The sequence below is a fragment of the Ureibacillus xyleni genome (assembly GCF_900217795.1).
Taxonomy (GTDB): domain Bacteria; phylum Bacillota; class Bacilli; order Bacillales_A; family Planococcaceae; genus Ureibacillus; species Ureibacillus xyleni.
Window position 1 is genome coordinate 1 of sequence record NZ_OBMQ01000008.1, and the last position, 57671, is coordinate 57671.

A 57671-nucleotide genomic window follows, 5' to 3' on the forward strand; every position below is an offset into this window, starting at 1 on the left:
GTATCTAAAAAAAGTATGTCAAGGTTCTTATTGAAATCGAGAAGAACCAAATAGCATCAACTATTGAACCTAATTATTTATGTGCGAAGTTTGAGTTAATAAAAATAGAATCAGTCATTGTATTACTTGGAAAAGTCGTAGAAGTATTTTGGTAATTAAATGTACCTTCTTCATTACCACTAGCATTCCACCAAACATACCATCCATCAACAATGGAGTCTCCATTTAAATCTATATACTGAGTCATATGTTGTTTTAAATTAACACCATTAAATTTAGCATATCTAATATGACCATATCCGTATTCCTCTGTTACTATATAGAGTTCATCCCCTCCATGATCATAAACTGAAGATAACTGATTTGGACTAAAAAACTCATAATCATTCGGATATTGCGAAGAAATTGCTGCAAAAACTTCTAAATAACTTAAAGGTGGAGCTGAAGCTGTAATGCAAATAAGGGGAGCATTTTAGTTTATAAAAACATCTTCTCTAATTCTAAAGGCTCGATATATTCTCCGTCTTTGTATGCGCGCATGTTGCCGCCAGAGATTTCATCGATGAGGACGATTTGTTTTTCCTCACCCACTCTTCCAAACTCGAATTTGATGTCATAGAGTTCAATGCCTTTTTTCGCAAGTTCTTCTTTCACGACATTTCCGATTTGTTGTGTTAATGATTTTAATTCTTGGTATTCATCTTTTGATATGATGCCCAGCATATGTAACGCGTCTTCGCTAATTGGTGGGTCTTGGCGATCGTCATCTTTTAATGTTACTTCCACGAATGCATCAAGTGGTTGCCCTTCCTCTGCATATAACCCATATCGACGTAAAAAGCTACCTACTGCGCGATAACGGCAAATGACTTCAAGGCCTTGACCAAACACTTCTGCAGGCTTTACTGTCATTGTGGCTTCTTCGATATTGGCATCCACATAATGCGTAGGAATGCCTTTTTCTTTTAAAATTTCAAAGAAAAATTTTGTTAAGCGTAATCCAGCGCGGCCAGCACCTTCTAATGTTAAGCCAACTGTGTTCGCACCTGGGTCAAATACTCCATCCACACCTGTTACATCATCTTTAAATTGTAATAAATAATTGCCATCTTCTAGTGCATAAACATTTTTCGTTTTTCCTGTGTACTTTAGCTCCATATTCATTCTCCTAACATATTTTTTCCAACATTTATTATAGTATAAAGATAGAAAGTAATGTCGAAAAATTCAAACTAACTAGAAAACTATTCAAAATATAGGAATCTAGTGAATTTAGTCGTATGATTATTGAAAGGAGGTTTTCCAACTTGAATTTTTTTAGTTCATTAATGGTTTTTGTTTGTTTTGCTTTTATATTAGCGCCAGCTTTATTCGTGCTTTTATTATCCGGTCAGATGCATTTTATTCCGCTAATCTTGGTAGTTGCCGCGATTGTTTATTTATTTATTGTTTTCGTTATTTATAAATTTTTCAAAACGAAAAAGCGAAAAAGGGTTTTTGGATTGTTGAGTGGTGTGGCTATTGTCATTGCCTCCATTTCGCCTATTAAACATATGTATTTAAATTCAATTCCTACTGTGGATGCGGAAGTGGAAATATTTCAATATCGACCGTTTTCGGAAGAATCGAAAGTTGTTGTTTTAGAGGAAGAAGCGACGTTAAAACTTTCTGAAAACTTGCCAAAAATGGATGGGGCAACTGCGTTATATCCGCTATATTCGGCAATTGTGCAAGCAACCTATCCCAAAAAGGATTACTACCCATACGATAGTGAAGTGATGGTGACTAAAACGCCAGAAGCTTATAGTAATTTAATCAAGGGCGAGGTGGACATGATTTTTGCAGCAGCTCCATCTGTTTCTCAACAAAACTATGCGAAACAATTAGGGAAAGAATTAAAATTAACCCCAATTGGAAGAGAAGCGTTTGTCTTTTTTGTGAACCAGAAAAATAAAGTGGATGGATTGACAGTGGATCAAATTAAGGGGATTTATTCTGGTGAGATTACAAATTGGAAGGAAGTTGGAGGGGACAGTGATAAAATTCGTGCGTTCCAACGACCAGAAGAAAGTGGCTCTCAAACGGCTTTACAAAATTTGATGGGGGAAACAAAGATCAAAGAAGCTCCTAAAGAAGATATTGCAACGGGTATGGGGGGCATTATTAGTGAAGTAGCCCAGTATAAAAATTTTAGAAATGCCATTGGTTATACGTTTAGATATTACTCGAATGAAATGGTGAAAAATGATCAAATTAAATTGTTGGAAATTGATGGTGTAGCACCGACTAAAAAAAATATCCGGAACGATTCGTATCCACTTTCTTCGGAGTTTTATATTGTAACAGCAGGCTCAACAAACCCGAATGTAGAAAAATTAATTGATTGGGTGTTGTCTGCTCAAGGTCAGGAGTTAGTGGAGAAGGTTGGATATGTACCACTTGAGGATTAAGCCCTAAAATTTTTAGGGTTTTTTTAATTCGCACATAAATGTTCCGAAACCGCACATAAATTCGAAAAAACCGCACATAAACCTCCGAAAACCGCACATAAATCCCCAAAAACCGCACATAAACTCAAATAAAAAAACCAGCCTGACATCGACTGGTACCCTTACCTTATAGTTTTATGACGTTTAAAGCTTGGGGACCCCGATTTCCTTCGATGATGTCAAATGACACATCTTGTCCCTCTTCCAATGTACGAAAGCCTTCTTCCTTAATGCCAGTGAAGTGAACGAAAACGTCCTCACCATTTGAGCATTCAATAAAGCCGTAACCCTTTTCATTATTGAACCACTTTACTTTACCTTGGTGCATAGAGTCGTTCTCCCCCTTAGAAAATAGTAATGGCATCATTAAGAAAATTATGATTATTACGAATAAAATATACATGATTATTGGGTAGGTGTCAACATTTCGACATTTTTCGAAATAATATGAAAGGTCTTCACGTTAAATGGTAAGCTAAGGACAGATAGATCATAATGAAAGTAGGTTAGTACATCATGACCGTGTCAAAACCATTATCAGACTTACAAATTGCAACATCTGCGAAAATGAAGCCAATTACAGAAATTGCAGAGGCAGCCCAAATTCCGCTTGATGCAATCGAACCTTATGGAAAATATAAAGCAAAAATTAATACAAAACTTATACAAGGGACTCCACATGGAAAAGTGGTATTAGTTACGGCAACAAGCCCAACGCCAGCAGGAGAAGGGAAGTCCACAGTAACAGTAGGCTTAGCTGATGGGTTAAAACAGCTGAATCAAAACGTGATGGTTGCTTTACGTGAGCCGTCTTTAGGTCCAGTAATGGGAATTAAAGGTGGTGCAACGGGTGGTGGATATGCGCAAGTTGTACCTATGGAAGATATTAATTTGCATTTCACTGGCGACCTACATGCGATTACGACAGCAAACAATGCTTTAGCTGCCTTCATTGATAACCATATCCATCAAGGAAATGTACTTCAAATTGACCCAAGACGAATTATTTGGAAGCGTGCACTAGATTTAAATGACCGCGCGTTACGGAAAGTAGTTGTTGGACTTGGGGGACCTGTTCAAGGTGTTCCCCGTGAAGATGGCTTTGATATTACAGTGGCATCTGAAATTATGGCGGTTTTCTGCTTAGCGACGAGCCTCGAAAATTTAAAAGAGCGTCTTGGAAATATTGTGATCGGTTATACGTATACGAAAGAGCCGGTGTTTGTGCGTGATTTGGGTGTGGAAGGTGCTTTAACGTTATTGTTAAAAGATGCATTCCAACCAAATCTTGTACAAACGTTAGAAGGAACGCCTGCAATTATTCATGGTGGGCCTTTTGCGAACATTGCGCATGGTTGTAACTCCATCGTTGCGACTCAAACAGCTCGAAAATTAGCGGACATCGTGATTACAGAAGCAGGCTTTGGGGCGGATCTTGGGGCAGAAAAGTTTATGAATATTAAAGCGCGCCAAGGCGAATTTGCACCAAGCGCAGTTGTCGTGGTTACAACGATTCGTGCGTTAAAAATGCATGGCGGGGTAGCGAAAACAGAATTATCGCTAGAAAATGTAGAAGCAGTTCATGTAGGCTTGCCAAATTTAGAAAAACATGTGGACACAGTTCGCGCATTTGGAGTTGAACCAATTGTATCCTTGAATCGCTTTATTACTGATACTGAACAAGAATTAAACGTTGTATTAGATTGGGCGAAAGAAAACCACATACGTATTGCAAGAACAAATGTCTGGGAAGAGGGAGGAAAGGGAGGTTTAGAATTAGCACGAGAAGTTCTGGATGCATTAGACCAACCGAATCATTTCTCACCTATTTATGAGATATCTGATTCGATTGATGCAAAAATTACGGCCATTGTACAAAAAGTGTATGGTGGGGTTGGCGTTCAATTTACAGAAGAAGCGAAAAAACAAATGGTCCAAATCGAAAAGTTTGGTTGGGATGTACTACCCGTGTGTATGGCCAAAACTCAGTACTCGCTATCGGATCAGCCGAATTTGTTAGGACGTCCAGCAGGGTTTACGATTACTGTTCGAGAAATTATTCCGAAATTAGGTGCGGGATTCCTTGTATGTCTAACAGGAGATATTATGACGATGCCGGGGCTTCCTAAAACGCCTGCTGCACTTCGCATGGATGTAAATGAAAACGGGGAAGCAGTAGGACTATTTTAATAAAACAAAAATCTGACCAACATTGAATTTGGCCAGATTTTTTTTATAGCTTGAATTGATTCACTAAACGATTCAGTTGCGTAGCATTTGACGCAAGCTCTTCTGCATTCATGGAAATTTGCTCCATTGAAGTTGCCACTTCTTCAACCGTTGCAGCGGTTTCTTCAGCACTAGCAGCCGATTGTTCTGAAACAGCAGCGATCGTTTCAATCGAAGACTCAATATTGTCCGCATAAGAAGCAAGGTTTTTTAAGTTACTTGCCACATTTCCGATATTTTCAACCATTTCCGTCACGGCATATGAAATGTTTTCGAATGTTTCTCTCGATGTTTTCGTTTGTTCTGTTCCTTTTGCTACTTCCTGATAGCCTTCAATTAAGGAAGACGTTACGTTATTTGTTTCATTTTGGATGGAGTATACAATTGTTGAAATGTTCGATACGGAATGCGTTACTTCCTCCGCTAATTTTCGTACTTCATCGGCAACAACTGCAAATCCTTTTCCTTGTTCTCCAGCTCGAGCCGCTTCAATTGCCGCATTTAATGCTAATAAATTTGTTTGATCGGCAATTTCTGTAATGACTTTTACTAGCTGTGTAATTTCTTTTGTTTGTTCGTTTAAATTTTCTACTTTGCTCACCGCAGATTTTACGATGGCATCAATCGTTACCATTTGTTTTGATGTATTGTCCATTAAGTTTCGACCATGCTCCGTCATTTGCTTTACTTCTACAGAATGTTTTTGCACTTGCTGACTATTATTGTTGGCATCTTCCACATTTTGCGTAAAAGTCGTAATAACGTTTTTCAGTTCCATTGTGCTTGATGCTTGTTCTTCAGTACCTTCTGCAATTTGTTCAACGGTAACTACGGTTTGAGTTGTACCACCTGTCACTTCAATGGCAGATTGCTTTAGTTCGTCACTTCGATATGTCACATTGTTTGAAACGGTTTGAATGTCATTGATGACGTTTCGTAATTGTTCTGTCATTTTGTTAGCAGCAATGGTGAGTCGACCAATTTCATCTTTTGTCTCTATTTCTAAAGGTTCCAAACTCAAATCTCCAGCTGCAATAGAATCCATACGTTCCATTAATTTCGAAATCGGCTTAGCGATTACTGCTGACACGAGAAATGTTAAGTAGATACAAGTTAACGTAATCAACGTTGCGAGAATATTAATAATTAAATTTGATGATTTCGCTTCGTCCACAATGCCTTGTCCAAGGGAATTCATATTATTTTGCGTTTCAACTGTAAAATCCTTGATAGCTTTACTAATCGTTTCAACGTCAGAATCAACTGCTGTTAAATTTTTAATGGCTAATTCAGGGCTACCGTTATCGTATACTTCGAAAACTTCTTTTTTTACGGTAGTGCTCCAAGCTAATGCATCAGTTAAAGTAGCTTCAATTGTATTGTAGTTTTCGGCGCCTTTTATGATTTCAATATTATCCATGGATTGGACTTCATATTGGTTAAACAATTCTTTATATGTATGATCTCCTGTTAACACAAACCCTCTTGCAGCTGCTAATCCACCATTAATGGATTCAACAAGGGCATTTTCCGCATTTAAAATGGGTAATTGTTCTAACATAATTTTTTCAGTATTTTCTGTTTGGGATTCATTTGTAATATAGTTATATGTACCGGACACCCAATTGACGATAATCACAATTAAAAAACTGACGATAATTTTAGCTCGAATCGATTTCATACTTTTCATAATATTATAGAATAACATGATAACACCGCCTTCCATTTAGTTTCATTATATCACGATAAGATTTGGAAATAACAAAAAAATTTGAGTTAAGAAAGGGGCCATTATGATTACAGTAATTGGTAGTATCAATATGGATATTGTGGTAAGGACAGATGTATTCCCAAAGCAAGGTGAAACGGTTTTAGGGAATGTATTTACAACGATCCCTGGTGGAAAAGGCGCGAATCAAGCAGTTGCAGCAGCAAGACTTGGGAGCCAAGTACAAATGATAGGTGCTGTGGGGGAAGATCCTTTTGGGGAAGAATTGGTGAACAATTTAAAAAGTGAGAAGGTGAATGTAGATTCTATTGTACGGTCTGAAAATTTTACTGGTATAGCAAATATATTACTGTACGATAATGATAACCGTATCATCGTTGTTCCAGGGGCAAACTTTGATGTAACGAAGGCAGTGATTGATTCTAAGTTAGAACTTATTAAAAATAGTTCACTTCTCATGATACAGCTAGAAATCCCAGTTGCAACGATTGAATATGTATTAGATATTTGTCACCAGTTGAACATTCCCGTGCTGCTTAACCCGGCACCTGCTGCAAACTTTAAGAACGAATGGATGGATAAAATTACTTACTTAACGCCAAATGAAACAGAATGCGAGCTGTTGTTTGGGGAGAATTATAAATCCATTTTAAGTCATTATCCTAATAAAGTGATTGTGACGTTAGGTGGGGATGGGGCAGCTTTTCATGATGGAAGCCAGTTAAAACGTGTTCCGGGGTTTAAAACGACACCAGTGGATACAACCGGGGCAGGGGATACGTTTAATGGTGCGTTTGCTCATGCGGTCATGTCGGGCTATTCCATTGAAAGGGCAGTGGCATTCGCAAATGTTGCAGCGTCCCTTTCTGTTGAAAAATTCGGAGCACAAGGTGGCATGCCTTCTATTGATGCAGTTTTGGCACGGATAGAAAAAAAGTAGGGAGAACATTGGCCCGTTCCCCCTACCTATTTAATAGCTTCGTTTAAATTCGATTCGAGCTTTCTTTTTCGGTTCGCTCGTAAATAGCTTGTCCAATGCAAGAAGTCGACTACCTGCTACTAACAAGTATGACGCCATTGCAATTAATGCCACATTGAACTCATAGCCGTTTAAAAAACCAGCTTCTAATTTCACTTTCACAATGGCGCCCACCATAACCGCGATAAGTAACGCAGACACAAAGCGCACAGAGAAGCCAATAATTAAAAAGAACCCGCCAATGAGTTCAATCCCACCCACTCCATATGCAGCATATTGGGCATAAGGAATTCCGTACTCTGCAAATCTCGTAACGGTTTCATTAATGCCTTCTTGAAATTTCGTTAATCCATGAACAAAAAAGATAACCCCCAACACGACTCGAATTAGTAAAGCCCCAAATTCATATTTAGCCAGACAACTTACTCCTCTCACAACTTTCTTTTCTATTATCTTATTTCAGCTAGTCCAAATATAATACTAACTAGAGGAAGAAGATTTCGTGAAATTTAGAGGGAGAAAGTGTAAAGTAATGTGTTAGGAGTTGATGATATTGAAAAATTTGATAAAAGAAGTTAAAGCAATTTATGATACGTTTGATGCAAGCCATGATTTTCAACATATTGAGCGGGTGCTTCAAAATGCGGAAAGTATTTTAGTGGCTGAGCCCGATGCGGATAAGGAAATCGTTCGAATCGCCGTATTGTTGCATGATGTGAGTGATAAAAAATATACGGATAGTAAAGAAGCAGAAGAACGCCTGTTGCAATCATTGGATTTATCGGAGGAAAAAATACAGCATATACGAGAGATTATTGCGAGTGTGTCTTTTAATGGGGGCAATGAACTTCCGGCAAAATCGTTGGAGGCAAAAATTGTGCGGGATGCCGATCGACTTGATGCAATTGGCGCAGTTGGAATTGCCCGCACCTTTGCATATGGTGGAGCAAAAGGACGGAAATTATATGATGATGAAGAAGAGGCGCGAATGGCGATGACCGAGGAAGAATATCGCTCGAAAAATACATCGTCTGTAACTCATTTTTACGAGAAATTATTACTTTTGAAAGATTTAATGACAACGGAAAAAGGGAAGCAAATGGCAGAAGAACGCCATCGATTTATGGTAACTTTCTTAGAGCAGTTGAAGAATGAAAGAGAAGGGAAAGCGTGATGTGGGCTTTCTCTTTTTTGTTGGGTGAGAGCAAAAAGGAGTTCTGAACTGAATGGACAATACATGGTGACGAGTGAGCAAAACGGGCATTCGAATGGGCAAAACGAGGTTCCGAATGAGCAAAACGCAGTGCTAAGTGAGCATCTGAATATCAAGTGCACAAAACGTGGGCCATGTGCACAAAAGGAAATGGACGAAACGTGAAGCTATGTGGACGAAAGGAATTTCTATGTGGACGAAACACATTTCTATGTGGACGAAACGCCACGCTGAACGGTCAAAAGCAACCGCTATGTGGACGAAACGCCATGTTGAAAGAGCAAAAAGCATCGGATTCATTTCAGTTTAATGCTTTCTCTCCTATAATTCGATATAATTAAATAAAAGTAGAATTTTCTAAGTGAAAGAGATGGAATAGTATGAGTCATTTAATCGTATCAAATTTAACCAAAACAGTTGGCGACAAAACGCTATTTAAAGATATTGAATTTACCATTTATGAAGGGGAGCGTGCGGGATTAATCGGGATTAACGGTACCGGAAAATCTACGCTGTTATCGATTTTAGCTGGTAGTCAGGATGCAGATACCATTACCCTTGACCGCCCGAATAAGTATCACATTGCGTATTTACCACAAGAGCCGCAATTCCAAGAAGGTGAGACCGTATTACAAGCCGTGTTCTCCGGTGATTCGCCCATTTTACAATTAAACCGAAAATATGAAGATACCGTTACAAAACTTGCTCAAAATCCACAATCGGAAAACTTGCAAAACGAATTGTTCCGCTTGCAACAGCAAATGGACAACGACAAAGCGTGGGATGTCAATGCATTGGCAAAACAAGCATTAACGAAACTTGGCATTGATATGTACGACCAAATTGTCACGAATTTATCAGGTGGCCAGCAAAAACGCGTAGCTTTAGCAAAAGTGCTCATTGAACCGGCTGACCTGTATCTACTCGACGAACCGACTAACCATTTAGATGTGCAATCAACAGAGTGGCTTCAGGAAATGGTGTTGCGTTTAAAAGGCGCCGTTATTTTCATTACCCATGATCGTTACTTTTTAGATGAATTGTCAACGCATATTTATGAACTGGCGGACCAAACATTGTATCGTCACACAGGAAACTATGCAGACTATTTAGAATCTCGCGCAATCCGTGAAGAAATGCATGCGGCTACACAGGCAAAACTGCAAAACCGCTATCGTTCCGAGTTGAAGTGGATTCGTCGTGGAGCAAAAGCCCGGACAACAAAGCAAAAAGCGAGAATTGATCGTTTTGAAGAGCTAGATTCAAAAATTGAACGCGGCTCAAATGATGCAAATTTAGAAATGAACCTTGCAACAACTCGACTTGGGAAAAAAGTGATTGAAGGTGAACATTTAGCCAAAGCTTTTGGTGAACGTACGATTGTTAGTGATTTCAACTTTTTACTTCAACAAGGCGACCGCATCGGCATTATTGGTGCAAACGGCTACGGGAAATCAACGTTACTGAATATGCTTGCTGGGGAACTTGAGCCTGATGCTGGGGAAGTGATCGTTGGGTCAACCGTAAAACGAGCGCATTTTAAACAAGTGTTGCCACCAATGAATGAAAATGAACGTATGATTGAATATATTCGTGAAGCATCAAATGACATAACAGATGCAGAAGGGGTACGTTATTCTGCAGCGCAAATGCTAGAGCGTTTCTTATTCCCGTTACATACCCATGGAACACCGATTGGAAAGCTTTCTGGCGGGGAGCGTAAACGACTTCATTTATTGCGCCTTTTAATGGAGCAGCCGAATGTCTTATTGTTGGACGAGCCGACAAACGATTTAGATATCGAAACTTTAGGGGTGTTGGAAGACTTTATTGAACATTTCCCAGGTGTAGTCATTACCATTTCCCATGATCGTTTCTTCCTAGATCGTATTGCGAAAAAGCTATGGATTTTAGACGGCAAAGGCAATGTGGTAGAAAGTTTAGATATTTATAGTGACTATTTAGTGAAACAATCTGCCCTTCAAAAAGAAGAAGCAAAAGAAGTGAAAGTGGAAAAACCAAAACCACAGAAACCAAAAAATGATAAGAAAAAGCTTTCCTTTAAAGAGCAAAAAGAATGGGAAACGATTTCGGATACTATTGCACAAGTGGAAGAAGAAATTACCACTACTGAAGAAGAAATCGCAACAGCAGGTAGTGATTATACAAAACTTCAAAAGTTAACTGAAAAGCTAGATCAGTTAAATTCAGAATATGAACGATTAATTGAAAGATGGTCTTACTTAGACGAAATTGTGAATGGATAAGGAGAGAATAGTATGAAAATCGTAACAATCGAACCAACACCAAGTCCGAATTCCATGAAGGTGGTAGTCGACGAAGAACTAGCCTTTGGTAAAAGTTTTAACTATACAAAAGAGAATCTATCCGAAGCACCAGAGCAAATTCAAGCGATCTTAGCAATTGACGGTGTGAAAGGGGTTTATCGTGTTGCTGACTTTTTAGCCATTGAACGAAATGCGAAATTCAATTGGGAAACGATTTTATCGAGTGTTCGAGTGGCACTAGGGGAAGACGCAACTGAAACTTCGCATGAGGAGCAAGTTGTCGACCATTATGGTGAAGTGTTTGTCCATGTTCAAATGTTTCGAGGAATCCCACTCCAAATAAAAGTGTTTGATTCTTCTTCAGAACATCGCATTTCAACGGGCGATCGTTTTGCCGAAGCGTTTAAATCGGTTCAAATTAGTAAATTCGACGACAACTATTTACTTGAACGTAAATGGGTTGACTTTGGTGTGCGTTATGGCGATAAAGAAGAAATTGCGCAAAATGTTTTGAGTGAGATACAAGCAACATATCCGGAAAATCGAGTGGCTGAAATTATTGAAGCGGCAAATACGAAAAATACAGTAACAGTTGACCGCGAAAAAGTGACTTTAGAGCAATTTGAAGCAGCTGTAGATTGGCAAAAACGATATCAATTGCTCGACCAAATGCCAGACCCAGAAGTTGAGGATCTGCCATTATTAGAAAAAGCGCTAGAAGATGAGCAAATGTCCATTCGCCGTTTAGCTACGGTTTACTTAGGTATGATTGAGGATGTGGCGGTAGTTCCGCACTTAAGCCGCGCATTGAAAGATAAAAGTGCCGCAGTAAGAAGAACAGCTGGCGATTGCATGAGTGATTTAGGCTTAGTGGAATTTGAACCAGCCATGATTGAAGCATTAAAGGACAAAAATAAACTTGTACGTTGGCGCGCGGCGATGTATTTATATGAAACTGGAACAGAAAACAGTTTACCAGCTTTACATGATGCCGAAAACGACCCGGAATTCGAAGTAAAACTCCAAGTCAAAATGGCCATTGCCCGCATTGAACAAGGAGAAGAAGCAAAAGGCTCCGTCTGGAAACAAATGACCGAACGACAATAGGTACCCGGTACACACACGATTCTGACAATTTACAGCGGAATCATTGTTCACTTTGATGATTGTCTTTGATAATATAAAAGCAAGATAATTAAAACCCAAGCAAATCAAACTTTGCTTGGGTTTACTTGTTTCCTCGGTTTCATAATGGTCATTACAATCCCACCAAACACGAGTAAAATTCCTAAAGATTGGAACATGGTAGGTCTAAAATCTAAAATGATCGTATCTAGCAAAATTGCTACAACCGGATCGACAAACGTTAATACGGAAATTACAATTGTCGGTAAGTTTCGGATACTATCAAAGAATAAATAATAAACAAAACCCGTATGAATAATGCCAGTGCCAATAATGAAAAGCCAATTCGTTGTAGTTAACCCTTCAAATACAGCAAAATCACAAAACGGCAACAACATCACGATACCGACCATTGTTTGCAAAAATGTTGTGGCATAAGGTGATAAACTATGTAACGTCTTACTCGTAAACATGGTCAACGCGTAACAAACCGCTGAAAGTAATGCCCACACAAAACCGGAATCGATAAATTGATCTATTGATTGAAAGTTTTCGATCCCCACAATAAAAATACTACCCATAAAACAGATTGCAATCGCCAGTACGCCTCGAATTGTGAGACGTTCCTTTAAAAATAGAGTCCCTAAAATAAGAACAAAAATAGGTGCTAAATTATAAATCGAGATACTTATCGAAATCGCCATCTCTTCAAAAGCTTTAAATAAAAACACCCAGTTTAATACGAGGAAAACTCCGCAAAGTAACGTTTGGTAAACTTCCTTTTTATTCCACGCTTCAGATTTGTGGCCACCTGTAAAGTACCACATCGCTCCTAAAAAGAGTGTGGCACAAATGCATCGAACAAATACTAGTTCAAGGGCGGGGATACCTGTATTGATGGTGAAAAATCCAATCGAGCCGAAAATGGCCATGGAGACCGTTAGTTTAATCATCGCTGAAACGTTCATTCTTGTACCTACCTTTTTCCTTACTTCTCTTAATATACCAAAATAATAGAAAATTTTTTGAATTTATGTGCGGTTTTCCCGAATTTATGTGCGGTTTTCGGAGGTTTATGTGCGGTTTCCGTGAGTTTATGTGCGCTTTTCCCAAACTTATGTGCGCTTTCAACAAAAAAAGGCGACTCAACTACTTGAGCCACCTAAAACCTTATTTGGAAACCACCATATTCAAAAACTGATCCCGATCTTCTTCAGATTGTTGAACACCGTCTAACAATAATGCCCCAACTTTATAGCCTTTTTGCTCATCTTCCACGACAAATTGTAAGTTCACATCGTTTACATTGCCATCAACCGGGCATGCACCTTTAAACTCTACAACATTATGATTTTTCTGCGTTTTGAAGAACACCCATTTTCCTTCTTCGCAATAGTTTGAAAATGCGGCATCTAACGTTTGCTCGCCTGTGTCGTTTACAGAAGTTTCTTTTATATACGTTATGTATTCATTGTCTGTAATTTCCTTTTGTGGGCCGTAAAAATACCAAAAAAGAGCAATGATTATGATCGGAACAATCCATAAAAAAGTTCTTTTTGAAACATTCTGCATGATTCTTTCCCCCTAAACCTTTGTAAAAATATTATATCAATCATAATACTATTTTTCTATAAAATGTTGAATATTACTGCAACAATACAAGTATCTCATTTATCATCAGAAAAATAGCAATATTAAAAAAGTGTTTGCTATTTTTACAAACGTTGCAATTCTCTATATACTTGATGATGAAAAGGGGGGTTATTCATTTGAAAAAAGCATTATTAATCGCCGAAAAACCATCTCTCATGCGTGATATCCAGAAAGTATACAAAACGATGAAATTGCCCTATGAAATTGATTTTGCCTCGTTTGTCGGGCATGTGGTGGAGTTGAAAGAACCACATGAATACAAATCGGAATGGAAAAAGTGGGATTTATCTTTACTTCCAATGATGCCGCAACGTTATGAATTCCGGGTGAAAAAGACGTCTTATAAAGTTTACAAAGAACTTGAGCAAATCGTTAAAACCAACCGTTATGACTTTATTATCAATGCGTGTGATGCTGGGATGGAAGGGGAAAATATTTTTTATTCTTTCTATAAACGGGTGGGGTGCAAACTTCCTGTAAAACGATTTTGGACTTCGCAAACAACCGACCCAGCAATTCGCCAAGCCCTAACCCATTTAATAGACGAGCATGATCCATTAATTCGAAATTTACGAAATGCGGCCATGTATCGGGCAGTATTTGATTGGTTGATTGGGTTGAATTTAACAAGGGCGGCGACGATAAAAGGTGGGCGAATTATTAAAATTGGACGAGTGATGACACCAACTTTAGCGATTGTCGTAAAAAGGGAATTAGAAATCCAAAATTTTATACCTCAAAACTATTTTCAAATAGAAATTGATTTAGGTGCATTCAAAGCGCTCTGGTTTGATCCGAAAACAAATGAAAATAAAATCACGACTAAAAAACATGCCGAAGAAATACAATCAACGCTAGCAAATACGGCAACCGTAATAGATTTAAAAACTGAAAGAAAAACGATGTATGCGCCGTCGCTCCATTCCTTGCTTGAACTACAAAAAGAAGCGAATAAATTTTACGGGTTCACTTCATCCGAAACGTTAAAAATAGCGCAAAGTTTATATGAAAAAAAGCTCATTACTTATCCTAGAACAGAGTCAAAACATTTACCGACCAATCTCGCAAACTCAATAGAAGGCCACATACAGGCTCTTTCAAGTTTGCCAGATTATAAAGAACTAGCTACGAATTTATTAAGTCAAAAACAACAAATCAATTCGATTAAACGTTCCAAAAAATATGTAGATGATAAAAAGTTAACAGATCACCACGCGATTACAGTGACAGATGTACCAATTGGCAGAAAAAAACTGTCAGCAAATGAACTGAAAATCTATCATTTAATTGCAAAACGGCTTTTAGCAATTTTTATGCCACCTTACGTTATTGATAAAACAGCCGCAATCTTCCAATCGAACGAGCAATTCTTTAAAGCCAATGGAAATATTGTCATTGATAAAGGCTATACCGTTCTTTATGATTATTTTAAAAAGAAACAAGAGCAGCCACTGCCATCATTAGGAGTAAACCAAACTTTGCCAATCGTTCAATCAAGCATATTATCGAAAATGACCGAACCACCTGCACGATATACCGATAGTACGCTGTTAGATGCAATGTTTCATGCCGGGCGTTTTGTAGAAAATCCGGAACTGCAAAAAATATTAAAAGATGCTGAAGGAATTGGCACCTCGGCAACACGGGCAGAAATTATCGAAAAGCTTATTTCCGTTGGGATGATTTCCCGGGAAGGAAAGAGTTTTGTTGCGACACAGTTTGGGATTGATGTCATCATGAGTGTGAAGCAACATGATATTGTTTCACCAGTGCTGACGGCCGTTTGGAGTAAAAAGTTAAAAGATATTGTGGATGGTAATTTAACTTCTGGTCAGTTTTATCAAGAAATGTTGCAATATGTGCAAGAAACAACAGCGCGTTTTATTCAATTAGACATGAACGTTGCGGAAAAACAAGTCGTGACAGTAGGGAAATGTATCGAATGTGGACAGCCTGTTGTGGAAGGGTTTAAAGGGTATGCCTGTACGAACAAAGGGTGCAAATTCTTTATTAGTAAAACAATTATGAAGGGGAAAATTACTGCAAATGATGCTAGAAAACTAATTTTGGGTAAAGAAACGAGGGAAATCCGATTCACTTGGAAAAGCGGGAAAAAGGGGAAAGCTAAGTTAAAATTAGTTGGAGGAAAAATAGAGTTTGTGTTTTCAAATAACTCTAGTTAAGGGTTTTTTGCCTTTCTATGTGACAAGTCGTGGCATATTACTAGACTATCAACATAGAAAGGAGGAGACTTTGCAGATGGAGTTTATTCGAAATGATTGTGACCTTAACGTGAATTTAGCTGGTTTAACTGACAATCTGAATTTTAAGTTGCTCAAATTCCGTAAAATTCCTGTGAAAATGACGGCGACTAATGGATTTCAGTTGAAGGGATTTACACACCATGTGGGAATCGATTTTGTAGACATTAAAAAAGAAAACGGGACGATTGTGAGAATCCTGAAAGATAAAATTGCTCATATCAAATGGATGAAAGATTGCTGACCTAGGAAAAGTTTGAAGCGTTGAATACGATAGAGAATAGTAAATAAGAAAGGGTTTTGTCATGAAAATTCTAAAAATTACTATGTCTATTTTATTCGCAACGCTTTTTTTTATTTGTAGCCACACCATTGTACATGGACACTCCTACGTTATTGAGGAATCGCCAACACCAAATAGTATGTTAGAATCATCACCACCAGAAATTACGCTTACCTTTAATAGTAAAGTGAACAAAGATTTTTCTTTAACCCTCTCCAATGAACAACAAGAAGTGAAGTTTAATTCAAAAAAGATTAGCAGCGACCAAAAACAAATTTCCATCCAACTTCCTCCATTAGACGCAGGGGTATATACTGTCAAATATTATGTCATTTCCTCAAACGATGGCCATCCAATTCAAGGCTCTTATCAGTTTCGAATAAACACGCCACCAGCTCCGGAAAATGAGGTTAATCCGGCACCAACCCAAAATGATTTTGCACCAGAAGTAAAACCAACTCCTCCAGAAAAAAATGCCTCTGAAATCGTGATTTATATTATGAAAGCCATCTACTATCTCGGACTCGTCACGTTAATCGGATGGATCATTTGGAATCGTTTCATTAAACATGACCATGTGAAGAGTAAATATTTGCAAATAGGCACCATTCTTCAAATGCTTCATTTCGTTGGATTTCTTTCGGTCATTTTAGTTCAGCAAAATATTTTCACATTAAATGGGCTATCGGTTGGATTCAATTCTCCTTTTGCTACAACCTTCAATTTTCTAACATATATCGCGTTGTTTATGTCACTTTTCGGATTTATCTTTCTATTCAGGAGAGTTTGGTTTGATATTGCATGGATAGTTGTCATCGTTTTAACGAAAAGCTTAACCGGCCATGCTTTTGAGTTTGAGCCAACCTATCTGTTAGTTATTTCAGATTCTATTCACTTAATCGCTGCTTCACTGTGGGCTTCAGGACTTGTCATCTTCGTCGTGTTTTGGAGAAAACAAAAATTATTCGCAAAACATTTCTTGCCACTCTTCTCTAAAGTAGCATTTTATAGTATCTGTATTTTAGCTGGTACAGGTATTTTTATTACCGTTATGTATATCCCAATTTCGAATTTGTTCCTAACAACTTGGGGACTATTATTATTCACTAAAACTATTTTAGTAGTATTTGTCATCCTTACAGCTACGATTATTCGTTCCAAAATGAAGAAAAATAAAGCGGATTTAGCAAGATGGGTAACAATCGATTTTCTGTTCATGGTGTTCATACTCATTATCGTCTCCATCTTCACGTACGTAAATCCGCTGCCATAACTTCACGACCGAACCGAAAAGCATAGTAAACTAAAGGACGCATAAACCAAAATCGTACAAAACGTAATAAGGGGTAAATCTGCAATCACGCCAATCATTGGTCCCATAATCCCGGCCATTAACCCACTCGAAACCCCGGATAATAGCGTTTGATAATCTACAAGCGCACCAAAAACAGCTCCAATAATTAACGCAATCACCGTAGTAACAATTGTGATAACTGTATAATGTGCCGGAAACGCATAGCCAAGTAATGTACCAACCGCAATCCCCATCACACCACTACTCGTCATCGCAATATTCATGCCAAGATGGTAACTAATCAAATATTTCACCTTATATAAAAATGAATAGGATACCGTACAAACTAAAAAATAGCTGATTAAGATGACGATCATTAATAGATTCATATTTTCAACACCTCGTTACAGTGTATGTTTTACCTTGTATGACGGGTTACATTTTCAAAAAGGAAGGATGCAAAATGACTAATTATTATGAAAATCAATACCCGGAACTGAAAAAAGCAGACGGGTATACGTCACCACCGAGCGCTTTACCTTTACATGAGTTGAAAATGCTGCAGGAATATATTCATAGTGTGAATTTGCAAAATCTCGGTAACAAGTTGCCGAATTCTAAGCAGCAAATGATTTTATTAAAGTTTTTTAAATCGAAAAAAAACCAATTAGTTGAAGTGTATTCAAGACATGGGGAAGAGGTGCTTCATACAGTTGGGAAGGTTGCTGTAATAGGTCGGAATTTTGTCATGTTACGAACGCTTTTTACACGTTACTGGATCCCGTACACAGCTATTCATTCGGCAAAAACTCCATTTGGCCTTCCTGATGTTCCGGGGACGCATCAACATGTCGTAATCGATGAAGAACTAAGAAGGAAACTACTAACCAATTTTGGCGATACCGTTGCGGGAAAAGAAACGTTAAGACAGCAATTTTTTGAAGAATTATTAGAAACAAATCTTAAAAGCTGGAAAGGAACGAAAATATCCATACTAGCTGGCAAAACCTATCATGGTAGAATTCGGGATATTCAATCAGGAAAAATTCTTTTAAAAGATGGAAAAATCCCGATTTCCAAAATACAATACATGAAACAAACGAGATTTGTATCGTTTATTGAACGCCTATTCTCGAGATGGTGGAAGAAAAAAAGTTCTATTTAATGGAGTACTCCAACTTAGGAGGACTCTATTTTTTCTATAGAGTTAGTGTGTTTGGCTTATATGCCTTTAATAAATTCCCATAAAATAGGGTGATTACTTTACGTGGAGGTGTTTAAAACAATGAACGGACCAATTTTAGATGAAAATAAACTTTTTGAAGAAATGCTTGGTAAGACAATTCTACTTGTAACGAATAGTAAACAGTTAAGCATTCTGGGCCAAACATTTCGACCTATTTTCACAGGAAAAGTTGCGGAATGTACAAATGGTTTTATCACTTTATACCCGGTGATTATTAAAATGCATAATGCTCCATTTTATAAGTTTCCGACACCATTAAGTTTTCCCCTTGAACAGATTTCATTATTTACAGAATTTGACCCAGACCGAAAAATCCCACTTATTTAATAGATGTAAAAAATATATAAAGAAAGGATGAAGATGAGTGTCAGATGACTTAGCAAAAATCGCAAACGAACTGGGAGACGGAATGATTAATATTAATAATGTACGTCAATCGGTCGTATCAGGATATTTCCAAAAAAATCGTGGAAATAGAGCGTTGTTACTAATTTTCCAATTCCCATTTTTAATCATAGGAAAAATTGAAGGAGTTGTCAGTGATTACGTAGTCATTGAAGCAGAAGTTACCAATGTAACGGAGCTTGACGGAGAAAAATTCCGCGTTCACATTGACGATATCGAAGTATTCTATATCGAACAGCCTGGAAAACCAAAAATTCCAGACATACGGAATGGTAAGCATGATTAGAAAGTTTCATATCGTAGCAATTCCAATACGCATTGTCGTCAATCGATTTGGCGACCACGATCCAGACGGCATGATGTATGTGCTGAAAGAAAATGAAAGTCTCATTAAAAAGAAAGTAGACTTAAATCCATTCTCAACAGTTGATGAAGTCGAACCACTTGTAATCCGTGCCAATGTTGGCGATGAAATTGAAGTATTATTTGAAAATCAATTGCCTTTTCATACGGGGATGCATATTCAAAATGCAGAATATGATGTGATGACCTCGGATGGAGCATTTGTCGGCCTAAATAAAGACACAACCGTGGCAAAAGGAGAGACGATTCTTTATAAATGGAAAGTATTTGAAGAAGGCGTCCACTTTTTCGTTGACTTAGGTAATCCTTTATCCAGTGAACAAGGAAGCAACGTACATGGTTTATTTGGGGCGTTGTTTGTAGAACCTCGAGGATCTTGGTGGACAGATCCCGTGACAGGAAAACCGATTAAAAGTGGTACATTTGCGGATGTTCATAATCCACTATTGCCATCATTTAGGGAATACGGTTGGTTCTTCCACGATGAAATGGAAGTGGATGATTTAACAGGGCAAAAACCAATTAGTCCTCATACCCTTCAACCCGAGGCAACCCACTTAGTCAACTACCGTGCAGAACCAATGCGCAATCGAATGCGATTAATCCAAGAAGGTGTTGTTTGTCCGGATTGTGAAGGAGAAGAAGTTCATCATGATTCCTGGGTATTTGGCGACCCGGATACCCCGATATTACGTGCATATGTAGGCGACCCAATCAAAATTCGTCTCGTACATGGCGGCGCACAAGAAACCCATTCCTTCCATTATCATGTTCATCAATGGTTATTTGAAGCAACGGATGTGGATTCCGAAATTGTCGATGTACAGGCAATTTCCCCACAAGTACAATTTACCGTTTCCCCGATGTATGGTGCAGGTAGTCTGCATGGTGCTATAGGTGATGCTATCATTCACTGTCACCTTTATCCACACTTTGGTGAAGGAATGTGGGGAATTCAGCGCACATTTGATACATTGCAAGATGGTAGTATGTGTTATCCAAATGGTGTACAAATTAAAGCACTACAACCGCTACCAGATCGACCACTTCCTCCAAAACCAACGCTTGATCGTCCAGGATTTCCAAACTTTATTCCAGGGATTCCGGGATTCAAAGCGCCTCGTCCACCACTTGGGATTGAAAATGGCAGACAACCAACAAAAATCGAGCGCAACCATTTTGCCCCGAATGCTGTCCCTGGTGCTGTGTTTGTAAATCCAGCTCCAAAAGATGCACCCGTTCGTGAATATGATGTTGTCTTAATGCAAATGCCAATCGTTTATAACAACCAAGGCTGGCACGATCCAGAAGGGCGGCTCTATGTCCTTGCAGAAGATGAAGAAGACGTAAGATGCGGACGGAAAAAACCAGAACCCCTTGTCATTCGCGCAAATGCCGGGGAAGTCATCCGTTTTCGATTTACAAATAAATTACCTGAAACTGTTGGTGGCAATGCCTTCCAATTAGTGAACAGAACGTACGAAGCCGGCATGCATGTGCATTTCGTTAAATTTGATGTGTTAGTAGCAGATGGGGCAAACGTTGGATGGAATTATGATTCGAGTGTCTTACCAGGTGAAACAATCGAATATCAATGGTTTGCCGATGTGGAATTAAAATGTACGTTCTGGCACGACCATTTATTCGCTAACGAACATCAGCAACATGGTGTTTTTGCAAGTATTAACATCCAAGCAAGAGGTTCAGAATTTTTAGACCCTTACACAGGAAAGGAAACAAAATCGGGTACGCAAGCAATGATTACAAATAAGCTAATCCCAGATTTCCGTGAAATTAACTTATTCGTTCATGACTTTGCTTTACTATTCGATAAAGATGGATGTCCATTAAATCCTCCTCCATTCCCAGGTTCGCCGGATGACCCGGGTGTAATGGGCGTGAACTATCGCAACGAACCAATCCAATTCCGCCTGAAAGAACCAGATTGCGACCCAGCTTACGTCTTTAGCTCGTGGGTACATGGAGATCCGGTGACACCAATCCTTGAAACGTACAATGGCGACCCAGTTCGCGTACGATTAATTCAGGGTGCTCATGAGGAATCACACAGCTTTAATCTTCACCGCCAAAGATGGCATCGGGAACGACCGGATTTAGATTCAGAGCTAGACCAACAACAACATACCGCTATCGCTGAAACCTTCACGTTAGAATTTAATATGGAAGGTGAAGGGGACTACGACATACTTTATCATTTTGGTTCTTTAGATGATATTTGGTTAGGGAACTGGGGCATTTTCCGTTCCTACGAAAAACGAGTAAAACATTTAAAACCTTTACCGGACCGTACACCACCGAAAAAACGAGAAATGCCTCTTCCTAAGAAAACCGGCAAAGTACCTCCAATGGCAAAAATTCATGATGACTTACCACCACATGCAAAAGTGCGTAAATACGATGTGGTCGCATTAAATACTCGTATCGACTATAACGATGCAGGTGAGCATGACCCATTCGGCATTGTCTTCGCACTTAAAAAAGACGTAGACGATATTTTAACCGGCAAATTAAATCCTGAACCGCTCATTATCCGCGCGAACGTGGGCGAGTACGTCGAAATAACTTTAACGAACTTGTTGTCAGGTAAAGATCATCATAATGGCCGACATGGTTATCCAGAAGTACCCGTTGATGCGTTCTTCCCACCGTCAAAACGAATTTCCATGCATGCCCAGTTAGTGGAATATGATGTTCGCCATTCCGATGGTGCGACAGTTGGCTTTAACTATGACCAAACGATTGGACCTGGTGAGAGTATCACATATCGCTGGTACATTGATCAAGATATTGGAGCTGTAAACCTTTGGGATATGGCAGATATTCGAAATCACCGACATCACGGCGCATTTGGCATGTTAATTGCAGAACCTCGTGGAGCAAAATATTTACACTCTGCAACGAGAAAAGAAGTTGAAACAGGTAGCCAGGTGATTATTTCATCGCCTCTACTGCCAGAGTTTCGCGAGTTCGCTTTGTTAATGCATGATGGCGTGCGACTTCTTGATAAAAACGGCGACCTCATCATTGACCCAGAACCACTTCTGTTTGGAGACGATATTGAAGTAGAAGAAGAAACACCGGATTTTGAAGATCAAGGTTCCAGAGGCTTCAACTATCGCAATGAACCATTTAGAAACCGTGTGAAAAACTTTAACGATATCCACAAAGTGTTCAGCTCGAAAGTTTTCAAGGACCCAAGTACACCACTATTTTTAGCTTATCAAAATGACCCTGTTACATTCCGATTTACATGCCCTGCAGATCGTCCAAGGGCGCATTCATTTGCACTACATGGGCATAAATTTTTAAGAAGTGAAGATGACTTAAATTCTTCGATAATTTCTGTCAGCGGCCAAAAAATCGTCGGTTCGAATGATGACTATCATCTATTCTATGGAGCGGGTGGCTTATTCGGAAAAGCTGGCGATTATATGTACCGTTCAGGGCTAATTCGCTGGGATGTTGAATTAGGTATGTGGGGAATTTTCCGGGTATTAGATAAGCAATCAGATAAACTCGCCCCGTTAAAAAAATATGTAGAAGGTGTTCCGAAATGAAGCGTTGTAACACATGTAAGAAGCGCAAATGTACGTGTCAAAAAATAATCGACATCCTATCCCCATCCGATAACCAGCCACCTAAAAACCCAACTGATTTATTCGGTTCACCTTTTAATTGTAGAAAACAGAAAAAAACACGTCGCTTTGCTTCCCCTAATAGTCCATTATCCGTAAAAGAATTAGATGAGTTGCAAGCATGTATCGAAGAAGTAAATGATTTGCTAAGATCTCTTGGTTCCGAAAGCGACCCTAACAATACACGCCAATTACAACTTCATTTTTTAGATTTAAAAGGGGTGCTTGTTAGTGCGCAAATTATTACGGATGAAGACGAGGAAATCGAAAGCGATAGTTCTAAACATCACAAAAAAATAATAAATTTAAGCGGTAGAATTGCAACAGCAGGCCGAGATTTTCTACAAATTAATGAAGTTGGTTCGTCAACATTCATCTTATATAGACATTTATTATCTGTAACGCGTGTAGATGATTGCGATGAATCAAGAGAGCCAGAATTTATTGATGTAAACCAAGAAACAAGAAGAGAACTCGCTTTCAATTTCGGTCAGTTTGTCGGAAAAAATCCAGACCTTGTAAATTTATTTTTCGGGATTCGGTTATATCTTTTCCTAAAAAAATATATAGGAAAAGATGTGCAGGTACATCTATCCAATGAGTGTATCACGGGCACGTTAATAGAAACCGATGAAGGAAAGATAACGGTAAAAAATAAACTTGGAGAAATTGAATTAAGTATAAGCGAGATTTTATATTTGGAAGTCATGGATGTAAAGTCATAGTAGGAAAGTGAGATAACAATTATTTCTATCTTGCGTAAAGGCAAACTTGTTATATAATTAGCTTACGAAATAGGAAGAAATCACTTTTCTAAATCATTAAAAATAGGAAATCGTGTACATCTATTAAACGGTGTACACGGTTTTATTTGGCATTTTTTTAACTATTGTGTAAATAGGCAAACATGCTACCGTCTAATGAGAAATTACATATAATAGAATGACCTGTAAAAAACTTTAGTTTCTTTTAGACGAGTTGAAGGTTTGTGGACATACTTTCCACTTATAGCTTTTTTGCATTGACTAATATTATGGATATGAACGTAAGCAAGAAGTATTTAACCGCTTTTTGGTAAAAATATCGTCATTTTCTTTAAATAGACTTGACGTGTGTTTCTAAAATTTGTACACTGTGAACAATCAAATGTTTTTTCGGAAAATACAATTTTGAATAGTAAGGGATTTGGTGAAATGATAGTATGTAAATTTGGTGGTACATCCGTTGCAAACGCCGAACAAATTAAAAAAGTCGCAAACATTGTAAAATCTAATCCTGATAGAAAGATTGTTGCGGTATCAGCTCCAGGTAAACGTTACAGTGAAGACATTAAAGTAACGGATCTTTTAATTGATTTGGCGAATAGCGCTTTAAACAATGGTGATGTTGCAGGGAAACTTGCAAATGTCGTAAACCGTTATAAAGAAATTACGGATGAACTTGGCTTAGATAACACAATTTGCGATGTGATTGCAAATGACTTGCAAGAACGTGTCGCTTCTGATAAATCCAAAAAAGAATTATTTATCGATAATTTAAAAGCGAGTGGAGAAGACAATAATGCAAAGCTAATTGCTGCTTATTTCAACTCTATTGGCATGAAAGCAAAATATGTAAGTCCAAAAGATGGGCTTGTAGTAAACGATTTGCCAGAACGTACAATGGCACTTCCTGAAGCATATGACAACTTAAAAGATTTAGCAAAAGGTGATGAGATCGTAGTATACCCAGGTTTCTTTGGTTATACAAAAGACGGTATCTTAAGAACATTCGACCGTGGTGGATCTGATATCACAGGTTCCATCTTAGCTGCAGCTGTAAAAGCAGACCTTTACGAAAACTTCACGGATGTAGACTGTGTATTCTCTGCAAACCCAAAAGTTGTCAACGATCCAGTGGGCATCACGGAAATTACGTATCGTGAAATGCGTGAATTATCTTATTCAGGTTTCTCTGTTTTCCACGACGAAGCATTAATGCCTGTGTATCGCCTTGGAATCCCAGTTACAATTAAAAATACAAACAATCCATCTGCACCTGGTACAAAAATTGTGCCAACTCGTCCATTAACAGGTCGTCCGGTAACAGGTATTTCAGCAGATAGTGGTTTTTCAATTTTGTATGTGTCTAAATATTTAATGAATCGTGAAATTGGCTTTGGTCGCAAACTTCTTCAAATTATTGAAGAAGAACACATTTCGTACGAACACACGCCATCTGGTTTAGATGATATTTCAGTAATTATTCGTTCAAACCAATTAACAGCAGGCGCGGAAGAACGAATCATTAAACGCGTAAAAGAAGAATTGCATGCAGACGATGTATACTTCCGCCATGGCTTCACATTAATTGTCATTGTTGGAGAAGGTATGCGTAACAATACAGGTCTTGCTGCACGTGCGACTTCAGCAATCTCAAGAACTGGCGCCAACATCGAAATGATCAACCAAGGTTCTTCAGAGGTAAGCTTAGTATTTGGCGTTATGCAACATAGCGAAAACCAAATTTTACGCGCACTGTATGATGAATTTTTTGCACCCATAACAGTTTAAAACAAAATTAATTTAAAGGTTCTATTGGAATTTTTCCTATAGAGCCTTTTATTTTTTTCAAATTGGTGAACAAAAGAAATGGAAAATTATTAACAATTTGTAAAAGATATGGAAAAGTAAACTAGGTGCATTATAATATTGGCAAAGGAGGGAACATAATGGCGCAAAACGAGACAGTTTATATAAAGGAAAATCCAATCTCCCGGTTTTTATTAAGTGACACGCGTTCAGGTTGGCTGTGGTTAGTCGTTCGTCTATATGTGGGCTACGTTTGGCTAAAAGCAGGTTGGGGGAAAATACATAACGATGCTTGGGTCGGTGAAAATGGAGGTGCCGCAGTAGCAGGCTTTGTGCAAGGAGCCATTGCCAAGTCGATTGAAACGAAGGATGTTTCTGGCTGGTACGCTGCATTTTTAGAAAACATCGTGTTGCCAAACGCGAAACTGTTTGCCTTTGTTGTAGCATATGGGGAAGTACTCGTAGGCCTTGGCTTAATATTAGGCTTATTAACAGGCATTGCGGCATTTTTTGGCTCCATGATGAATGTCAGTTTCTTATTCGCAGGCACAATCAGTACGAATCCCATTCTATTTATTTTAGCAACCTGGTTAGTCCTTGCCTGGAAAGTGGCAGGCTGGTATGGTCTAGATCGCTGGGCATTACCAAAGCTAGGCACTCCCTGGAGCAAGCTCGATTATGATGAATAGTCTTTGTTCATAGCTTCTCACGGTTTTTGCGTGTTGAAGCTTTTTTAAATTGGCGTTTTGCTCGTTCGGCGGCGGGTTTTGTTCACAAATGATTATCATGAGCCGGATGAACGACAAAACCCCGCGTGAACTTAGTTGAAGTGACGTTCATGAGCTGGATAAACGACAAAACCCCCGGCGAACCTTAATTATACTAGTATCATTAACGTGATGAAGACGAAAATGAGCATGGAAGTTGGTAAAATTTGAATTCATCGTACTTATGAAGATGCTGTAATTACAATAAAACGGGTATTCATTAACGCGATGAAGACGAAAATGAGCGTAGGAATTAGAAAAACTGGTATTCATCGTGCTAATGAAGAAAGAAAATTGTTGTAATTACAACAAAACTGGTGTTCATGAAAGCGATGAAGACAAAAATGAGCGTGAAAATTAGGAAAACCTGTATTCATCGTACTAATGAAGACAAAAAATTGTTGTAATCTTAATAAAAGTAGAATTTACTAAAGCGATGAACACACTAAAATTAGCGGAGAGTCCACATAAACAAGATAAACGACAAAGCACAGTGGAAATTATTTGAACTTCATAGCTGCGTCTTGTCCATTCGGCAGTGTGTATTCCCTCCTTAAGCTCAACGTTTTGACCATTCAGTACAGTGATTTGCTCCCTCAACGTTGCGATTTGACCATTCAGCACAGTGATTTGCTCCCTCAACGTTTTGACCATTCAGCACAGTGATTTGCTCCCTCAACGTTGCGATTTGACCATTCAGCACAGTGATTTGCTCCACTCATCCCACTTTTTGTTCATTCCGCAACACGTTTTGCTCACTCAATCATTTCAAAATTCATGTATAATAAAAGGTAAGAAATTTACAGCTAGCTTTAAGGAGAAACCATGCACACTTTTCAATATACTCATCCAAAACAAATCGACTTTACAGATGACATTCCTATAAAAAATAATGCGGGCGAAATTGTGGCGATATCAAAGCGCATCTATGACAACCCCTTGAAAAAAACAATGGATCGACTTTTCGATTATCGATATTTCCTTAAATATCATATATACAATCCGAGTGGTGACCTCCTTTTTACAGTAAAAAAAATTAGCCGGAAAGGGAGACTTTGGTATGAAGGTCATGACACCACCAATAATAAACAATATATCATCTCCTATGAAAATTGGCGTTTAGGCGTTCCAGAGTTGTATATTACAGATGGCAACAAAAAAATCCAACTAAATAAAGAAATGGAAGATTGGTCACAATTTATTTTCGACAATGAAGTTATCGCACAGTGGAAAGCCGATTTTGTAAACGATCAATTTCAGATGACCTTCACAATCGATGAAAAAAGCCCCATCCAAAATGTCGCAGTATTTATCGGTATTTGCCAGGCTGCACTTTTTGTAGGAGCTTAACCAAAGGAGTTTAAAAAAATGAACGTAATTTTTGTACTAACAAAAACGGGTGAGGAAGTGCTTGAGATGGTATCCAATGATGTGGCAGGGTTGCTTGCTGCCGTGAAAGGAGAAAATGTGACTTTCCCATTTGGTAGCTTTCAATACGACTTTCATACATTAGACCACTACCTTGTCGATAATGTATATCGCCAGGAACTTGTTATTTATTTAAAAGAGGAAAGTGAAACCAATCCATTGTGAACGCCCTCATAACAGAGAACTTTGCCGAATATACTTATCTATTACAAGCACAAAGAAAATAAAAATCCACAAAATCCCTTCTTTTCCATAAATCCCATAGCAATATATGTTAAAATGTATTTTTAGTCACGAAAAAGGAGGTGATTGTGAATGATTACGGTATTTGGCGGAATTGGCATATTTATCCTAGGAATGTCAATGCTGACAAATGGCTTGAAAGAAATCGCAGGGGAAGCGTTAAAAAAATGGTTAAATAACTTTACGAAAGGTACATTTTCCTCGCTTTTCACAGGACTTTTCATGACGATATTAATGCAATCCTCCACTGCAACAACGCTTTTAACGGTCGGGTTTGTGAGTGCAGGGTTAATTACCTTTAGTCAATCAATCGGGGTGATTATTGGCGCAAATATTGGTAGTACAAGTACAGGATGGATCATCTCGCTTCTTGGCTTCAAAATTAGTTTGCAAGCTATGTCACTGCCAATTATTGGTATAGGAGCATTTATGCAGTTCATTGCCCCGTATAATATTAAAAAGTACGGTGGGGTATTAGTGGGGTTTGGTCTCCTATTTTTAGGAATTGATTTTCTCCAACAAGGGATGAATTCGGCACATGATATCATATCCTTTGAATCGTTAAATACAAATTCTATTCTTTCAAGTTTTCTATTAATTCTCATTGGGATTGTGATGACCATCATCATGCAAGCGTCCAGTGCATCGATGGCGGCGACGTTAGCAGCCTTGTTTTCAGGGGCAATCGACTATGAGCAAGCAGCCTATCTAGTTATTGGACAAAATATTGGAACAACTGCTACGGCTTTATTTGCTTCCATTGGGTCATCCATTGCCGCAAAAAGAACGGCCATTACGCATTTGTTGTTTAACGTCATCACAGCAATCATTGTGACGATTTTCTTCAAATACATATTACAATTAACAGAAACAATCACGGTATTACTTTCAGGAAACTTTGACGAAACGTTGGGCTTGGCGATTTTCCATACGTTATTTAGTGTGCTTGGGGCCATTCTTTTTGTTCCATTTATAGGTCCATTTGCGACATTCCTTCAAAAAATATTGCCAGAAAAAGAAAACGCGTTAACAAGAGACCTTGACTCGAATTTAGTGTCTGTCCCGTCAGCAGCATTAGAAGTTTCATATAAAACGTTAATTCAAATGATGAAACAATTAACAAGGGCTTTGTTAGAATTAATTGAATCGAAAAAAGTACCACCTCATTTTGATAAAAAACTGAATGAAGTGGAAGAAGCAATTGATATTACGCGGAAATTTTTAGATTCTGTCCAATCAAGCTCAACGAAAATCCGTAATAAACATATTGATATCATTCATGCCCTTGACCATTTACATCGGTTGGTAAATGTTTTTAGAGAAAAGCAAAAGCTTGAAGCTATTCATTTACATGGTGCCATTATGAATCAATTACATGAGACGATGTTTATGGTAGAGGCTTATTTTGAAGACAATGAGATAGTTGAAATTGAAAAAATCCTAGAACAAGATTCACAAAAGATGGCAGAAGAGCGCAGAAAACGACGCAACGAATATTTAGAACGATCGGTTGTTAATGAAACGCAAATCGATGTTGCCGTTTCCAAGGTACAGTCCATTCTTTGGATCGATCGCCTCGTCTATCATTATTGGCGTGCATCTGCGCGGTTGGCGAGTTTTCAAGATGATGAGTAGTTAAAGGTTATGGTGTTTTCGGGCACTATAACCTTTTCAAATCTGTTTTCAGCTTGGAATACATATTCAAATCTATAAAACGGCCCTTCGATTTTTCACTTTGCCTCAACGTCCCTTCAAAGGTGAAATGTAACTTTTCTAAAACTTTTATGGAATTGATATTTTGAGGTTCGACTTTTGCTTCAATTCGATTAAGCTCGAGGGTGTTAAAAGCATAGTCTAATAAAGCAGTAATGGCTTCCGGGGCATACCCTTTGCCCCAATGAGTTTTCGCAAGATCGTACCCAATTTCCGCTTTTTCATTGTCAAAATCCAAAGAATTAAACCCACAAGAACCGATAATTTCACCGCTAGATAACTCGATGATTGTATATCGAATCGCCTTTTCTTCTTCTGCTAGTTCATTCAAATAGGTGATGATTTCGATTGCTTGGTTTTCGTTATGAAAATTGTCTATATTCATGTATTTTGTTACGTCCGGGTCCGACCAAATGTTAAAAAGATTTGTTGAATCGCTAATACTCAACTTCCTTAAATGCAATCTTTCAGTATATAAATTGGTTTCCAAATTTTCCCCTCCCTTACCAATATTATAAAAGAAAAAAACTCAAATACTAGAGTTTCTAGTACTTGAGTAGATCATTAAAGATTTTCATTTTGTTGTTTAATTTCGTCGCCGGTAATTGAAATGTTCGCTTCTTCCATTTTTTTATGTTTATTGACCGAGTTTTCCAAAGTTGTTTTTAAGTTCATTTCATTTTCAATTGTAATTTGTTTCTTTTTTGGGGCCGTTGTTAGAAAAATATCGTCCTTTTCCACTGAAAATCACTCCTTTAGAAAAGTTTTTACGTTTCGTTCCGTACTTATACTTATATCAGAATATTATTATTGGATAGAACCTGTACTTTTGAGGGATGCCGTAACTTTTATATTCACTTCTGCATTTTTGTAGGTTTCGTTCCACTCCTCTATACTCATTCTTTTATGATGAAACGTTTGAGCCTTATATTTTAAACCAAAACCGATTGGATCAAGGCCTTCTGATTGTAGTTCATGAAAGAAACTTTCTAAATTCTCTTTCGCTTCCTTTTCCAACAATTTGCTATATTTTGGTAAATCCCGGCTATTCAGAGCATTTTGAGATTCCACTATATAACCAATTAACTCCACATTTACATCAAGGGAAAATTTGTTATTTCCTTGCTTCTTCACTTTATTTTTCGCCTTTATCGTATCGATTTTTGCAACAAAATGTTCGTTCCCTTGCTTTACTTCAATATCTGCAATTTTCACATTCATGGAAAGGGAATTAAAGATAAACGTATTTAAAGGATCTAATTCATATGGGGTTTTTCTGTTCTTTAACACAATCGACTTATTTACGGTAAAGGTCGATTCATTTTCACTAATTTCCACGATTGGAATAATTGGATCAAGGCCATTTTCCATCATCCTTCTTCTATAGTCGAATAAAAACATGGTCACAATATAGGGGCTTTCCGTACCGTTTCCATCAAAATAGTTATAAAGGGATGGATATGCTGCCGTTTCTCCTTTAGGAACCATTGTGACAATTTCTTCTGCATTTGGTCTACCCACTGTAACCCAAGAAATGAGTTGAATATCAGGTCTTCTTAACAGAAAATCTAAAACTTCTTTATTTTTATTTTCCTTTACTAACTCTTCTCCCAATACAATGAGCTTCAAATGACCAAAGTCTAATTCTTTATCGATATGAGTTTCTAAAATTCGTATTGCTTCGCTAATTGTCTCTGCTGTTTCAACAAGGTAGGTGTAATTCGCTTCTGGCTTTTGTCTAAAAGAACTAGTCGGTACAAATAATTTAAGAGTTACTTTAAAAGGTTTTTCATTATCATCTGAATGATCGATACCAATCATTGAAACAAAAACATCCTTATCAATGTCTTTAAATTCTTCACAGCCGGAGAGAAAAAATAGTATTGAAAAAATAATTAATAATTTACTTTGTATTTTTTGCATACTTCATCCTCCGTTTGATATAGAAAAATACAATAATCATAAAGGGGAAAAAAACGGATAAGGTAATATTTAAAAAGCTGGATAGCCGGAATAAATGATATTCGTTTATCACTTGAACAAAATACGTTGAAATTAAAGTAAATAGGGTAGGCGGTATGAATATTCCTAAGTTAAACCCTCTATACTTAATCTTTTCAAAAGTGAATAAATATTTTAAATATTCCACAGAAACGTGCCAGTGGATGAGCATGCTTAAAAAGGCGATACATAAATAAAACAATAAAAACACAAATAAAACGCGTTCAATTAAGGAGTATTTCATTCGCAATGAGTCGCTCGTCTGTATCCATGGATAAATGAGATGATCAATATTTTCAGTACCATGAAAACCGATTGGGACAAAATAAGTTGTAAATAAAGTAGAAACTGTTATAAGAAAAATTGTAATAATCTGCTTCCAACCGAATTTTTGTTTGATTGTGAAGAAACGGTTAAAAATAAAAAGATTGGCAACCCCAAGAAACAAGTAAAAAGAAGCGGTGAACGATTCAAAATTGGGCATTTGGTTGATATATAATGCCGCCTCTTTTACAAAATCCCAATTAATATTTGGGTCTGTGTATGCTTTTAAAAAGATGTAGATAATCAACGGGAGTGTTAAAAGCAAAACAATTTCAATTGTATATAATACTCGATCCGTTTTTATGAAACAGCCTAAAATGACAGACAATATGATTGATAAACTAATCAGTACAATTGGCATTTCGGGTGTTAAGTAACGGATTAAAAGGAATGTAAAAGTAATTAACGTAATCATCCCGGCAAAAAACCATACGACCGCCATGATAAAAATAAGTGGGGCATAAAACCATTTCGCAGTAGTTTGTTTTAATAAATCTGGCAACGTCTGTCCGGGAAATTGAATAAAGAACTTTGCATAGACAGTGATAATAATTGTTCCCGTAATCGTTGCAATAATCATGGCGGATATAGAACCGTCATTATAAAAATGTAAAAGAATGTAAGGGACCGATGCGATGATATTTGCGACCATATTAATTAAAATGATATAGTAAAAATATCTGCTCAAGCTTGTCCCTCCGAACGCTTCTTAGATTTCCTGTAATTATAAACTCTTAAATATGGCTCACCGAAACTGTCCAAACTTACTAAATACATAATAAAGACAAGGAACCCTAATGTAAGGCCCGCTAAACCGAAAATAGTTGTAATCAATATTAATAAAAACCGTACAATTCGAATTGCGAAAGCCATTTCATTCACTGGAATAACGAAGGTGGAAATGGCCACGGCAGACACGATAATAACCATAATATTCGATGCAAGGGAAGCTTCCGTTACAGCCGTTCCAAGAATTAACCCTCCTACAGTGGTAGCCGTTGCACTAACCGCTTTTGGTAATCGTATACTGGCTTCAAGTAATAGTTCCATGAAGAATAGCATGAATAGCACCTCTACAAATGAAGAAAACGGAACCCCCATCCGACTTCCCGCAACGGTTAACGCGAGCTCTGTACGAAATACTTCTGGTGCAAAAGAGGTAACCCCAACATAAATACTGGGCAGAAGCAGGCTAATGAAAAATCCTAAATACCGAAGCATTCTTAGAAACGTTGAAATAACAATTGTATGGTAATCATCTTCCATCGTAATCATAAAATCGAAAAAAACGACAGGTGCTGCTAAAGATTGTGAACTACCATCTTCTAATATGATAATTTTTCCCCCGCCGATGTTATAGATAACGCGGTCTGGTCGTTCTGTCATAACCATTTGGGGGAACAAAGAGAAGCGTTTATCATTTAAATAATTATTAAACTGATTAGCAGCCGAGATCAGTTGTTTATCAACCCTTTGAATCTTCTCACGGATGAGTTTTAAAGCTTGCTCGTTGACTTTTTCTGAATCGTAAACTAATGCGACTTTTTGTTGATTGACTTCACCATAAGACATATATTCAATGTTCAAAGTGGGTTGTCGATAATAGGACCGAATCAAGTTAATATTCGTCATTAAGTTATCACTTAAGGCTAATTGAGAACCATGGATTGTCATTTCTACCGAAGCGGATGATACGGCATCGTTTTTCGATAATTTCAGTTCGATTAATAATAATTCATTGTCAATTTCCAATAAGATATTGCCATTCATAATTTCAAGAAGAGCCTGCTCTTTTGAGGAGATTTCTTGGTATTGCGGCAATGCCTGTACATATAATTTATATTGATCCATATTTGACATTTCAAAAAATGGTTTAAGTAATATTTTTTGAAGCAGTTCTTTGTCAATCAATGATTTGATATACATGTAGGAAATATTTTTACTCTCGTACTCCAATGTCTTTTGTGTTAATTCATTAGTATTAGCAAATTGCTCATTAATCCACAAAAGAGTTTCCTGCGTATTCATACAGTTTTCCCCAATCTTCTAGAAATAAGAACCAATCATTAGGGTATCCAATTTTTGTGAAATAATGCATTTCAAGTGAGAAGCATACGTAAATTTGGCATAATATTTTGCTATAATATTCTAGAAAGAGGTTGATATCATGTTAATCATTACTGAAAATAAGTTAATCGATGCGCTTGAGGAATATTTTACAGAACACGGATTTTCGGTAATTACAAAGGCGAAAAATCGTGCACCAGGTATTGACTTAGCGCTTTTTAAAAATGGGGTAACGCTTTATATTGAGGCAAAAGGTTCTGTCAGAAATGAGTACGATACCGATCCAACTATTAAACCATTTACGCGGAATTCAGTTAGAAACTATGTTCGAAAGCAAATTACTAAGTTGATGGAGCGGGAAGAAAAGGGGGATGGTAAAAATGCTTTCTATATCGCTGCATGGCCTGAAACCCCAACATACAGAGAGGAAGTAAACAAAAAAGCGAAGGCATTATCCAGATTAGGCTATCTTCATTTTTGGGTGCAAGAAGATTGGTCAGTTAAAATTGAGGGGCCAGAAGCGGATAAGCTTAGTCAATTCGTGTTTAAGGAAGTCATGCAAGAGTTGTAGATGATTTTTTTGAAAATACAATAATTTCAGATATAATTACTATTTTTATAGTAAGATAGCAAAAACATATTGCAGACAACATCCCTTTTAAGATTTAATATAGTCTTAAAGGGGGATTTTCATGGGAAGCAGCTGGGAAAAGTGGGGGATTGTGTCGAGTGCAGTTGAGGCGAAAAGACCATGTAACTGTGGTGCGGGTGAGGTACTAATCATGGTTGAAATTGAAGATTCCAACGAACAACCACTAGGGAAAATCAAGGATCGATATCTTAAGATTAATTGCCCCAATAAATGCGAATAGTGTACTTATATAATTTAGTTGCGCTTGCAGATAGCGTAGCTTTTTTATTTTGTTAAAAAATGAAGGACATCTCAATATGATGATTTGTCTCTATATTTATATAATTTTTGAAGAAAGAGAAAATCGCTATCGACAAAAAAATTGAATTTCCATGTCTCCCTACTTCAAAAAAATGGCTATATATTAAGTAACTACAAATAGTGTTAAACTCAGGCAACTTTTTCTATAGAGAAGGGTGGAGCATATGGCAATTAGAAAAAATGACAATTATACGGTTTTAGATTGTGGTCTTTTAAACGATGCAAGATGGAGCTGGAAGGCAAAAAGTATTCTTGCCTACATGCTGACTATGCTAGTTGATTGGGATTTTTACGTGGAGGAATTAGTGAAACATGGTTCGGACGGGGAAAAGCATTATCGTTCTGGAGTTAAATGAGCTAAAAGAATGCGGCTATATAAAGCGATTTCTGGTCTATGAAGCACCCCCAAAACTACTTTCCGAAAATGTAAATGTAAGTAACCAAAATCCAGCTTCTCTTCATCAACAAAACGAAGGCCTACTAAATACTGATTTATACTAAATACTGAAAGACTAAATACTGATAAAAAAGATATTGCCCGAGTTAGCCATTCTATACAAAGCAATCTAAACGAACAAGCAAGCACAAACTATCGACATACAGAAAACTTGAGAATTAATCAGAGTAAGAATGAACGAAGGGTTTACGGTTGAAGATTTCAAAACGGTTATCGATAACAAAAGAAGCGCATGGCTACATGAATAAGTTTCTACGCCCAGAAACACTATTTGGAACAAATTTAAATCGAATTTGAATGAAAAAGTGGATAGGAAACATGTGAAACCAGAGTGAAATCACCATGTTACACAGTTTAGTGATGGGATAAATTTTTAGATTTTTTATCAGACATCCATCCCCATTATGCAGATTAATACAAAGAGTTTTGTAAAGGATACCATAAATTAGTACGATAGTTGCAATGAAGCCATTGAATAATAAAATCTTGCAACATAAACATATGACTGTAGTTAAACACCGAATCAAATAGATAAGGGGAGAATTTACAATAATGGAATTTACATTAAATTGGGGGTTTTTAAAACATAGCAAAATTAACAGGCATCTAGAACATAATCAAACTAAATTGATTACTCTTGGAAGTTTAGATAAAACGAATGATATTGGTAAGTATGTTTGATTAGCTCTGTATATAAAGTATTTATTCGTAGTAAAAAACTGTTTTCCACTTTATTATCGTATTAATAACAAATTTCTCATCTTTGTTTTACTTATTTTTGATACTGTTCACTATAACTACTATTGTAGTTGTCATAAGAAAGCACCACCTTCACATACAAAGAGGGTGCTTCTTAATTTATATATGTTACTAAATTACTGTTTTAAGATGATTCAATTGAAAAGTTATTAAGTTTATTTTCTAGTTCTTCAACCATTAAAACTAGGTCATTTGTTGCTTCATCTAGCGTATCCATTGATTGTATTTGATTTTTTGATTCTGAATGTAAATCTGCAAATCTACTTAAAGACCTATTTGCAACATTGGAAATTTGATCAACAGTTGCATTTACTTCTTCTGAACTTGCAGACATTTGTTCAAATGCTGCAGATATTTCTTGGATTTCTTCACTAACATTTTCAGTAGCCTGTACAATATTTTGTATTATTTCTCCTACTTGATTAATTATGTGTTCCCCTTGATTAACTTCATAATTACCTGTTTTCATTTTTTCTACAGCATTATTTGTCTCACTTTGGGTTTTTTCAATTATTGCTGCAATTTGAGAAGTGGATAATTGAGATTGCTCAGCCAATTTTCGAACTTCTTCTGCTACTACTGCAAATCCTTTACCATATTCACCAGCTCTTGCAGCTTCAATGGCAGCGTTTAAAGCTAAAAGATTAATTTGTTCTGCTATACCTGTTATTACAGAGACAATTGTACCTATCTCCTTTGAATGATAGCCAAGCTGTTCAATCACACTAGCGGTTTCACTAGCAGTCTTGCTAATTACTTCCATTTGATTTGTTGCCTTCTGAATTAAAATTTGCCCTTCCTTTGTCTCCCTTAAAGTTAAATCTGATTTTTCCGCAACTAATAATGACGATTCTGCTACCTTTTGTAATCCAATAGCCATCTCTTCCATTGCTTTTGCACTTTCAACAGAGCTATTTGTTTGCTCTTCAAGATTTTCTGAAACTTCATCAATTGTAGCTGCAAAAACTTTTGTTGAATTTGTTGTATCTTGAGCGATTTTAATAAAGTCATTTGATGAGCTTTTAACTTTCTTTGTAACTTCAGTAACATCGGTTAATAGTCTTTTTAGGTTAACTACCATTTGGTTGAAATCGTTACTTAATGAACCAAATTCATCTTTTGTTTTTACAGGAATCTTCGTATTTAAATTTCCTATACTTACTTGGTAAATACCTTCAGTAATTTCTTTAATAGGTGCTATTATTTTACGAGTTCCAAAGTATTGAAACAGACATAGTAGAAAAAGGCAAATTACTATTCCGGTAGTAAGGGAATATATAAATTCCTTTTTAAAATCATTGATTATACTTGCATCTACGTCCACTCCTAATACATATATTACCTCACCCTTTTGATCTAACATGGGAATAAGTGTAGATTGCCATGTACCAAACTCATCACGATATATTTCGGTATGTACGATTTTTTTTGATTTTATAGTCTTTTCATATGCATCTGTTAGTTCAGTTCCAGCAGTATAGACTGCCCCTGGAGGTAAACCAGCTTTAATAATATTTGTGGGAACGGATATCATTAAAACTTCCCTATTATCATTCACGAATTTACCATCAAAAATGTATCCCTGTGAAACATCTGGCTCCAATTCATTTAATAATTCAAGTTGATTCATTAATTTCTGTTGTATAGGACTTGTCACTTCTGGATTACCCTTTGCCTCGAGCACATCATTAACATCAAATACGCTATTCCACAATTTTGCAATTGATTCAGACCTATCTTGTATTAAACCAACCGCCATTTGATTTTGAACAAAATAGCTAACAAATGCGGTAGTTAATCCAACTATAATAATCGTTGTTATTGAAAGTAATAGACTTTTTTTTAAAACTGATTGTTTCATAAACAAATATTTCCTCTCCCATTAAATTGCCCCTATTTTCAGAAATCATAATTACGTTCATTCCTTCACAATTGCATTCTTTTTTAACGAACTTTTTTGCTCAGAACTTTGTTAACAAAAATAGTTATCAAACTGATTTTAAGTGAACTTAGTTGACGAAAAATCTAATACCTATTTACCTCTTAATCTTGTTAGTAAAGTTTTAAATGATCTTTCATACTAAGATCGGCAAATATGATAACGAAGACAATAACCTAAAAAAACATCAACTACCCAACTCCCTTATGATTCCTGACACTGATTATCATTCATCACATTTTTGTACAATTACATGAAAATCGACAAATAACTAAATAGTAATTAATTCTTGTTTTGAGCTGTTTAATAAACCTCCCCTTACACTTTAATATAAAAAACTAACTAACATTCGTTAGTCCATAACTTTATTATATGCATTCTTCTAAAAATTGCAATAAAGACTAGGTACTTTGACTCCATTCTTAGCCGATAACTCTAAATATCGACAGGTACTTCTGGCTTAAATAACGGTATAATAATCAGTTTATTTGACCTGATTCATATTTATCTATTAGGTCATATTTCGTTTTAAAAATCTAACCGTTATGATTTAACCGTTCTAGCGATATTGCTTTCCATGGCTTACTATCACTCATAAATTCACCAATAACATACGTTGCAAGTCGGAAGCACATCCTCAGACAATAGTTTTCCCACAACTATCAAACACCTCCATCATTTATTTCTAGAAAAGTCTAGTTCCTGTAAATTCCCCAAAAGTCTTGATATAATAGGATTTGTGAATAAATACGAAAGAGGGCGAATGTATGAACGCTTACGATGAGTACATGAGAGGGATTGTTCAACCAATGCGCCAAGAGTTAGTGGATGCAGGGTTTACAGAATTAACAACTCCAGATGAAGTGAATGAATTTATGGCAACCGCAAAAGGCGTGTCACTAGTGGTAATTAACTCTGTTTGTGGATGCGCGGCTGGTTTAGCTCGTCCAGCAGTTCGCAATGCCATTGGGGAAGTAAAGCCAGATCATTTAGTGACAGTTTTCGCGGGACAAGATCGTGAAGCTACTGAAACGATGCGTGCTTTCTTTGACGAGGTTCCACCAAGTTCACCATCTATCGCAGTTTTACGAGACGGTCAACTAGAATACTTTATCCCACGCGACCAAATCGAAGGCCATCCTGTCGAACAAATTACAGACCATTTAGCAGGTGTGTTAAAACAAGCTTGCGACCAATAGTTGTAGGCAGAAACAGGTAGAGGATTGCTTCGACAACAATCCACTCCTTCACTTAAGAGATATCTTCGGGTGTCTCTTTTTTTATGATGAAAATGAAAAAGAAAGATCCCTAAAAAATAGAAGCCACTGAAAAACTAAATACCGATAAAAATTTATAGTAATTATTTGCTTCTAAATAGAAGGTGGGATTCACTTCGCTTTCCACGGGCTTGGCTTCAGCCTCCTCGTCGCAAGCTCCTGCGGGGTCTTCAGCTCAAGCTGTTCCCGTAGGAGTCTTCGTGAATCCCACTTCCTAAAAGATCTGAGCGTATTTTTATTATAAAAATTTATTAAAATCGACTTTTTCAGTGCCCTAAAAAAATATAGGAAATCTTTCTATGAGCTAACCACCATTAGTATATTTCATAAAGTAAATGAAATATACAAGTAAATCATGGTATGAAGTTAAAATTATCCTTTTGCCGCAACGTATATGTTAATGAATTTTGTCTTCAACCAGTCCAATTAATATTTTTAATCCAGTGAATCTCTATAAAAGCACACATCTTTCTGTTATCTAGGTGAAAATTTCTATTATCAGCGAACGTTCTATAAACGCAGTCGATTTTTCTATTAATCGCACAAAATTTTCTATTAACTAGGTGGAAATTTCTATTATTACCCCGTAATTTTCTATTAACGAAGAACTTTCTATTAATGCCCTCGATTTTTCTATTAATCGTACAAAATTTTCTATTATGAACCCGAAATTTTCTATTAACACGAAACATTCTATAAACGCCCTCATTTTGTCTATAAATTATCTAAAAATTACCATTACCCCAGTGAAACTTTCTATTATGAGCAAGAAATTGGCTATTAATTATTTTCTTAGTTGAGGTTTTGATCACCATTTTGCATCTGCCCCAATAAAAACTATGGTAGAATATCAGAAAACCTTACATACATTAAAATCCGCAAAAACTAGGAGGTACCCATGCGCCCAATTACCGTTGTCACAACAGCAGGCCGCCCCGATGAACTATCCATCACATTGGCTCAGAAAGCATGTGAGGAACTAGGCGTGCGATTCGAAGAGAGAAAAAAACGCTCGGTAGTCAAAATCAGTGAACAGCTAAACGCGCATGTCATCGTAGCTGGGAAAAATCGCTATGAGTATTATCCGCAAGATGCCAAGGCGCCGTTCTTTTTTCATCCTAATTCTGCAGCTTTTCGGTTAAAACGAGTGGCAAGAGGGGAACATGATCCTTTTTTAGATGCTTGTCAACTTGAAGTGGGCAATTCATTATTAGATTGCACATTAGGAATCGGCTCTGATGCGATGTTGGCTGCCTTTCAAGTTGGGGAAGAGGGGACGGTTGTTGGATTAGAAGCTGATCCAAATGTTGCCTTCATCGTTCAAAATGGAATGGCTACCTACGATACAAGCGAATTGCCTTTAACTTCATGCATGCGCCACATCAAAGTCATTCAAAGTGAAGCGGTGGAGTTTTTACAAAAACAACCGGATAATGCTTTTGATGTCGTCTATATGGACCCGATGTTTGAAGAAGTGATTGAGGAATCGAATAACTTTGAGGCGCTTCGTGATGCAGGTGAACATATTAATCTCACCGAAGAATGGGTGCGTGAGGCAATCAGAGTGGCGAAAAAACGAGTTGTGTTAAAAGCGCATTTTCGATCCACCTCATTTGAACAATTTGGATTCAAACGGGATATTCGGCTTACTTCAAAATTTCATTATGGGGTAATTGAAAAGTGAATTTACTTTACAACGAAATCGTGTTATAATGATATTTGTGCTATTTAGGTAGCAAATAAATAAATTTGGCGTTTCGCTAAAGTTTTTGAACATACTTATTCACACTGGCGCAAGTAGAGGCTTGCAAGGACGTAAAAGTAGGATGGGTTTACGTTGCTTAAGTTAGAAAGCGTTTAGTGGAATTTTACCGTGGCTGATTTGATGCATAGTGCATCTAATATAAAATTCCCCTGATGATAGGGTTGAGACTTAATTTATTTATATGTTGCCTTAAATACTAAAGGGGTGTCGATTCAATTCGGCACCCCTTGTCTAATTTTATTTTACTGATACTAATTCCGTTGTTATGTTTCCATTGCCATCTGTCTCTTTAATGACGCCAATTCCTTTTGCAAAGTAGATTCTACTGCCATTGTCGTATCGAATAATGACCACATTTTTAAATGTTCCCGCTTTTACTTTGATTGTTTTTGTTGTGCTTTCAACTAATGCTTTTTTAAAGACAGTATCTGATATTGGGCTTTCAGAGTAAGGGAATTCTGTGTAGCTACCCTGTTTAAACGGGATTCCTAAAATGAATACTACCCAATCCGATTCTCCCATCGCTAAACCGAATAGTTTACGATTCTCATATACAGCTTCGTAATACATGTAATAATGATATTCGTTCGCAACATCATTTATATACGTGATGTCAGCATCCTTTTTTACCTCAAATGTATATTTCTCGTTCGTGCCAAATAATGGGCTATAAGTTAGTCTTAAACCTTCTTTAGGAGTTAGTGCACCTGTAACAGGAGTGGCTTTCGGATTCTTCTTCGTCAACGCACTCGAATAAACATACCCCTTTTTATCCCCTGATTGTATGTATGAAAATCCCTTAGATGAAGATAATACAGTAACTTTCGAATGATTTTTTACCGTACCGATTTTTTCCGCATTTTGTTTCGGTTGTGCACGAAGAATAATGTCACTTTTCGCATTAACGTACATTGTTGTTGTAGTAGCAGCTTCCGTCTCTGAAAAAACGAATGTTGTGCTAAAAATGAGTGCAAATATAATAATAGCTTTTTTCAAAATACTTCCCCCTTTACCAATATATTACACTTATCAACAAAAAAAAAGAACTACCCAAATAGTAGTTCTTCAAAGTAATATTAGTCCGTGAAACACATTGAAGTTAAATAAGCTAATAATAAAAATAGTCCGATTCCAATACTAATACTTGCCATTATGTAGTACCTCCTTTATATAAAAAAAACGCTGGCTTAATTCCTTTTTTATTGTACAATGAATTACAAAAAGATGAAACCTTTTTCATTATGAAACGTACCTATTAATAGTAGGATTTAACAAATTTGTACGAGATTGAAGGTGATTCCATGAAAAAATGGTGGCAAAAAACGCTAGTCATATCTGTGGCATTGTTAACATTTGGTTTAATCACACCTAACCATGAAATTTGGGATGCTTTAGAAAATGGACAAGCATCGAATAATTCTCAAGGTAGTAACATCCAAACGAATAATCAACCCAATACTCAGATATCCGCAGTTGTCGAACAAGAAATTTCAACAGAAGATGAATTACCACAGCAAACGATTGAATCTATATTATTTGCGGCAAAAGAACAATCATACATAAAATTTGGATCCCGCATCGCACCTGTTATTGGCGATGAATTTGAAGACCGCATTTTCCCAAAAATCGAGGAAGCCATCCAACAAACACTTACTCGTATGGATAATGAGTCAATTAAATATTTATCAATTTCTAACCAACCAAGTCAAAATGGAGAAAAAATCTTCCATATTACAAATGAAGAAGATGGACAAGATTTAATTCGCTTCCACGTACGGACTGAAAAAAGACCACAAGATGGCTTTTATTATAATTTCCACTACCATACAGTAGAAGACCAATTCGTTGCCCACCATACACTTGGCGATATTTACTGGAGCAAAAACACTCCGCCGAAATGGTTATCCTAATTGAAGTTGAGCACCCGTATCGAAAACGGGTGTTTTTATTTTGGGATAATCTGTTAAAAGTTAAACATTTAGCCGAAATATATAATAAAAGGTTAGGTGAAATAGAATGGATGTTCAAATAGGAAGAGGCAGGGAACTAAAAATATTTAGCCCGAATCACTTATCAGATGATTTATTTTTGCATAAAGCTAAAAAGTCAAAAGCAAAATATGAAATCCGGAAAGAACATGGTTATATACGTCATTACGTAACCAAACCAAATGGCGAAGTAAAAATGATAAAAGAAACAAAGTTACCTAAAGCGCAGGAAAATGAACAAAGTGCTTTAAACATGAAAAGTGTGATTACTGAAATGGTGATGGATCAACTAGGCAAAGTGTTGGATAACGAAAAAATAAATAAGTTTTCCAAAATAGGATTATGGGCTCAAAAAGAAAAACAGATTGAAAAATACGCTAAATGTATTTAATAAGACCTAACACTCGTTAATCCTAGGGCACTGAAAAAGTCGATTTTAATAAATTTTTATAATAAAAATACGCTCAGATCTTTTAGGAAGTGGGATTCACGAAGACTCCTACGGGAACAGCTTGAGCTGAAGACCCCGCAGGAGCTTGCGACGAGGAGGCTGAAGCCAAGCCCGTGGAAAGCAAAGTGAATCCCACCTTCTATTTAGAAGCAAATAATTACTATAAATTTTTATCGGTATTTAGTTTTTCAGTGGCTTCGTTAATCCGCGGGTGTTTTTTAATATTTAAAGAGGTGATGTTATGAATACAAATAAACAACAACCGTGCAAAGCTTGCGGAAGCACGACATTTGCAAAAGGCATCGTCAAAAATGGTCACGCAAAAATTATGCCAATCGATAAATTTCTAAGCACTGGATCGTTTAAAAGTTGAAGATCCAAGCAAATTTTGATTTCACTTAGTATGAAACAAATCACGCGTTCACAAAATAAAGTTAGAACATTTTTCATCGAAATTGCGTAAATTAAAAATAATTAAAAAATATTTTTTGCATATGGATGAAAATTTGTTCATAAAAATGTAAAATAAGAGATGTAATACAATTTGAGGAGGATGCCGATGATAACCGGTCAGTTAGAGCGAGCGTTTCAATTAGCAGAGAAACATAAACTCGACGTAAGCACAATTTTAGAATTAAACAAAATTATTATGAAGGAGGTCAATTCATCTCCTAAAGTGGAAGAAAAAATTTTACAACAAATTATCCAGATCCTTGTGAACAACAAGCAATTCTTAAAGGAGGCAACATAACAATTGCAAGCACAAATTGAATTGTATGATGATTTAGACACATTTGACTAAAGGCGCTGCTTAGCCAAGATATTACAAGCAGCGCCTTTGTTTATGCCTCAACATAGGACTTTTGTCGCTCTAATTTTAAACTACATAAGTTCTATTTTCTTGGAATTGTACATATAAATAAGTATAAAGTTCGTAAGTGTATTAAATGTAAAATTAACCATTTTCTGTTAATATGAACTTAGGTGGTTTTTCTTACTTGCAAAAAAATGGGGTGTTTGGAAGTGGATGTGCTCGACAATGAAACGTTATTAATCCGTACAGAAGTGATTAAGCAAAATCTTCAAAAAATCAGCTTATTAAACAAAATTTTCACTATTGTCATAGTGGTATTATTTGGATTGACGAATGTCCTTTCGAATATTCCAATATTAAATTCAGATAAACTGCTGCAATTAAGCCTTTTGCATTACGTTTTATTCATCATTTTTAACCTGTTGATCTTTTTTATTCTGGATATTCGAAAAATAAAAATCACGAAAGATAATATCAATAAAATCGAACTTTTCATTAACCTATATGTCACATTATTTATCACCATTGGGGCAATTGTTTCAATGAGAGAGCAAGAAATTTATAATCCATTACTGATTTATACAATCATCTTATTTACGTGTAGTTCCTTCCTCGTTTTAACAGTAAAGCAAGTTTTGATTCCGTTAGTTATTTCAACATGTGTACTTCTCATCGGTCTTTATTTACAACGTGGTTTTGACCAGACGTTTATTTTACAATTGATCTATATTTCATCGATCATCCCAATCGCGGTCATCATTTCGCAATCCTTTACCTATTCATTTAAACGCTCGATACAATTTCAAATTGAAATGGTTCGGGAGGCTCAAATTTCAAGAGGTTTAACAAAAAAACTACGCGAAGTAAATCGGAAACTCGAATTGCAATCGTTGTTAGATCCGCTAACAAGTTTGTATAATCGCCGAGCATACAATCAGCATTTAAAGGATTTGCAAACGAAATTAAAAGAGTCTTCTTTTAAATTATCCGTTATTATGATTGATGTAGATTGCTTTAAACTATATAACGATACGTATGGACATGCAGAAGGGGATAAAGCATTAGTCAAAATCGCAAATGTTTTAAATGACCTTGCAGATGAGCATTGTTGCTTTGCCACTCGCTGGGGTGGAGAAGAGTTTGCTTTGCTCCTTTACAATGTGTCCGAAAATTGTGCCAACGAAATTTGTCATAAAGTAAAAACAAGAGTGCAGCAGTTAAAAATCGACCATTGTACATCTCATATTTCGGATGTTGTGTCAGTTAGTATTGGCGCGAGTACGAAACACATTTCAGAACCGGATGATATACTCAGTTGCGTCAAACAGGCCGATGATGCGCTTTATTATGTAAAGGAACACGGCAGAAACAATTTTGAACATCGACTTAATTTAAATGTGTGAAAAGGATGTCCCATCAATGATGAGGGAGATCCTTTTTATTTTTCTCACTTGAGAGGGGAATGAAAATAAGGTAGGCTTAACTAATGTAGAGGTTTTTCATGGGAGGATACAAATGAATCAAGTAGATTTAGAATATCAAAAATTAGGTCAAATGATTTTAAATAAAGGGATTGAAAAGGGAGATCGTACGGGTACGGGAACAATTAGTATGTTCGGTTCACAATTACGATTCGATTTGAAAAAAGAAGGGTTTCCGCTTCTTACCACAAAACGGGTAGCCTTTCGTTTAATCGTGAGCGAATTATTATGGTTTTTAAAAGGCGATACAAATCTTCGCTATTTATTGCAAAACAATAATCATATTTGGGACGAGTGGGGTTTCCAAAAATGGGTAGAGTCCGATGATTATCACGGGCCGGATATGACAAACTTTGGGCTACGTTCTCAAAAGGACCCGGAGTTTAACGAACTGTACCAAGAACAATTAAAAATTTATCAAGATAAAGTTTTATCGGATGATGACTTTGCGAAAAACTACGGCGATTTAGGGGAAGTGTACGGAAAGCAATGGCGTAGTTGGGAAGGCGCAGATGGCAAAGTGTATGATCAAATTCAATACATAATCGACGAAATTAAACGAAATCCCGATTCTCGCCGTCTAATTTGTTCAAGTTGGTCCATTTCATCTTTAGAACAACAGCAGCTACCACCTTGTCATTATGCATTTCAATTTTATGTCGCAGAAGGAAAGCTTAGCTGCATGTTCTCTATGCGCAGTGTCGATTATTTCCTAGGATTACCATATAACATTTCAAGTTACGCATTACTTACATATTTACTGGCACATGAATGTGGTTTAGATGTAGGCGAGTTAATTTTCACGGGAGCAGATACGCATATTTACTTGAATCATTTAGAGCAAGTAAAAGAACAACTATCCCGTGAACCACGTGCATTACCAACATTAAAATTAAATCCTGACAAACAATCGATTTTTGATTTTGAAATTGAGGACATTGTACTAGAAGGCTATGACCCACATCCAGCTATTAAGGCACCTGTCGCAGTGTAAAAAAAGGGGCAGCTAGTATTGACGACTAGTTGCCTTTTTCACAAAATCATCTTTTAGTCGTGTGAATCATAAATTCTAAAAAAGGGAGAGATGATATGAACGACTGGGAGATTGCAATGGATTCTCTTTCTAAAATAACGATTACAGCCAATTCAAAAAATCAGCCTGTCACAATTAGTGGAATGGCAGACGACTTAATCTGCATCGGTGTTGGGACAGACGCGGCCGTATTTCAATCACCACATGCACCTAAATATGCCTTTAAAAAATTTGCGGAAGATAAAAAAGAGAAAGTACCCATAGAAGCCATGGTATATGAACGTTTAGGAGACTCCCCTTACTTCTCAACGAGTTTTCATTCCTACGACGATATCCTCGTTTTAAGTTACGAAGAAGGGCACACCCTATACGATTGCATACTTCAAGGGATTCACATTCCCGAACAAATCATACTCGATGTGGAACAGGCAAGGGAATATGTTCGAAGTAAAGGACTTAATCCCCGCGATATTCATTTGAAAAATATATTACTGCAAAATGGAAGGGCGAAACTGATTGATGTCTCGGAGTATATCCAACCCGGGAACGATTTTCGATGGGAGCATTTAAAAAAAGGCTATGAACTGTACTATCATTTAATCGATGGCAAACCAGTGCCGTATTGGTTGGCGGAAACGGTTCGGAAATGGTATAACCAACGTAAAAATTATTTTTCATTTGAGGAATTTTCAAAAATAGTATCGAATTTATTATACAAAAAATAATATTCAGGGGCGATTCATTACGAAGGCGCCTCTCTTTTTTTGATAAATTTAAAGAATCTTTCGACTAAAATACAATCTCGAGTTTACTTTTTTATTACGGAGCATTATGATTTAAAAGTATAACATAATAATTTCGGAGTCAGCATGGGGTGTTAGAAAAGATGAAATTTAAAGGCAGAATAACAACAATTACGCTTGTCCTCATTACAAACTGTCTTTATATCTCGTATTATTTTATAAGAGATGGATACATAGAAGTATTCGAATTTTTTGGTTTGCCAATCGTGCTAATCTTAGCATGGTGGTACGGAAAGCAGTATGACAAGCTAAAACACTTAGAAGAAAAAGAGCAATTGAAAAGTAAAGAACTTCAAAATAGTAACAAGTTATTTAAAGCACTTTTTGATAATGCTCCAATTGGCATTGCTCTTATTGATAAAGATGGTAGACCACTGCTTGCAAATAATAAATTACAACATATGTTGGGATATACTGAAGACGAACTTTGTGCTAAAACGTTTAACGACTTTTCTCACCCGGACGACTCTGTAGAAAATATGAATCTTTTAAAGGATTTGCTAGACGGAAAAATTGATCATTATGTACTGGAAAAACGATATTTCCACAAAAATGGTCAAGTCATTTGGGGAAGTGTAACGTCAGCGTTATATCCAAACCTACTTAACGATTCTACATATGTCATCGGGATGGTTGATGATATCACAGAACGAAAACAAGCTGAACAGAAATTAAATGAAGCTTATCAAACACTGCAGTACTTATCGAATCAAGACGGGTTAACAGGGATTGCAAACCGTCGTTATTTTGATCAATGCTTGCAAAATGAATTTTCACAAGAAATTCCACTTTCCATCATTATGGTAGATATTGACTATTTCAAACAATATAACGATTCTTATGGCCATTTAGAAGGCGATGAATGTTTAAAATTGGTAGCAAAAACTTTTGAAAAAACAATCGATCCTTCCAACGATTTAGTTGCAAGATTTGGCGGAGAAGAGTTTATTATTTTATTACCTAACACGGATATGGAAAAGGCTTCGGTCATTGCGAAAAAGTTACAAGTAGCAGTGGAAAACCTACAAATCCCTCATATAGGCTCTCCCATTCATAACTATTTGACCGTCAGTATAGGAATTTCTACAAAAGAAAAAAATTCCACTATTGATAGCTTATTATTGGAAGCAGATCAAGCACTCTATCAGGCGAAACAAAATTCGCGCAATCGCATTGAAATGTATTGTAACCCGTAGAAAATGTTCTACGGGTCTTTTTAATTGATTTTAAATAACGACTTTGTCCAAACTTCCGTTGAAGATGGATGGTTACTTTCAAAAAGTGCATACCTTTCAGAAAATGGAAGAAGCTCTTGATTAATAAAGGGTTTTAATGATTTTGGACAGGCATTAATTAAAATGGAATTCTTCTTTAATGATGCAATTTGTTTTAAAAAATCAGGTTTCGTTTGTGGCAACTCGCTCCACATTTTCACCCAAACTTTATCCCGAAGCTCGCGGTAATAATTGTTTAAGTTCTTTTGATGAATATGATACAGCGAAGTTTGAAAATTGACGGCATTCATAATAATAATCCGGTAAAGAAGTTGCTCTTCTATAACATCAAACAACTGTAATTGTTGTATGAGGGACTCGATATTGCGTTCGATTTTTTTTCCCATTTGACCTTGTGCAGGGGCAATCGGTATTAGCTTTTCCGGATTGTTGTCATATTCGTCTATGTGAGGAGATTCTAAAATGATTACAATCGATTTGTTTTTTTCTTTTGCGCGGATTGGTTCATCATGACAAAGTTCAATGGTAACCTCTGATCCAGCAAAACTAGCATTAAAACGCATGACATTTCGTACTTGTTTATTATTTTTGAAAAATGACCGCTTGAGTACTAGACTTTGTTGATCAACATTAAGATATTTACTATTACTATTCACCAAGTCTTCGTATACAATTCTACTAATTTCTGTTTTGATAGGGGATCCTTCGAGTTGAATCGACGGTTTTTGTGCAACCAATACCATGTTTCGATCACGTCCTTTGCTATAAAGATGCTGCGAATGAGTCTATTAATTATATATATTAAAATTTTTGTAAAAATATGAGTAATGATGGAAAATTAATTACTCTATTTTCAAGGGTACAAATTATGGGTTATTAATAGAATATTTCGATTAATACGAGCAATTCCTTGTAGGTGAAAAATATTTATGTTACAGTTTTTTTAGATAAAATACTATTTTAGTAATTTTACCCACAATTTAGTAGGTGGAATTTAGTATTTTCTATCTATTCATTAGATAAAAGGAAGGGGTTTTTTTATTGATTAAAATTGGACTATTTGGTTTTGGACAAACAGGAAGTGTCGTTGCTGGTGAAATTATCCGTGATTCACAGTGTAAATTAGAGTGGGTGATTCGACAATCTCCTAAAAATAGCAGTGACTATGCAAGTCTATTACTAGGATTCGAACATCTAGAAGGTAAAATCGTTCATATTAGAGATGTGAATTTTGACCAATTTTTTAAGGAAAACCAAGTGGATGTGATCATTGATTTTTCTTCATCCTCTTCCGTAAGTGTATACAGTAGTGCTGTTAAGTATGGATGTAAAATTGTTTCTGCTATTTCAAATTATGAAACGAAAGATATTAACCAATTGAAACAATTGAGTCAAGAAGCAGCAGTATTATATTCCCCTAATATTACCGTTGGGATTAACTTTTTAATGGAAGCCTCCAAGTTACTACAAAAAATCGCCCCACATGCAGATATTGAAATCATTGAAGAGCATTTTAGAGGGAAAAAGGATGTATCTGGTACTGCGCTCCGCATTGCAGAACAACTTGGTCTTGATAAATCTGAGCACGTAAACTCGATTAGAGTGGGTGGAATTGTTGGAAAACATGAAGTAGTCTTTGGATTACCAAATCAAACTATTCGAATCATTCACGAATCACATAATCGAGCAGCTTTTGGCCAAGGAGCAATATATGCAGCAAAATGGATTATGGGAAAAGAAAAAGGATTATACAGTATGGAACAAGCTTTGTCTCTCATGATGAATGCTCCAAATGATGAAATCCAATCCGAACCAGTTGCCCCACTATAACATCATTCATTTGAGCCAATTCCATAAAGGCAAGTTAAAAAATAATAATAAATATGAAATTGACTCAATTAAATGAACAAATAAAGGTGACTCAAATGTAGGGCACTGAAAAAGTCGATTTTAATAAATTTTTATAATAAAAATACGCTCAGATCTTTTAGGAAGTGGGATTCACGAAGACTCCTACGGGAACAGCTTGAGCTGAAGACCCCGCAGGAGCTTGCGACGAGGAGGCTGAAGCCAAGCCCGTGGAAAGCGAAGTGAATCCCACCTTCTATTTAGAAGCAAATAATTACTATAAATTTTTATCGGTATTTAGTTTTTCAGTGGCTTCCTCAAATGTTGGGTCACCTTTTATTCACCTTTAAAATGTAAATGGATGGAGTTTTTTCTATTTATTTAGGTTAAAATGAAGAAAAAAATGCTTACAAGAAATTAGGAGAGATAACATGATTTCACTCATTGTGGCCCATGACAAAAACCGAGTAATTGGGTATGAAAATAAAATGCCATGGTATTTACCAGGGGAGTTAAAATACTTTAAAGATCAAACGATGGGCAAGCCGATGATTATGGGCAGAAAAACCTTTGATTCCATAGGCCGACCATTACCAGGAAGAAGAAATATCGTCATTACAAGAAATACCGATTATCAACACGAGGGAATTGAAGTTGCGGCGTCCTTAGATGAAGCATTAAAGATGGCAGGGGATGTTCCTGAAATTATGATTATCGGTGGGGAACAGATTTTTAAAATCGCTCTTGAAATGGCGGACCGTTTATACATTACAAAAATCAACAATGAATTCCCTGGCGACACTTATTTTCCACAATACGGCACTGAATGGAAGCTGCTCTCCGAAAGCGAGCCGGTTGAAACGCCAGACGGATATACATTTACTTATTGTATTTATGAAAGATAAAGAGGAACTGTCCAGAAAGTAAATTCTTCTGGACAGTTTTTAATCTATTCAATTTCAACGGTACTTGATGGAAAACAAATAGAATCGAATTGTACTTTTGAACAAAATATACGATGTGAGTATCTAGTAATCGTGAAATACCTCATGTACATCCAATTTGGTGTCATTATATTATCGATGAAATAAATAGTTTTAACACCTCGAAAAATAGTTCGCTTGCTTCAATAGATTGGGAAGAAATATTCTTAATAAGTCTCCTGTTGACTGAATAGTTATTGTCCTTTACAATGTGTGTATGATACAACAATTGTATAATACATTATAAAATAAAGGTGACGGTGATGAAAAATTGAATAGAGAAGAAATTCTAGAACTACGCAATACAGTTCAAAAGTTTGTTCGATTATTTGGGTTGCTTGAGCAAAATGTAACTCCCTGTGGTTTTAACTTGTCTCCCTCTCAAGTATTTGCTCTACAAGAACTAGAGAATAAAACGTTAACCATTGGCGAATTGGCGAATCTATTATTTCTAGAACGAAGTACGGTGAGCCGTTTGGTAGATTCCCTTGTGAAAGGTGGTTTTGTTAACAGACTTTTAAACGAAGCAAACCGTCGTGAAGTTTTGGTGTCATTGACAGAAAAAGGTGGAAGTTCGTTGAATCAAGTAAGAGAACAATCAATCCAATATTACGCTTCTATTTTGAATGGTGTTTCAGAAGATTATCAGCATCAAATTCTAAGTGGATTCAAAATATTTAATGATGCTTTATCAAAAAAAAGGAGCGAACAAAATGAATTTTAAAACTAAGCAAGCCACGACTTCTATATCTTCTGTTGTCTTTTCCTTGCTTGCTACTTCTCATCATTGGATTCATATGGGGATTCTTATGTTATTAGGTAGCAGTACGGATATGATGGCTACTATGTCGGGGGCTATCTGGGTACGACGTTTTATGATTTTGATGACTTTTGTTACAGCAATTTTCTCTATATATCGTTTGTTCAAGCACCGTTGTAAAGAACTTTGGATGATTGCTCTAACTGTAGTTGCCGTTTTAGTATCAATATTTTTTATTTATTCTACGCTTACAAACTTTGGCTGGTAAGGAGGACAAACTATTGCACTTTCACAAAGATTTATCATATGTAGGTTGGGAAGAAGTCAAACGGAGACAATTAGAGCGAGTTCCATTAGTTGACGAGTGGATTAAACTTGTAAATATGAAAAAAGGAGAAACTGTTCTTGATATTGGTACTGGACCAGGCGTGTTTACTTTGCAATATGCCAATTTTGTTGGAGAAGACGGTAAAATTTATGCATTAGATCAATCAAAGGAGGCACTTGATTTTTTTCTAAAAGAAATGGGGGAAAAGAAAAATAACATTATGCCAATTTGTAGAAATGCTGAAACATCATTGGACAATGTGGGAAATGTTGATATTGTCATGATTACTGATGTTCTTCATCACGCAGATTCTCCAATTGATTTATGATGAACGTCTATAAACATATTAATGGTGATGTGCGGGTTTAATAGCTGAGTTCGACACGTATTCTGAATGTAGAATAGGTCCACCATTACAGAACAGAATTTCAAAAGAAGACATTAAAAAGTTAGCAAAGTCCATTGGTTTCCAAGTTGTAAAGGATGGAAAACAAGATTATGAACATTACTATATATTATTAATGAAGTAAAAGAGACGTCTTCGTTTCATACATAGGGTTTCCACAACAGTTTTTTTATCTGTGAAAGTAAGATTTTATGAAGAAAACGTTTTTATAAAACCGCAACTTAAAATATGCTAGATAAAACTCCATTTTGATTAATCATTTTTCAAAATGGAGTTTTTGCATTTGCGATTGAAAATGATAGAATAGCATCTTTTAACTCAGCTAAATTTCAAACCAACATCTGTGGTGATAAAGCAAGTTGTCTACATACAGGATGAAAAATACCGTACCCCATGATCTTATTTCAACGGTATTTGATGGAAAACAAATCGAATCGGATCATATTTTTGAACAACAGAATAAAATACGCCATTTGAGTATCCAGTAAACGTGAAGGATCCACGAGCACTTCCGATACTCTTTAAATCTTTTCCACTTGTCGTCATTCGATACATATATCTTATGTCATTTCGTGTATTATCGATGAAATAAATGTTTTTGGCACCTACAAAGAAGGCACCACTTGATTCAATAGGAGAAATTCGCTTCAAATTTTTGCCACTATAGTCCATTTTGTAAATATATCTGTCGTAAATACCTTGAGTTTTATGAACAACCGCATAGATAAACCCACCATCTACAACTAGTGAATCCACATTTGCAACGTTTTTAATTAATATGGTTTCTTTTGATGGGTTACTCAGTTTGATTTTCGAGAAATTAACATTACCTGCTTCATACAGCGAACCGCCACTTGTTTCATAAACAAAATATAACCAACCATTATTTATTGTAAATTCATTAATATAGCCTTTTGGTTTGAATAGAAATTTATTCTCTTTTCCATTCACCTTCATTTGGTAAAGGCCTTTTTCACGTTTGTAATAATAAATATAGTTCCCATCGATGGCAATATCACTACTATCAATTTCTGGGTACTCTCGAATAACCGAGCCGTCCAAAGCAATTTGTTGAAGCACATTTTCATCAAAACTAAATGTGATGATGCTATTGCCATAAGTATAAATATTGTTGAAATTTCCATCACGAATCAGTTTTTGGCTTTTTAAATCTCTACTCAGTTTATAAATTCCCGCTTCCATCCCTGGGAACTGGTCAAAGGAATTGACAAAATAAAGATTCCCGTCTTTTTCAGCAAAGGTATTAATATAATTACTATCTTTTAAAACCGTGCTGCCTTTCGCTTTTGCTTCTGTATCGTTTGGAATCACAATACAAGAGATGAATAATGCTAGAATTAAAATCCACTTTTTCATTGTTGCTCCCTCCATTTCCATAACCACATTTTACCACCAAATAATGTTTTGTGGAAAATTTCTAAATATTTCGAAACCAAAACTAATCTCGTTCGTATATAGATTAAGGACTTGGAAATGGAGGTGAAATTTGTAGTGGCGTCAATTTATTTAACCGTCATGATTGTTGCGGGATGTGTAACCATTATTTATCTCTTATTCTCTGAAATTTTTGATGGAGTGTTTGAGGGAATACCCTTTATCGACCCTGCCGTCATTCTCTCCTTTTTAACAATTGGTTCTGCAGCAGGGTTTTTGCTTGAAAAGTTTACCTCATTATCCACTCTGTTTACATTTATTCTCGCTAGTATGATTTCAGCAGGAATTAGTGCACTTATTTATTTTTTCTTACTCGTTCCCATTCGATCGGCGGAAAGTTCGCTCGCATATACAGAAGAATCCCTTTGTGGTCAGGTAGGCAGAGTGATTGTTCCCATACCGGTAGATGGCTTTGGTGAAGTGGTCATTGAATCTGTCAACGGCATCATTACAAAACGTGCAACGGGTTTCGACAATGAAGCCATCGATTATGACGAGGAAGTGTTAATCATTGAAGCAAAAGAAGGCACCATCTATGTAAAAAAATATGAAGCCATTCAATTTAATTTAAAGTAGGGGGAGTTTTTCATGTTAACGACGATTATTGTGATAGGAATTGTTGTCTTTGTACTGGCGGCAATTGTTGCGGTGTACATTGCCAAATACAAAACGGTAGGACCCGATGAAGCGTTAATTGTAACAGGTAGTTTTTTAGGATCAAAAAATGTTCATTCCGATGAATCAGGAAACAAAATTAAAATCATTCGTGGTGGCGGGACGTTCGTATTCCCAGTATTCCAACAATCCGAGCCACTAAGTCTATTATCTAGCAAACTAGAAGTCACAACGCCAGAAGTTTATACAGAGCAAGGGGTTCCCGTTATGGCTGATGGAACAGCAATCATCAAAATTGGTGGGTCCATCTCTGAAATTGCGACAGCTGCCGAGCAATTTTTAGGGAAAAACAAATCCGAGCTTGAAAATGAAGCAAAAGAAGTATTAGAAGGTCACCTCCGTTCAATTTTAGGTTCCATGACAGTGGAAGAAATTTATAAAAACCGCGATAAATTCTCTCAAGAAGTGCAACGTGTCGCATCTCAAGACTTAGCGAAAATGGGGTTAATGATTGTATCCTTCACAATTAAAGATGTTCGTGATAAAAACGGCTATCTTGAGTCATTAGGGAAACCACGAATTGCCCAAGTAAAACGAGATGCAGATATTGCGACAGCTGAGGCAGAGAAGGAAACACGAATTAAAAAAGCAGAAGCCGAAAAAGAAGCACAAAAAGCAGAACTTCAACGTGCCACAGAAATCGCAGAAGCCGAAAAAGAAAACCAATTAAAAATCGCCGAATACAAACTCGAGCAAGACCGAGCAAAGGCACGTGCCGACCAAGCCTATGAACTCGAATCAGCAAAAGCCAAACAAGAAGTAACCGAACAAGAAATGCAAGTCAAAATCATTGAGCGTCAAAAGCAAATTGAATTAGAAGAAAAAGAGATTTTACGTCGTGAGAAACAATACGATTCTGAAGTAAAGAAAAAAGCCGATGCAGACCGTTACGCCATTGAACAAAATGCAGCCGCAGTAAAAATGAAAGAACTTGCGCAAGCCGATGCAGAGAAATACCGAATTGAAGCATTAGCCAAAGCCGAAGCTGAAAAAGTCCGCCTAGATGGTCTAGCAAAAGCCGATTCCGAACGTGCACAAGGGGAAACAGAAGCAGAAATCATCCGTCTAAAAGGTCTTGCAGAAGCCGAGGCAAAACGCAAAATTGCTGAAGCCTTTGAGCAATATGGTCAAGCGGCTGTCCTTGATATGATCGTCCGCATGATGCCACAATACGCAAAAGAAATCGCAAGCCCATTATCGAACATCGACAAAATTACCGTTGTCGATACTGGTGGAGGGGAAGGCGGCGGCGCAAACCGTGTCACTGGATATGCAACAAACTTAATGTCCTCCCTACAAGAAACATTAAAAGCATCTTCTGGCATTGATGTAAAAGATTTATTAGAAAGCTTTGTCGGGAAACAACAGCCGATTGAAGTGAAGCAAATTGCAGAAGAAAAACAAGAAGAACAATTAGTGTAAAAATAAAGTAGTACAGACCAATCATATGGTTTGTGCTACTTTTTTATTTCGCTAAAAAATAAAAATATAATTTAACTTAACAAAAATTTATTGTAAAACGATAAATAATGAATTAAAATCATATTATATTTTAAATTGGAGGTAGAACGATGGATATCAATAATGTGGTGGCTGAAAATATTGATAACCCTCATGATCTGGAGAGAATGTATCGAAAAGATCCTCAAGCTTTTAAAAAGTCATTCGCTCACGCATGGGAACAACATCCTAATTCCGAGGTTCTTCGCGTTTGGTATGCGAGATTACATTTTAAGGAGACACCTGAAAAATCCCCCTTGCTTCAAAAAGGTTTTTTATTCATGGGCATGTTAGCCATTCTAGCCGGGGTGTGCACGAGGATTATTTTCCATTTTGTCGAACAGGAAGCAATTGCGCCAATTAACCTAGCTTTTGGGGTCATTCCCTTTATTGCTGCTTATTTTGTTTACAAGAAGACGCCGAAAAAAAGCGTTAT

Annotated in this window: 60 protein-coding genes (1 of these 60 running past the window's edge); 42 read left to right on the plus strand and 18 right to left on the minus strand. The window is 36.7% G+C overall.

Going from position 1 to position 57671, the window contains the following annotated elements:
* Positions 1-73: 73 nt before the first annotated feature.
* A complete protein-coding gene (locus tag CRO00_RS12140) occupies positions 74-460 on the minus strand; it encodes a DUF4879 domain-containing protein (RefSeq protein WP_097073947.1) in 387 nt (128 codons plus the stop codon).
* A gap of 17 nt (positions 461-477) precedes the next feature.
* A complete protein-coding gene (locus CRO00_RS12145; RefSeq protein ID WP_097073948.1) occupies positions 478-1158 on the minus strand; it encodes a phosphoribosylaminoimidazolesuccinocarboxamide synthase in 681 nt (226 codons plus the stop codon).
* A 149-nt stretch (positions 1159-1307) separates the two neighbouring features.
* On the opposite strand from CRO00_RS12145, the gene CRO00_RS12150 reads away from it, so the two are divergent.
* On the plus strand, positions 1308-2450 hold the full coding sequence (locus tag CRO00_RS12150) for a PstS family phosphate ABC transporter substrate-binding protein (RefSeq protein ID WP_237658407.1): 1143 nt from the start codon (positions 1308-1310) through the stop codon (positions 2448-2450).
* A 166-nt stretch (positions 2451-2616) separates the two neighbouring features.
* Here CRO00_RS12150 and CRO00_RS12155 read toward each other — a convergent pair whose 3' ends face one another.
* Positions 2617-2817 (minus strand): cold-shock protein, encoded by a 201-nt coding sequence (locus CRO00_RS12155; RefSeq protein ID WP_097073950.1) that lies wholly within the window; start codon positions 2815-2817, stop codon positions 2617-2619.
* 188 nt (positions 2818-3005) lie between these two features.
* Between CRO00_RS12155 and CRO00_RS12160 the strand changes: the two genes are divergently transcribed.
* On the plus strand, positions 3006-4679 hold the full coding sequence (locus CRO00_RS12160) for a formate--tetrahydrofolate ligase (protein WP_097073951.1): 1674 nt from the start codon (positions 3006-3008) through the stop codon (positions 4677-4679).
* A 43-nt stretch (positions 4680-4722) separates the two neighbouring features.
* Here CRO00_RS12160 and CRO00_RS12165 read toward each other — a convergent pair whose 3' ends face one another.
* The gene (locus CRO00_RS12165; protein WP_161946676.1) at positions 4723-6426 is read right to left on the minus strand and encodes a methyl-accepting chemotaxis protein; all 1704 of its coding nucleotides are present in this window, start codon (positions 6424-6426) and stop codon (positions 4723-4725) included.
* Between the two features lie 85 nt (positions 6427-6511).
* Between CRO00_RS12165 and rbsK the strand changes: the two genes are divergently transcribed.
* Positions 6512-7387 carry a ribokinase gene (gene rbsK / locus CRO00_RS12170; RefSeq protein WP_097073953.1) on the plus strand — a complete coding sequence of 292 codons (876 nt, stop codon included), beginning with the start codon at positions 6512-6514 and terminating at the stop codon, positions 7385-7387.
* Between the two features lie 30 nt (positions 7388-7417).
* Here the strand turns inward: rbsK and CRO00_RS12175 are convergent, their stop codons facing one another.
* A complete protein-coding gene (locus tag CRO00_RS12175; RefSeq protein ID WP_337189417.1) occupies positions 7418-7861 on the minus strand; it encodes a DoxX family protein in 444 nt (147 codons plus the stop codon).
* A gap of 118 nt (positions 7862-7979) precedes the next feature.
* Here CRO00_RS12175 and CRO00_RS12180 point away from each other — a divergent pair, with 118 nt between their 5' ends.
* The 4 genes from CRO00_RS12180 to CRO00_RS12190 all read left to right on the plus strand — a co-directional run bounded on the left by CRO00_RS12180 (position 7980) and on the right by CRO00_RS12190 (position 12034).
* On the plus strand, positions 7980-8600 hold the full coding sequence (locus CRO00_RS12180; protein WP_237658409.1) for an HD domain-containing protein: 621 nt from the start codon (positions 7980-7982) through the stop codon (positions 8598-8600).
* Between the two features lie 63 nt (positions 8601-8663).
* Positions 8664-8804, plus strand: coding sequence for a hypothetical protein (locus CRO00_RS20175; protein ID WP_161946677.1), 141 nt, complete (start codon positions 8664-8666; stop codon positions 8802-8804).
* 215 nt (positions 8805-9019) lie between these two features.
* Complete coding sequence (locus CRO00_RS12185) at positions 9020-10906, plus strand: ABC-F family ATP-binding cassette domain-containing protein (protein ID WP_097073955.1); 1887 nt, start codon at positions 9020-9022, stop codon at positions 10904-10906.
* A 12-nt stretch (positions 10907-10918) separates the two neighbouring features.
* A complete protein-coding gene (locus CRO00_RS12190; protein ID WP_097073956.1) occupies positions 10919-12034 on the plus strand; it encodes a conserved virulence factor C family protein in 1116 nt (371 codons plus the stop codon).
* A gap of 104 nt (positions 12035-12138) precedes the next feature.
* On the opposite strand, the gene CRO00_RS12195 is transcribed toward CRO00_RS12190, so the two are convergent.
* Together CRO00_RS12195 and CRO00_RS12200 are read right to left on the minus strand one after the other, a co-directional pair.
* The gene (locus CRO00_RS12195; RefSeq protein WP_097073957.1) at positions 12139-13020 is read right to left on the minus strand and encodes a DMT family transporter; all 882 of its coding nucleotides are present in this window, start codon (positions 13018-13020) and stop codon (positions 12139-12141) included.
* Between the two features lie 202 nt (positions 13021-13222).
* Entirely contained in the window at positions 13223-13624 is a 402-nt protein-coding gene (locus CRO00_RS12200) for a glucosamine 6-phosphate synthetase (RefSeq protein ID WP_097073958.1), read from the minus strand.
* Positions 13625-13821: 197 nt separating this feature from the next.
* Between CRO00_RS12200 and CRO00_RS12205 the strand changes: the two genes are divergently transcribed.
* The 3 genes from CRO00_RS12205 (at position 13822) to CRO00_RS12215 (ending at position 17522) form a co-directional block, all read left to right on the plus strand.
* Positions 13822-15888, plus strand: a complete 2067-nt coding sequence (locus CRO00_RS12205) for a DNA topoisomerase (RefSeq protein WP_161946678.1) — start codon at positions 13822-13824, stop codon at positions 15886-15888.
* A gap of 76 nt (positions 15889-15964) precedes the next feature.
* Positions 15965-16210 carry a hypothetical protein gene (locus CRO00_RS12210; protein ID WP_141396966.1) on the plus strand — a complete coding sequence of 82 codons (246 nt, stop codon included), beginning with the start codon at positions 15965-15967 and terminating at the stop codon, positions 16208-16210.
* A 61-nt stretch (positions 16211-16271) separates the two neighbouring features.
* Positions 16272-17522 carry a copper resistance CopC/CopD family protein gene (locus CRO00_RS12215; RefSeq protein WP_097073961.1) on the plus strand — a complete coding sequence of 417 codons (1251 nt, stop codon included), beginning with the start codon at positions 16272-16274 and terminating at the stop codon, positions 17520-17522.
* Between the two features lie 2 nt (positions 17523-17524).
* Here CRO00_RS12215 and CRO00_RS12220 read toward each other — a convergent pair whose 3' ends face one another.
* Positions 17525-17932, minus strand: coding sequence for a hypothetical protein (locus CRO00_RS12220; RefSeq protein WP_097073962.1), 408 nt, complete (start codon positions 17930-17932; stop codon positions 17525-17527).
* Positions 17933-18006: 74 nt separating this feature from the next.
* On the opposite strand from CRO00_RS12220, the gene CRO00_RS12225 reads away from it, so the two are divergent.
* The 7 genes from CRO00_RS12225 to CRO00_RS12255 all read left to right on the plus strand — a co-directional run bounded on the left by CRO00_RS12225 (position 18007) and on the right by CRO00_RS12255 (position 26472).
* Positions 18007-18708, plus strand: a complete 702-nt coding sequence (locus CRO00_RS12225; RefSeq protein WP_097073963.1) for a hypothetical protein — start codon at positions 18007-18009, stop codon at positions 18706-18708.
* A 120-nt stretch (positions 18709-18828) separates the two neighbouring features.
* Positions 18829-19116 (plus strand): hypothetical protein, encoded by a 288-nt coding sequence (locus CRO00_RS12230; protein WP_097073964.1) that lies wholly within the window; start codon positions 18829-18831, stop codon positions 19114-19116.
* Between the two features lie 37 nt (positions 19117-19153).
* Positions 19154-19480: a hypothetical protein gene (locus tag CRO00_RS12235; RefSeq protein WP_237658410.1), complete on the plus strand. Its 327-nt coding sequence runs from the start codon at positions 19154-19156 to the stop codon at positions 19478-19480.
* Positions 19473-23135 (plus strand): multicopper oxidase domain-containing protein, encoded by a 3663-nt coding sequence (locus CRO00_RS12240; RefSeq protein ID WP_097073965.1) that lies wholly within the window; start codon positions 19473-19475, stop codon positions 23133-23135. Before CRO00_RS12235 ends, CRO00_RS12240 begins: the two co-directional genes overlap by 8 nt.
* Positions 23132-23938: an LSm family protein gene (locus tag CRO00_RS12245; RefSeq protein WP_097073966.1), complete on the plus strand. Its 807-nt coding sequence runs from the start codon at positions 23132-23134 to the stop codon at positions 23936-23938. Before CRO00_RS12240 ends, CRO00_RS12245 begins: the two co-directional genes overlap by 4 nt.
* 468 nt (positions 23939-24406) lie before the next feature.
* Complete coding sequence (locus tag CRO00_RS12250) at positions 24407-25765, plus strand: aspartate kinase (RefSeq protein ID WP_097073967.1); 1359 nt, start codon at positions 24407-24409, stop codon at positions 25763-25765.
* A 158-nt stretch (positions 25766-25923) separates the two neighbouring features.
* Positions 25924-26472 (plus strand): DoxX family membrane protein, encoded by a 549-nt coding sequence (locus tag CRO00_RS12255; RefSeq protein ID WP_097073968.1) that lies wholly within the window; start codon positions 25924-25926, stop codon positions 26470-26472.
* 637 nt (positions 26473-27109) lie between these two features.
* Here the strand turns inward: CRO00_RS12255 and CRO00_RS20180 are convergent.
* Positions 27110-27253 (minus strand): hypothetical protein, encoded by a 144-nt coding sequence (locus CRO00_RS20180; protein ID WP_161946679.1) that lies wholly within the window; start codon positions 27251-27253, stop codon positions 27110-27112.
* Between the two features lie 122 nt (positions 27254-27375).
* Here CRO00_RS20180 and CRO00_RS12260 point away from each other — a divergent pair, with 122 nt between their 5' ends.
* The 3 genes from CRO00_RS12260 (at position 27376) to CRO00_RS12270 (ending at position 29856) form a co-directional block, all read left to right on the plus strand.
* Positions 27376-27900 carry a tubby C-terminal domain-like protein gene (locus CRO00_RS12260; protein ID WP_097073969.1) on the plus strand — a complete coding sequence of 175 codons (525 nt, stop codon included), beginning with the start codon at positions 27376-27378 and terminating at the stop codon, positions 27898-27900.
* An 18-nt stretch (positions 27901-27918) separates the two neighbouring features.
* Positions 27919-28143: a thymidylate synthase gene (locus CRO00_RS12265; protein ID WP_097073970.1), complete on the plus strand. Its 225-nt coding sequence runs from the start codon at positions 27919-27921 to the stop codon at positions 28141-28143.
* A 150-nt stretch (positions 28144-28293) separates the two neighbouring features.
* Positions 28294-29856, plus strand: a complete 1563-nt coding sequence (locus CRO00_RS12270) for a Na/Pi cotransporter family protein (protein WP_097073971.1) — start codon at positions 28294-28296, stop codon at positions 29854-29856.
* 25 nt (positions 29857-29881) lie between these two features.
* Here CRO00_RS12270 and CRO00_RS12275 read toward each other — a convergent pair whose 3' ends face one another.
* The 5 genes from CRO00_RS12275 to CRO00_RS12290 form a co-directional block, all read right to left on the minus strand.
* Positions 29882-30424, minus strand: a complete 543-nt coding sequence (locus CRO00_RS12275) for a GNAT family N-acetyltransferase (protein ID WP_097073972.1) — start codon at positions 30422-30424, stop codon at positions 29882-29884.
* 74 nt (positions 30425-30498) lie between these two features.
* Positions 30499-30675, minus strand: coding sequence for a hypothetical protein (locus CRO00_RS20320; RefSeq protein ID WP_202615670.1), 177 nt, complete (start codon positions 30673-30675; stop codon positions 30499-30501).
* 66 nt (positions 30676-30741) lie between these two features.
* Positions 30742-31857 carry a Ger(x)C family spore germination protein gene (locus CRO00_RS12280; protein WP_097073973.1) on the minus strand — a complete coding sequence of 372 codons (1116 nt, stop codon included), beginning with the start codon at positions 31855-31857 and terminating at the stop codon, positions 30742-30744.
* Positions 31838-32947 carry a GerAB/ArcD/ProY family transporter gene (locus CRO00_RS12285; protein WP_097073974.1) on the minus strand — a complete coding sequence of 370 codons (1110 nt, stop codon included), beginning with the start codon at positions 32945-32947 and terminating at the stop codon, positions 31838-31840. The genes CRO00_RS12280 and CRO00_RS12285 overlap by 20 nt, the downstream gene beginning before the upstream one ends.
* Positions 32944-34287 carry a spore germination protein gene (locus CRO00_RS12290; RefSeq protein WP_097073975.1) on the minus strand — a complete coding sequence of 448 codons (1344 nt, stop codon included), beginning with the start codon at positions 34285-34287 and terminating at the stop codon, positions 32944-32946. Before CRO00_RS12290 ends, CRO00_RS12285 begins: the two co-directional genes overlap by 4 nt.
* Positions 34288-34426: 139 nt before the next feature.
* Here CRO00_RS12290 and CRO00_RS12295 point away from each other — a divergent pair, with 139 nt between their 5' ends.
* The 4 genes from CRO00_RS12295 (at position 34427) to CRO00_RS20005 (ending at position 35983) form a co-directional block, all read left to right on the plus strand.
* The gene (locus CRO00_RS12295) at positions 34427-34897 is read left to right on the plus strand and encodes a hypothetical protein (protein WP_097073976.1); all 471 of its coding nucleotides are present in this window, start codon (positions 34427-34429) and stop codon (positions 34895-34897) included.
* Positions 34898-35018: 121 nt separating this feature from the next.
* Complete coding sequence (locus CRO00_RS12300; protein ID WP_097073977.1) at positions 35019-35198, plus strand: hypothetical protein; 180 nt, start codon at positions 35019-35021, stop codon at positions 35196-35198.
* A 244-nt stretch (positions 35199-35442) separates the two neighbouring features.
* A complete protein-coding gene (locus CRO00_RS12305; RefSeq protein WP_097073978.1) occupies positions 35443-35634 on the plus strand; it encodes a hypothetical protein in 192 nt (63 codons plus the stop codon).
* Positions 35635-35908: 274 nt separating this feature from the next.
* Positions 35909-35983, plus strand: coding sequence for a conserved phage C-terminal domain-containing protein (locus CRO00_RS20005; protein WP_141396973.1), 75 nt, complete (start codon positions 35909-35911; stop codon positions 35981-35983).
* A 635-nt stretch (positions 35984-36618) separates the two neighbouring features.
* Here CRO00_RS20005 and CRO00_RS12310 read toward each other — a convergent pair.
* The gene (locus CRO00_RS12310; RefSeq protein WP_161946680.1) at positions 36619-38355 is read right to left on the minus strand and encodes a methyl-accepting chemotaxis protein; all 1737 of its coding nucleotides are present in this window, start codon (positions 38353-38355) and stop codon (positions 36619-36621) included.
* Positions 38356-39200: 845 nt separating this feature from the next.
* On the opposite strand from CRO00_RS12310, the gene CRO00_RS12315 reads away from it, so the two are divergent.
* Both CRO00_RS12315 and CRO00_RS12325 read left to right on the plus strand, forming a co-directional pair.
* The gene (locus CRO00_RS12315) at positions 39201-39632 is read left to right on the plus strand and encodes a BrxA/BrxB family bacilliredoxin (protein WP_097073980.1); all 432 of its coding nucleotides are present in this window, start codon (positions 39201-39203) and stop codon (positions 39630-39632) included.
* A 976-nt stretch (positions 39633-40608) separates the two neighbouring features.
* On the plus strand, positions 40609-41394 hold the full coding sequence (locus CRO00_RS12325) for a class I SAM-dependent methyltransferase (protein WP_097073982.1): 786 nt from the start codon (positions 40609-40611) through the stop codon (positions 41392-41394).
* A 318-nt stretch (positions 41395-41712) separates the two neighbouring features.
* On the opposite strand, the gene CRO00_RS12330 is transcribed toward CRO00_RS12325, so the two are convergent.
* Complete coding sequence (locus CRO00_RS12330) at positions 41713-42471, minus strand: SH3 domain-containing protein (protein WP_097073983.1); 759 nt, start codon at positions 42469-42471, stop codon at positions 41713-41715.
* A 305-nt stretch (positions 42472-42776) separates the two neighbouring features.
* On the opposite strand from CRO00_RS12330, the gene CRO00_RS12335 reads away from it, so the two are divergent.
* The 8 genes from CRO00_RS12335 to CRO00_RS12365 all read left to right on the plus strand — a co-directional run bounded on the left by CRO00_RS12335 (position 42777) and on the right by CRO00_RS12365 (position 49241).
* Positions 42777-43385, plus strand: a complete 609-nt coding sequence (locus CRO00_RS12335) for a YpjP family protein (protein ID WP_097074095.1) — start codon at positions 42777-42779, stop codon at positions 43383-43385.
* Between the two features lie 106 nt (positions 43386-43491).
* Positions 43492-43854, plus strand: coding sequence for a hypothetical protein (locus CRO00_RS12340; protein WP_097073984.1), 363 nt, complete (start codon positions 43492-43494; stop codon positions 43852-43854).
* A 301-nt stretch (positions 43855-44155) separates the two neighbouring features.
* Complete coding sequence (locus tag CRO00_RS20560; RefSeq protein ID WP_272914316.1) at positions 44156-44287, plus strand: hypothetical protein; 132 nt, start codon at positions 44156-44158, stop codon at positions 44285-44287.
* Positions 44288-44473: 186 nt separating this feature from the next.
* Positions 44474-44665, plus strand: coding sequence for an ABC transporter permease (locus CRO00_RS12345; protein ID WP_097073985.1), 192 nt, complete (start codon positions 44474-44476; stop codon positions 44663-44665).
* Positions 44666-44922: 257 nt separating this feature from the next.
* Positions 44923-46131 (plus strand): GGDEF domain-containing protein, encoded by a 1209-nt coding sequence (locus CRO00_RS12350; RefSeq protein ID WP_097073986.1) that lies wholly within the window; start codon positions 44923-44925, stop codon positions 46129-46131.
* Between the two features lie 112 nt (positions 46132-46243).
* The gene (locus tag CRO00_RS12355; RefSeq protein WP_097073987.1) at positions 46244-47203 is read left to right on the plus strand and encodes a thymidylate synthase; all 960 of its coding nucleotides are present in this window, start codon (positions 46244-46246) and stop codon (positions 47201-47203) included.
* Between the two features lie 95 nt (positions 47204-47298).
* Entirely contained in the window at positions 47299-47967 is a 669-nt protein-coding gene (locus CRO00_RS12360) for a protein kinase family protein (protein WP_097073988.1), read from the plus strand.
* A 161-nt stretch (positions 47968-48128) separates the two neighbouring features.
* Complete coding sequence (locus CRO00_RS12365; RefSeq protein ID WP_097073989.1) at positions 48129-49241, plus strand: GGDEF domain-containing protein; 1113 nt, start codon at positions 48129-48131, stop codon at positions 49239-49241.
* A 20-nt stretch (positions 49242-49261) separates the two neighbouring features.
* On the opposite strand, the gene CRO00_RS12370 is transcribed toward CRO00_RS12365, so the two are convergent.
* Positions 49262-50023 (minus strand): hypothetical protein, encoded by a 762-nt coding sequence (locus tag CRO00_RS12370; protein ID WP_097073990.1) that lies wholly within the window; start codon positions 50021-50023, stop codon positions 49262-49264.
* 298 nt (positions 50024-50321) lie between these two features.
* On the opposite strand from CRO00_RS12370, the gene CRO00_RS12375 reads away from it, so the two are divergent.
* From CRO00_RS12375 to CRO00_RS12395, 5 genes are all read left to right on the plus strand, one after another.
* Positions 50322-51110 carry a 4-hydroxy-tetrahydrodipicolinate reductase gene (locus CRO00_RS12375; protein WP_202615671.1) on the plus strand — a complete coding sequence of 263 codons (789 nt, stop codon included), beginning with the start codon at positions 50322-50324 and terminating at the stop codon, positions 51108-51110.
* A 449-nt stretch (positions 51111-51559) separates the two neighbouring features.
* Positions 51560-52033, plus strand: a complete 474-nt coding sequence (locus CRO00_RS12380; RefSeq protein WP_097073991.1) for a dihydrofolate reductase — start codon at positions 51560-51562, stop codon at positions 52031-52033.
* A gap of 349 nt (positions 52034-52382) precedes the next feature.
* Entirely contained in the window at positions 52383-52835 is a 453-nt protein-coding gene (locus tag CRO00_RS12385) for a MarR family winged helix-turn-helix transcriptional regulator (RefSeq protein WP_097073992.1), read from the plus strand.
* A complete protein-coding gene (locus tag CRO00_RS12390) occupies positions 52825-53139 on the plus strand; it encodes a hypothetical protein (RefSeq protein WP_097073993.1) in 315 nt (104 codons plus the stop codon). Before CRO00_RS12385 ends, CRO00_RS12390 begins: the two co-directional genes overlap by 11 nt.
* Positions 53140-53152: 13 nt before the next feature.
* Complete coding sequence (locus CRO00_RS12395; RefSeq protein WP_097073994.1) at positions 53153-53527, plus strand: class I SAM-dependent methyltransferase; 375 nt, start codon at positions 53153-53155, stop codon at positions 53525-53527.
* A gap of 477 nt (positions 53528-54004) precedes the next feature.
* Here the strand turns inward: CRO00_RS12395 and CRO00_RS12400 are convergent, their stop codons facing one another.
* Positions 54005-54982: a DUF5050 domain-containing protein gene (locus CRO00_RS12400; protein ID WP_161946681.1), complete on the minus strand. Its 978-nt coding sequence runs from the start codon at positions 54980-54982 to the stop codon at positions 54005-54007.
* A 135-nt stretch (positions 54983-55117) separates the two neighbouring features.
* Between CRO00_RS12400 and CRO00_RS12405 the strand changes: the two genes are divergently transcribed.
* From CRO00_RS12405 to CRO00_RS12415, 3 genes are all read left to right on the plus strand, one after another.
* Positions 55118-55636 (plus strand): NfeD family membrane protein, encoded by a 519-nt coding sequence (locus CRO00_RS12405; protein WP_337189418.1) that lies wholly within the window; start codon positions 55118-55120, stop codon positions 55634-55636.
* Positions 55637-55648: 12 nt separating this feature from the next.
* Positions 55649-57157, plus strand: coding sequence for a flotillin family protein (locus CRO00_RS12410; RefSeq protein WP_097073997.1), 1509 nt, complete (start codon positions 55649-55651; stop codon positions 57155-57157).
* Positions 57158-57306: 149 nt separating this feature from the next.
* Positions 57307-57671: the beginning of a DUF4153 domain-containing protein gene (locus CRO00_RS12415; protein WP_097073998.1), read on the plus strand. 877 nt of this gene lie beyond the right edge of the window; only the first 365 of its 1242 coding nucleotides appear in the window; the start codon lies at positions 57307-57309; the stop codon falls past the right edge of the window.

Excerpts from the sequence above, each read along its gene's own strand:
- CRO00_RS12195 (WP_097073957.1), bottom strand. The coding sequence starts at position 13,020 with ATGAACGTTTCAGCGATGATTAAACTAACGGTCTCCATGGCCATTTTC.
- CRO00_RS12255 (WP_097073968.1), top strand. The coding sequence starts at position 25,924 with ATGGCGCAAAACGAGACAGTTTATATAAAGGAAAATCCAATCTCCCGG.
- CRO00_RS12340 (WP_097073984.1), top strand. The coding sequence starts at position 43,492 with ATGGATGTTCAAATAGGAAGAGGCAGGGAACTAAAAATATTTAGCCCG.
- CRO00_RS12185 (WP_097073955.1), top strand. The coding sequence starts at position 9,020 with ATGAGTCATTTAATCGTATCAAATTTAACCAAAACAGTTGGCGACAAA.
- CRO00_RS20175 (WP_161946677.1), top strand. The coding sequence starts at position 8,664 with ATGGTGACGAGTGAGCAAAACGGGCATTCGAATGGGCAAAACGAGGTT.
- CRO00_RS12200 (WP_097073958.1), bottom strand. The coding sequence starts at position 13,624 with ATGCAGAATGTTTCAAAAAGAACTTTTTTATGGATTGTTCCGATCATA.
- CRO00_RS12280 (WP_097073973.1), bottom strand. The coding sequence starts at position 31,857 with ATGCAAAAAATACAAAGTAAATTATTAATTATTTTTTCAATACTATTT.
- CRO00_RS12365 (WP_097073989.1), top strand. The coding sequence starts at position 48,129 with ATGAAATTTAAAGGCAGAATAACAACAATTACGCTTGTCCTCATTACA.
- CRO00_RS12305 (WP_097073978.1), top strand. The coding sequence starts at position 35,443 with ATGGCAATTAGAAAAAATGACAATTATACGGTTTTAGATTGTGGTCTT.
- CRO00_RS12225 (WP_097073963.1), top strand. The coding sequence starts at position 18,007 with ATGACTAATTATTATGAAAATCAATACCCGGAACTGAAAAAAGCAGAC.
- CRO00_RS12360 (WP_097073988.1), top strand. The coding sequence starts at position 47,299 with ATGAACGACTGGGAGATTGCAATGGATTCTCTTTCTAAAATAACGATT.
- CRO00_RS12370 (WP_097073990.1), bottom strand. The coding sequence starts at position 50,023 with ATGGTATTGGTTGCACAAAAACCGTCGATTCAACTCGAAGGATCCCCT.
- rbsK (WP_097073953.1), top strand. The coding sequence starts at position 6,512 with ATGATTACAGTAATTGGTAGTATCAATATGGATATTGTGGTAAGGACA.
- CRO00_RS12160 (WP_097073951.1), top strand. The coding sequence starts at position 3,006 with ATGACCGTGTCAAAACCATTATCAGACTTACAAATTGCAACATCTGCG.
- CRO00_RS12190 (WP_097073956.1), top strand. The coding sequence starts at position 10,919 with ATGAAAATCGTAACAATCGAACCAACACCAAGTCCGAATTCCATGAAG.
- CRO00_RS12350 (WP_097073986.1), top strand. The coding sequence starts at position 44,923 with ATGGGGTGTTTGGAAGTGGATGTGCTCGACAATGAAACGTTATTAATC.
- CRO00_RS12390 (WP_097073993.1), top strand. The coding sequence starts at position 52,825 with ATGAATTTTAAAACTAAGCAAGCCACGACTTCTATATCTTCTGTTGTC.
- CRO00_RS12215 (WP_097073961.1), top strand. The coding sequence starts at position 16,272 with ATGAAAATTCTAAAAATTACTATGTCTATTTTATTCGCAACGCTTTTT.
- CRO00_RS12290 (WP_097073975.1), bottom strand. The coding sequence starts at position 34,287 with ATGAATACGCAGGAAACTCTTTTGTGGATTAATGAGCAATTTGCTAAT.
- CRO00_RS12155 (WP_097073950.1), bottom strand. The coding sequence starts at position 2,817 with ATGCACCAAGGTAAAGTAAAGTGGTTCAATAATGAAAAGGGTTACGGC.
- CRO00_RS12240 (WP_097073965.1), top strand. The coding sequence starts at position 19,473 with ATGATTAGAAAGTTTCATATCGTAGCAATTCCAATACGCATTGTCGTC.
- CRO00_RS12380 (WP_097073991.1), top strand. The coding sequence starts at position 51,560 with ATGATTTCACTCATTGTGGCCCATGACAAAAACCGAGTAATTGGGTAT.
- CRO00_RS12400 (WP_161946681.1), bottom strand. The coding sequence starts at position 54,982 with ATGAAAAAGTGGATTTTAATTCTAGCATTATTCATCTCTTGTATTGTG.
- CRO00_RS20560 (WP_272914316.1), top strand. The coding sequence starts at position 44,156 with ATGAATACAAATAAACAACAACCGTGCAAAGCTTGCGGAAGCACGACA.
- CRO00_RS12355 (WP_097073987.1), top strand. The coding sequence starts at position 46,244 with ATGAATCAAGTAGATTTAGAATATCAAAAATTAGGTCAAATGATTTTA.
- CRO00_RS12260 (WP_097073969.1), top strand. The coding sequence starts at position 27,376 with ATGCACACTTTTCAATATACTCATCCAAAACAAATCGACTTTACAGAT.
- CRO00_RS12220 (WP_097073962.1), bottom strand. The coding sequence starts at position 17,932 with ATGAATCTATTAATGATCGTCATCTTAATCAGCTATTTTTTAGTTTGT.
- CRO00_RS12410 (WP_097073997.1), top strand. The coding sequence starts at position 55,649 with ATGTTAACGACGATTATTGTGATAGGAATTGTTGTCTTTGTACTGGCG.
- CRO00_RS12165 (WP_161946676.1), bottom strand. The coding sequence starts at position 6,426 with ATGTTATTCTATAATATTATGAAAAGTATGAAATCGATTCGAGCTAAA.
- CRO00_RS12245 (WP_097073966.1), top strand. The coding sequence starts at position 23,132 with ATGAAGCGTTGTAACACATGTAAGAAGCGCAAATGTACGTGTCAAAAA.
- CRO00_RS12250 (WP_097073967.1), top strand. The coding sequence starts at position 24,407 with ATGATAGTATGTAAATTTGGTGGTACATCCGTTGCAAACGCCGAACAA.
- CRO00_RS12210 (WP_141396966.1), top strand. The coding sequence starts at position 15,965 with ATGGAGTTTATTCGAAATGATTGTGACCTTAACGTGAATTTAGCTGGT.
- CRO00_RS12300 (WP_097073977.1), top strand. The coding sequence starts at position 35,019 with ATGGGAAGCAGCTGGGAAAAGTGGGGGATTGTGTCGAGTGCAGTTGAG.
- CRO00_RS12335 (WP_097074095.1), top strand. The coding sequence starts at position 42,777 with ATGAAAAAATGGTGGCAAAAAACGCTAGTCATATCTGTGGCATTGTTA.
- CRO00_RS12265 (WP_097073970.1), top strand. The coding sequence starts at position 27,919 with ATGAACGTAATTTTTGTACTAACAAAAACGGGTGAGGAAGTGCTTGAG.
- CRO00_RS12325 (WP_097073982.1), top strand. The coding sequence starts at position 40,609 with ATGCGCCCAATTACCGTTGTCACAACAGCAGGCCGCCCCGATGAACTA.
- CRO00_RS12310 (WP_161946680.1), bottom strand. The coding sequence starts at position 38,355 with ATGAAACAATCAGTTTTAAAAAAAAGTCTATTACTTTCAATAACAACG.
- CRO00_RS12270 (WP_097073971.1), top strand. The coding sequence starts at position 28,294 with ATGATTACGGTATTTGGCGGAATTGGCATATTTATCCTAGGAATGTCA.
- CRO00_RS12295 (WP_097073976.1), top strand. The coding sequence starts at position 34,427 with ATGTTAATCATTACTGAAAATAAGTTAATCGATGCGCTTGAGGAATAT.
- CRO00_RS12345 (WP_097073985.1), top strand. The coding sequence starts at position 44,474 with ATGATAACCGGTCAGTTAGAGCGAGCGTTTCAATTAGCAGAGAAACAT.
- CRO00_RS12145 (WP_097073948.1), bottom strand. The coding sequence starts at position 1,158 with ATGGAGCTAAAGTACACAGGAAAAACGAAAAATGTTTATGCACTAGAA.
- CRO00_RS12315 (WP_097073980.1), top strand. The coding sequence starts at position 39,201 with ATGAACGCTTACGATGAGTACATGAGAGGGATTGTTCAACCAATGCGC.
- CRO00_RS12230 (WP_097073964.1), top strand. The coding sequence starts at position 18,829 with ATGAACGGACCAATTTTAGATGAAAATAAACTTTTTGAAGAAATGCTT.